At 73.6% G+C, this 53,776-nt stretch carries 60 protein-coding genes (2 of these 60 cut by a window edge); 31 read left to right on the top strand and 29 right to left on the bottom strand.

Going from position 1 to position 53,776, the window contains the following annotated elements:
- Together ABJI51_RS13200 and ABJI51_RS13195 are read left to right on the top strand one after the other, a co-directional pair.
- On the top strand, positions 1-246 hold the 3' end of the coding sequence (locus ABJI51_RS13200) for a helix-turn-helix transcriptional regulator (RefSeq protein ID WP_348950559.1). It extends 708 nt beyond the left edge of the window; only the last 246 of its 954 coding nucleotides appear in the window; its start codon lies beyond the left edge, outside the window; the stop codon is at positions 244-246.
- 53 nt (positions 247-299) lie between these two features.
- Positions 300-1,211 (top strand): alpha/beta hydrolase, encoded by a 912-nt coding sequence (locus ABJI51_RS13195; RefSeq protein WP_348950558.1) that lies wholly within the window; start codon positions 300-302, stop codon positions 1,209-1,211.
- Between the two features lies 1 nt (position 1,212).
- On the opposite strand, the gene ABJI51_RS13190 is transcribed toward ABJI51_RS13195, so the two are convergent.
- Complete coding sequence (locus ABJI51_RS13190) at positions 1,213-2,400, bottom strand: amidohydrolase (RefSeq protein WP_348950557.1); 1,188 nt, start codon at positions 2,398-2,400, stop codon at positions 1,213-1,215.
- A gap of 78 nt (positions 2,401-2,478) precedes the next feature.
- Here ABJI51_RS13190 and ABJI51_RS13185 point away from each other — a divergent pair, with 78 nt between their 5' ends.
- A complete protein-coding gene (locus tag ABJI51_RS13185) occupies positions 2,479-3,939 on the top strand; it encodes an aminotransferase class I/II-fold pyridoxal phosphate-dependent enzyme (RefSeq protein ID WP_348950555.1) in 1,461 nt (486 codons plus the stop codon).
- Positions 3,940-4,013: 74 nt separating this feature from the next.
- On the opposite strand, the gene ABJI51_RS13180 is transcribed toward ABJI51_RS13185, so the two are convergent.
- Positions 4,014-4,493, bottom strand: coding sequence for a hemerythrin domain-containing protein (locus tag ABJI51_RS13180; RefSeq protein ID WP_348950553.1), 480 nt, complete (start codon positions 4,491-4,493; stop codon positions 4,014-4,016).
- An 8-nt stretch (positions 4,494-4,501) separates the two neighbouring features.
- Positions 4,502-4,870 carry a hypothetical protein gene (locus ABJI51_RS13175; RefSeq protein ID WP_348950551.1) on the bottom strand — a complete coding sequence of 123 codons (369 nt, stop codon included), beginning with the start codon at positions 4,868-4,870 and terminating at the stop codon, positions 4,502-4,504.
- Positions 4,871-4,965: 95 nt separating this feature from the next.
- Here ABJI51_RS13175 and ABJI51_RS13170 point away from each other — a divergent pair, with 95 nt between their 5' ends.
- Complete coding sequence (locus ABJI51_RS13170; protein ID WP_348950549.1) at positions 4,966-6,060, top strand: carboxylate-amine ligase; 1,095 nt, start codon at positions 4,966-4,968, stop codon at positions 6,058-6,060.
- 48 nt (positions 6,061-6,108) lie between these two features.
- Here ABJI51_RS13170 and ABJI51_RS13165 read toward each other — a convergent pair whose 3' ends face one another.
- Positions 6,109-6,504 carry an STAS domain-containing protein gene (locus ABJI51_RS13165; protein WP_348950548.1) on the bottom strand — a complete coding sequence of 132 codons (396 nt, stop codon included), beginning with the start codon at positions 6,502-6,504 and terminating at the stop codon, positions 6,109-6,111.
- Positions 6,505-6,604: 100 nt separating this feature from the next.
- Between ABJI51_RS13165 and ABJI51_RS13160 the strand changes: the two genes are divergently transcribed.
- Positions 6,605-7,738, top strand: a complete 1,134-nt coding sequence (locus tag ABJI51_RS13160; protein WP_348950546.1) for a carboxylate-amine ligase — start codon at positions 6,605-6,607, stop codon at positions 7,736-7,738.
- A gap of 9 nt (positions 7,739-7,747) precedes the next feature.
- On the top strand, positions 7,748-8,758 hold the full coding sequence (locus tag ABJI51_RS13155; RefSeq protein WP_348950544.1) for an iron-containing redox enzyme family protein: 1,011 nt from the start codon (positions 7,748-7,750) through the stop codon (positions 8,756-8,758).
- 4 nt (positions 8,759-8,762) lie between these two features.
- Here the strand turns inward: ABJI51_RS13155 and ABJI51_RS13150 are convergent, their stop codons facing one another.
- The gene (locus ABJI51_RS13150; protein WP_348950543.1) at positions 8,763-8,972 is read right to left on the bottom strand and encodes a CDGSH iron-sulfur domain-containing protein; all 210 of its coding nucleotides are present in this window, start codon (positions 8,970-8,972) and stop codon (positions 8,763-8,765) included.
- Positions 8,959-9,663: a HemK2/MTQ2 family protein methyltransferase gene (locus ABJI51_RS13145; RefSeq protein WP_348950541.1), complete on the bottom strand. Its 705-nt coding sequence runs from the start codon at positions 9,661-9,663 to the stop codon at positions 8,959-8,961. Before ABJI51_RS13145 ends, ABJI51_RS13150 begins: the two co-directional genes overlap by 14 nt.
- Before the next feature lie 155 nt (positions 9,664-9,818).
- On the opposite strand from ABJI51_RS13145, the gene ABJI51_RS13140 reads away from it, so the two are divergent.
- On the top strand, positions 9,819-9,983 hold the full coding sequence (locus ABJI51_RS13140; protein ID WP_348950539.1) for a hypothetical protein: 165 nt from the start codon (positions 9,819-9,821) through the stop codon (positions 9,981-9,983).
- 69 nt (positions 9,984-10,052) lie between these two features.
- Here ABJI51_RS13140 and ABJI51_RS13135 read toward each other — a convergent pair whose 3' ends face one another.
- Positions 10,053-11,330: an ATP-grasp domain-containing protein gene (locus tag ABJI51_RS13135; RefSeq protein WP_348950537.1), complete on the bottom strand. Its 1,278-nt coding sequence runs from the start codon at positions 11,328-11,330 to the stop codon at positions 10,053-10,055.
- Positions 11,331-11,413: 83 nt separating this feature from the next.
- Between ABJI51_RS13135 and ABJI51_RS13130 the strand changes: the two genes are divergently transcribed.
- Positions 11,414-12,916 (top strand): FAD-dependent oxidoreductase, encoded by a 1,503-nt coding sequence (locus ABJI51_RS13130; protein ID WP_348950536.1) that lies wholly within the window; start codon positions 11,414-11,416, stop codon positions 12,914-12,916.
- 39 nt (positions 12,917-12,955) lie between these two features.
- Here ABJI51_RS13130 and ABJI51_RS13125 read toward each other — a convergent pair whose 3' ends face one another.
- The gene (locus ABJI51_RS13125; protein WP_348950534.1) at positions 12,956-13,480 is read right to left on the bottom strand and encodes a DUF1360 domain-containing protein; all 525 of its coding nucleotides are present in this window, start codon (positions 13,478-13,480) and stop codon (positions 12,956-12,958) included.
- Complete coding sequence (locus tag ABJI51_RS13120) at positions 13,477-14,268, bottom strand: SDR family NAD(P)-dependent oxidoreductase (RefSeq protein WP_348950532.1); 792 nt, start codon at positions 14,266-14,268, stop codon at positions 13,477-13,479. The genes ABJI51_RS13125 and ABJI51_RS13120 overlap by 4 nt, the downstream gene beginning before the upstream one ends.
- 92 nt (positions 14,269-14,360) lie before the next feature.
- Between ABJI51_RS13120 and ABJI51_RS13115 the strand changes: the two genes are divergently transcribed.
- Together ABJI51_RS13115 and ABJI51_RS13110 are read left to right on the top strand one after the other, a co-directional pair.
- Positions 14,361-15,377 carry a DNA topoisomerase IB gene (locus ABJI51_RS13115; RefSeq protein WP_348950530.1) on the top strand — a complete coding sequence of 339 codons (1,017 nt, stop codon included), beginning with the start codon at positions 14,361-14,363 and terminating at the stop codon, positions 15,375-15,377.
- 127 nt (positions 15,378-15,504) lie between these two features.
- Positions 15,505-15,840 carry a hypothetical protein gene (locus ABJI51_RS13110; RefSeq protein WP_348950528.1) on the top strand — a complete coding sequence of 112 codons (336 nt, stop codon included), beginning with the start codon at positions 15,505-15,507 and terminating at the stop codon, positions 15,838-15,840.
- A gap of 538 nt (positions 15,841-16,378) precedes the next feature.
- Here ABJI51_RS13110 and ABJI51_RS13105 read toward each other — a convergent pair.
- Entirely contained in the window at positions 16,379-16,759 is a 381-nt protein-coding gene (locus ABJI51_RS13105) for a VOC family protein (protein ID WP_348950526.1), read from the bottom strand.
- A gap of 4 nt (positions 16,760-16,763) precedes the next feature.
- On the bottom strand, positions 16,764-17,744 hold the full coding sequence (locus tag ABJI51_RS13100; protein ID WP_348950524.1) for a YihY/virulence factor BrkB family protein: 981 nt from the start codon (positions 17,742-17,744) through the stop codon (positions 16,764-16,766).
- Positions 17,745-17,827: 83 nt separating this feature from the next.
- On the opposite strand from ABJI51_RS13100, the gene ABJI51_RS13095 reads away from it, so the two are divergent.
- Positions 17,828-18,289: an SRPBCC family protein gene (locus ABJI51_RS13095; protein ID WP_348950522.1), complete on the top strand. Its 462-nt coding sequence runs from the start codon at positions 17,828-17,830 to the stop codon at positions 18,287-18,289.
- A gap of 476 nt (positions 18,290-18,765) precedes the next feature.
- On the opposite strand, the gene ABJI51_RS13090 is transcribed toward ABJI51_RS13095, so the two are convergent.
- From ABJI51_RS13090 to ABJI51_RS13065, 6 genes are all read right to left on the bottom strand, one after another.
- Positions 18,766-20,358, bottom strand: a complete 1,593-nt coding sequence (locus ABJI51_RS13090; RefSeq protein ID WP_348950520.1) for a phytoene desaturase family protein — start codon at positions 20,356-20,358, stop codon at positions 18,766-18,768.
- Between the two features lie 15 nt (positions 20,359-20,373).
- Positions 20,374-21,444 (bottom strand): NAD-dependent epimerase/dehydratase family protein, encoded by a 1,071-nt coding sequence (locus ABJI51_RS13085; protein WP_348950518.1) that lies wholly within the window; start codon positions 21,442-21,444, stop codon positions 20,374-20,376.
- Between the two features lie 15 nt (positions 21,445-21,459).
- Positions 21,460-23,484, bottom strand: a complete 2,025-nt coding sequence (locus ABJI51_RS13080) for a CocE/NonD family hydrolase (protein WP_348950516.1) — start codon at positions 23,482-23,484, stop codon at positions 21,460-21,462.
- 21 nt (positions 23,485-23,505) lie between these two features.
- Positions 23,506-24,690: a zinc-dependent alcohol dehydrogenase gene (locus tag ABJI51_RS13075; protein WP_348950514.1), complete on the bottom strand. Its 1,185-nt coding sequence runs from the start codon at positions 24,688-24,690 to the stop codon at positions 23,506-23,508.
- A gap of 76 nt (positions 24,691-24,766) precedes the next feature.
- Complete coding sequence (locus tag ABJI51_RS13070) at positions 24,767-25,762, bottom strand: inorganic phosphate transporter (protein WP_348950512.1); 996 nt, start codon at positions 25,760-25,762, stop codon at positions 24,767-24,769.
- Positions 25,762-26,376, bottom strand: coding sequence for a DUF47 domain-containing protein (locus ABJI51_RS13065; RefSeq protein ID WP_348950511.1), 615 nt, complete (start codon positions 26,374-26,376; stop codon positions 25,762-25,764). The genes ABJI51_RS13070 and ABJI51_RS13065 overlap by 1 nt, the downstream gene beginning before the upstream one ends.
- 95 nt (positions 26,377-26,471) lie before the next feature.
- On the opposite strand from ABJI51_RS13065, the gene ABJI51_RS13060 reads away from it, so the two are divergent.
- Positions 26,472-27,413 carry a glycosyltransferase gene (locus ABJI51_RS13060; RefSeq protein ID WP_348950509.1) on the top strand — a complete coding sequence of 314 codons (942 nt, stop codon included), beginning with the start codon at positions 26,472-26,474 and terminating at the stop codon, positions 27,411-27,413.
- Between the two features lie 23 nt (positions 27,414-27,436).
- Complete coding sequence (locus ABJI51_RS13055; protein ID WP_348950508.1) at positions 27,437-28,645, top strand: glycosyltransferase; 1,209 nt, start codon at positions 27,437-27,439, stop codon at positions 28,643-28,645.
- A 58-nt stretch (positions 28,646-28,703) separates the two neighbouring features.
- On the opposite strand, the gene ABJI51_RS13050 is transcribed toward ABJI51_RS13055, so the two are convergent.
- From ABJI51_RS13050 to ABJI51_RS13040, 3 genes are read right to left on the bottom strand one after another with little or no spacing between them, the layout of a single operon-like run.
- The gene (locus ABJI51_RS13050; protein WP_348950506.1) at positions 28,704-29,594 is read right to left on the bottom strand and encodes a glycosyltransferase family 2 protein; all 891 of its coding nucleotides are present in this window, start codon (positions 29,592-29,594) and stop codon (positions 28,704-28,706) included.
- Entirely contained in the window at positions 29,573-30,439 is an 867-nt protein-coding gene (locus ABJI51_RS13045) for a glycosyltransferase family 2 protein (RefSeq protein WP_348950504.1), read from the bottom strand. The genes ABJI51_RS13050 and ABJI51_RS13045 overlap by 22 nt, the downstream gene beginning before the upstream one ends.
- A complete protein-coding gene (locus ABJI51_RS13040) occupies positions 30,436-31,287 on the bottom strand; it encodes a polysaccharide pyruvyl transferase family protein (protein WP_348950502.1) in 852 nt (283 codons plus the stop codon). The genes ABJI51_RS13045 and ABJI51_RS13040 overlap by 4 nt, the downstream gene beginning before the upstream one ends.
- A 71-nt stretch (positions 31,288-31,358) precedes the next feature.
- Between ABJI51_RS13040 and ABJI51_RS13035 the strand changes: the two genes are divergently transcribed.
- The 9 genes from ABJI51_RS13035 (at position 31,359) to ABJI51_RS12995 (ending at position 39,873) form a co-directional block, all read left to right on the top strand.
- On the top strand, positions 31,359-32,324 hold the full coding sequence (locus ABJI51_RS13035) for a UDP-glucuronic acid decarboxylase family protein (RefSeq protein ID WP_348950500.1): 966 nt from the start codon (positions 31,359-31,361) through the stop codon (positions 32,322-32,324).
- A gap of 114 nt (positions 32,325-32,438) precedes the next feature.
- Positions 32,439-34,112 (top strand): carbamoyltransferase family protein, encoded by a 1,674-nt coding sequence (locus tag ABJI51_RS13030; protein WP_348950499.1) that lies wholly within the window; start codon positions 32,439-32,441, stop codon positions 34,110-34,112.
- Positions 34,112-34,672: a D-sedoheptulose-7-phosphate isomerase gene (locus tag ABJI51_RS13025; RefSeq protein WP_348950851.1), complete on the top strand. Its 561-nt coding sequence runs from the start codon at positions 34,112-34,114 to the stop codon at positions 34,670-34,672. The genes ABJI51_RS13030 and ABJI51_RS13025 overlap by 1 nt, the downstream gene beginning before the upstream one ends.
- The gene (locus ABJI51_RS13020; RefSeq protein ID WP_348950497.1) at positions 34,669-36,036 is read left to right on the top strand and encodes a PfkB family carbohydrate kinase; all 1,368 of its coding nucleotides are present in this window, start codon (positions 34,669-34,671) and stop codon (positions 36,034-36,036) included. The genes ABJI51_RS13025 and ABJI51_RS13020 overlap by 4 nt, the downstream gene beginning before the upstream one ends.
- Positions 36,037-36,066: 30 nt before the next feature.
- Complete coding sequence (locus ABJI51_RS13015; RefSeq protein WP_348950495.1) at positions 36,067-36,753, top strand: SDR family oxidoreductase; 687 nt, start codon at positions 36,067-36,069, stop codon at positions 36,751-36,753.
- On the top strand, positions 36,744-37,694 hold the full coding sequence (locus ABJI51_RS13010) for a glycosyltransferase family 9 protein (protein ID WP_348950493.1): 951 nt from the start codon (positions 36,744-36,746) through the stop codon (positions 37,692-37,694). Before ABJI51_RS13015 ends, ABJI51_RS13010 begins: the two co-directional genes overlap by 10 nt.
- A complete protein-coding gene (locus ABJI51_RS13005; RefSeq protein WP_348950491.1) occupies positions 37,687-38,997 on the top strand; it encodes a UDP-glucose dehydrogenase family protein in 1,311 nt (436 codons plus the stop codon). Before ABJI51_RS13010 ends, ABJI51_RS13005 begins: the two co-directional genes overlap by 8 nt.
- Positions 38,994-39,599, top strand: a complete 606-nt coding sequence (locus ABJI51_RS13000) for a flavodoxin family protein (RefSeq protein WP_348950489.1) — start codon at positions 38,994-38,996, stop codon at positions 39,597-39,599. The genes ABJI51_RS13005 and ABJI51_RS13000 overlap by 4 nt, the downstream gene beginning before the upstream one ends.
- A gap of 94 nt (positions 39,600-39,693) precedes the next feature.
- Positions 39,694-39,873 carry a hypothetical protein gene (locus ABJI51_RS12995; RefSeq protein WP_348950487.1) on the top strand — a complete coding sequence of 60 codons (180 nt, stop codon included), beginning with the start codon at positions 39,694-39,696 and terminating at the stop codon, positions 39,871-39,873.
- A 42-nt stretch (positions 39,874-39,915) separates the two neighbouring features.
- Here the strand turns inward: ABJI51_RS12995 and ABJI51_RS12990 are convergent, their stop codons facing one another.
- Together ABJI51_RS12990 and ABJI51_RS12985 are read right to left on the bottom strand one after the other, a co-directional pair.
- Positions 39,916-41,046 (bottom strand): FUSC family protein, encoded by a 1,131-nt coding sequence (locus ABJI51_RS12990; protein ID WP_348950849.1) that lies wholly within the window; start codon positions 41,044-41,046, stop codon positions 39,916-39,918.
- A 227-nt stretch (positions 41,047-41,273) separates the two neighbouring features.
- Positions 41,274-42,611 carry an aldehyde dehydrogenase family protein gene (locus ABJI51_RS12985; protein ID WP_348950485.1) on the bottom strand — a complete coding sequence of 446 codons (1,338 nt, stop codon included), beginning with the start codon at positions 42,609-42,611 and terminating at the stop codon, positions 41,274-41,276.
- A gap of 90 nt (positions 42,612-42,701) precedes the next feature.
- Here ABJI51_RS12985 and ABJI51_RS12980 point away from each other — a divergent pair, with 90 nt between their 5' ends.
- The 3 genes from ABJI51_RS12980 to ABJI51_RS12970 are packed head-to-tail and all read left to right on the top strand — an operon-like array spanning position 42,702 to position 45,786.
- Positions 42,702-44,180 carry an HAD-IIIA family hydrolase gene (locus ABJI51_RS12980; protein ID WP_348950483.1) on the top strand — a complete coding sequence of 493 codons (1,479 nt, stop codon included), beginning with the start codon at positions 42,702-42,704 and terminating at the stop codon, positions 44,178-44,180.
- Complete coding sequence (locus ABJI51_RS12975) at positions 44,177-45,217, top strand: glycosyltransferase family 9 protein (RefSeq protein WP_348950481.1); 1,041 nt, start codon at positions 44,177-44,179, stop codon at positions 45,215-45,217. The genes ABJI51_RS12980 and ABJI51_RS12975 overlap by 4 nt, the downstream gene beginning before the upstream one ends.
- 2 nt (positions 45,218-45,219) lie before the next feature.
- The gene (locus tag ABJI51_RS12970) at positions 45,220-45,786 is read left to right on the top strand and encodes an antibiotic biosynthesis monooxygenase (RefSeq protein ID WP_348950479.1); all 567 of its coding nucleotides are present in this window, start codon (positions 45,220-45,222) and stop codon (positions 45,784-45,786) included.
- Positions 45,787-45,822: 36 nt separating this feature from the next.
- Here the strand turns inward: ABJI51_RS12970 and ABJI51_RS12965 are convergent, their stop codons facing one another.
- Complete coding sequence (locus tag ABJI51_RS12965; protein ID WP_348950477.1) at positions 45,823-46,011, bottom strand: DUF2795 domain-containing protein; 189 nt, start codon at positions 46,009-46,011, stop codon at positions 45,823-45,825.
- 60 nt (positions 46,012-46,071) lie between these two features.
- Positions 46,072-47,076 (bottom strand): Ppx/GppA family phosphatase, encoded by a 1,005-nt coding sequence (locus ABJI51_RS12960; protein WP_348950475.1) that lies wholly within the window; start codon positions 47,074-47,076, stop codon positions 46,072-46,074.
- Between the two features lie 78 nt (positions 47,077-47,154).
- Here ABJI51_RS12960 and ABJI51_RS12955 point away from each other — a divergent pair, with 78 nt between their 5' ends.
- The 5 genes from ABJI51_RS12955 (at position 47,155) to ABJI51_RS12935 (ending at position 49,519) form a co-directional block, all read left to right on the top strand.
- A complete protein-coding gene (locus ABJI51_RS12955; protein ID WP_348950473.1) occupies positions 47,155-47,979 on the top strand; it encodes an SDR family oxidoreductase in 825 nt (274 codons plus the stop codon).
- 152 nt (positions 47,980-48,131) lie between these two features.
- The gene (locus ABJI51_RS12950; protein WP_348950471.1) at positions 48,132-48,554 is read left to right on the top strand and encodes a DUF4383 domain-containing protein; all 423 of its coding nucleotides are present in this window, start codon (positions 48,132-48,134) and stop codon (positions 48,552-48,554) included.
- Between the two features lie 64 nt (positions 48,555-48,618).
- A complete protein-coding gene (locus ABJI51_RS12945; RefSeq protein ID WP_348950469.1) occupies positions 48,619-48,780 on the top strand; it encodes a hypothetical protein in 162 nt (53 codons plus the stop codon).
- Positions 48,777-49,166, top strand: a complete 390-nt coding sequence (locus ABJI51_RS12940; protein WP_348950467.1) for a hypothetical protein — start codon at positions 48,777-48,779, stop codon at positions 49,164-49,166. Before ABJI51_RS12945 ends, ABJI51_RS12940 begins: the two co-directional genes overlap by 4 nt.
- On the top strand, positions 49,163-49,519 hold the full coding sequence (locus ABJI51_RS12935) for a VOC family protein (protein WP_348950465.1): 357 nt from the start codon (positions 49,163-49,165) through the stop codon (positions 49,517-49,519). The genes ABJI51_RS12940 and ABJI51_RS12935 overlap by 4 nt, the downstream gene beginning before the upstream one ends.
- 186 nt (positions 49,520-49,705) lie before the next feature.
- Here ABJI51_RS12935 and ABJI51_RS12930 read toward each other — a convergent pair whose 3' ends face one another.
- The 5 genes from ABJI51_RS12930 to ABJI51_RS12910 form a co-directional block, all read right to left on the bottom strand.
- Positions 49,706-50,128, bottom strand: a complete 423-nt coding sequence (locus tag ABJI51_RS12930; RefSeq protein WP_348950463.1) for a DUF6292 family protein — start codon at positions 50,126-50,128, stop codon at positions 49,706-49,708.
- A 92-nt stretch (positions 50,129-50,220) separates the two neighbouring features.
- Positions 50,221-50,880, bottom strand: a complete 660-nt coding sequence (locus ABJI51_RS12925) for a phosphoribosyltransferase (protein WP_348950461.1) — start codon at positions 50,878-50,880, stop codon at positions 50,221-50,223.
- Position 50,881: 1 nt separating this feature from the next.
- A complete protein-coding gene (locus ABJI51_RS12920; RefSeq protein WP_348950459.1) occupies positions 50,882-52,180 on the bottom strand; it encodes an erythromycin esterase family protein in 1,299 nt (432 codons plus the stop codon).
- A 37-nt stretch (positions 52,181-52,217) separates the two neighbouring features.
- Positions 52,218-52,556: a hypothetical protein gene (locus ABJI51_RS12915; protein WP_348950457.1), complete on the bottom strand. Its 339-nt coding sequence runs from the start codon at positions 52,554-52,556 to the stop codon at positions 52,218-52,220.
- A gap of 40 nt (positions 52,557-52,596) precedes the next feature.
- Entirely contained in the window at positions 52,597-53,133 is a 537-nt protein-coding gene (locus ABJI51_RS12910; RefSeq protein ID WP_348950455.1) for a copper resistance CopC family protein, read from the bottom strand.
- A gap of 381 nt (positions 53,134-53,514) precedes the next feature.
- Between ABJI51_RS12910 and ABJI51_RS12905 the strand changes: the two genes are divergently transcribed.
- A protein-coding gene (locus tag ABJI51_RS12905; RefSeq protein ID WP_348950453.1) for a hypothetical protein crosses the window boundary here: on the top strand, positions 53,515-53,776 show its 5' end (the start). It continues 353 nt past the right edge of the window; only the first 262 of its 615 coding nucleotides appear in the window; the start codon lies at positions 53,515-53,517; its stop codon lies beyond the right edge, outside the window.

The raw sequence follows: 53,776 nt of genomic DNA, 5'->3' as shown, positions 1-53,776 counted from the left end.
CACGCGCGGGTCCGGCTGCACGCCCCGGTGGAGCACGTGCGCGCCCGGCTGCCGGTTGCGGTGGACGTGACGCCGGAGGGGCCGGACCGATGCGTGGCGGAGGTCGGCTCGGACAGCGCGGCGATGCTCGGGCTGTACCTCGGCCTGCTCGAAGTCGACTTCGAGGTGCTCGACGCGCCGGAACTGGCCGCGGAGCTGGCGAAGACCGGCGAGCGGTTCCTGCGGGCGGCCAAGAGCAAGCCGTGAAGTGTCGGCTCCGGCTCGCCGGGGAACCCGGGAGCCGACAGGAAGGAGCGGACGTGGTCAGTGTGCAGGCGAAGATCAGGATGGCCCTGCTGCGGGCGTCGGGGCAGAAACGGTTCTACGACAACGCTTCCGCCCTGCACCACCGGCTTCCCCGGCACCAGAAGCCGTCGATGGCGCGGCCGCCGCGGCGCCTGCGGCGGCGGTGCGACGTCGAGCAGCACGACGTGCGCGGGTTCCCGTGCTTCACCTTCCGCCCGCGCGACGGCCGGACCGGCGACCTGCACGTCTTCCACCTGCACGGCGGCGGCTACGTCGAGCAGGTCGAAAAGCACCACTGGCAGTACGCCGCAGACCTGGTCGCGCGGCTCGGCTGCGCGGTGACGCTGCCGGTGTACCCGCTGGTGCCGCACCACGACCACACGGCGACCATCCCGATGGTCCAGGCGGCCTACGACGAGGTCGCCGCGACCGGCGAGCGCGTGGTCGTCACCGGGGACTCCGCGGGCGGGGCACTGGCCCTGGCCATCGCCCAGGACCTGCGCTCGGCCGGGCGGCCGCAGCCCGAACGGCTCGTGCTGTACTCGCCGTGGCTGGACGTCCAGCTGGCGGACCCGGTGTCGGAGCTGCTCGACGAGACCGACCCGATGCTCGGCATCGCCGGGCTGCGCGAGGCGGGCCGGATGTACGCCGAGGGCACCGACCCGCGCGACCCGCGGGTCAGCCCGATCCACGCCGACCTGACCGGGCTGGCGCCGATCACGCTGTTCATCGGCACGCGGGACGTCCTGCTGCCCGACGCCCGCCGCTTCGCCGCGCGGGCCGCGGAAGCGGGCGTCGAGCTGGACTACCGGGAGTACCCCGGCATGTTCCACAACTGGCTCATGCAGGCGATCCCGGAGGGGCGCGAGGCGATGAACCACGTCGAGCGGCTTCTGCGGCGTCCCCCGGTCGGCGCCCGGACCTGACTCAGAACCCGTTGCGCGCCAGGTCGCGGAAGCAGTCCCAGGCCCGGCTGACCAGTGCCGGGTGCGTCCGCAGGTCGATTGCCGTGCGGGCCAGCGCCGCCGCCGACGCCAGCATCGCCGCCCGGCCCCGCGGGCTCGCCGCCGCGGCCGCGAACTCCGGGGTGTGGTCGGACTGCTCCTCCGCGGTGATCGCCACGAACGGGTGGATCGCCGGGACCCGGATGCTGACGTCGCCGATGTCCGAGGACCCCAGGTACACCCCCGGCGACGGCGGGGTCGCGTGGATGCCGCACGCGGCCAGGTGCTCGGTGAACCGCTCCGACAGCACCGGATTGTCGCGGAAGTGCGCGTACCCGCGGCCGAGGCGTTCGACGTCCACCTTCGCGCCGGTCGCCAGCGCGGCCCCCTCGGCGCACGTCGCGACGTCCTCGGCGAGGCGGTCCAGGGCCTCGGTGGTCAGCGCTCGCAGGCCGAACCGGCCTTCCGCGCGGTCCGGGACGATGTTCGTCGCCTCGCCGCCGTGGGTGATGATGCCCTGGACGTGCGATCCCTGTGGCAGGCGCTGGCGCAGTGCCGAGATCGCGCCGAACGCCTGGATCAGCGCGGCGAGCGCGTCGATGCCGCGCTCGGGGTCGCCGGTCGGGTGCGCCGCGCGGCCGTGGAAGGTCACCTTCAGCTCCACCTGCGCGGTCAGCGGCGCCCACGACCACGAGTGGGCACCGGGATGGATCATCAGGGCGGCGTCGACGTCGTCGAACACGCCGGCCTCGGCCAGCGCGACCTTGCCGCCGCCGCGTTCCTCGGCCGGGGTGCCCACCGCGAGCACCGATCCCGGGCTGTCCCCCAGCACGTCCTTGACCGCCAGCGCGGCGCCGAGCCCGGCCGCGGCGATCAGGTTGTGCCCGCAGGCGTGCCCGAGCCCGGGCAGCGCGTCGTACTCCAGCAGCAGCGCCACGCACGGGCGGCCGGTGCCTGCCCGCGCGACGAACGCCGTCGGCAGCCCGGCGACGCCGGTCTCCACCTCGAACCCGTCCGCGGCCAGCTCCCCGGTCAGCCGGTCCGCGGCGAAATGCTCCTCATAGGACAGTTCCGGGCGCTCGTGCAGTGCCGTGGCGACGGCCCACAGCCGCTCACCCAGATCGCGGACCCGTTCGTCCGCCCGCTCGTGCAGCTCTTCGTGCCACTCCATGCCCACCGGAATACCCCCCTCACCCAGTGTCACACCACCGGGTGTTTCGCGCGCGCCCGCCGTGGTTACTCCGGCCGAATGGACCACAGCAAGGCACCGGTGCTGGAAGCGCTGCGCGACTACCACCGCGCCGGGTACGTTCCGTTCAACGCCCCGGGTCACAAGCAGGGGCGGGGCATCGATCCGCGGGTGCTCGACGTCGTCGGTGCCGACGTCTTCAAGTCCGACGTCATCGCGCTCAACGGCCTCGACGACCGCCTGATGCGCCAGGGTGTGCTGGCCGAAGCGCAGGAGCTGATGGCCGACGCGGTCGGCGCCGACCACACGTTCTTCTCGACCTGCGGCAGCTCGCTGTCGGTCAAGAGCGCGATGCTCGCCGTCGCCGGCCCGCACGAGAAGCTGCTGGTGCCGCGGCACGTCCACAAGTCGGTGATCTCCGGCCTGATCGTCAGCGGGGTCCAGCCGGTGTGGGTGCGGCCGCGCTGGGACGCCGGGCAGCACCTCACCCACCCGCCGGGCGTCCGCGAGTTCCAGGAGGCCTGCGAGCGCGATCCCGAGGTGAAGGGCGCCCTGATGGTGACGCCCACCGACTACGGGACGTGCGGGGACATCCGGGCCGTCGCGGAGTACTGCCACGAGCAGGGCATCCCGCTGATCGTGGACGAGGCATGGGGCGCGCACCTGCCCTTCCACGGCGACCTGCCGCCCTGGGGCATGTACGCCGGCGCCGACGTGTGCGTGACGAGCGTGCACAAGATGGGGGCCGCGGTCGAGCAGAGCTCGGTCTTCCACCTCCAGGGCGACCGCGTCGACCCGAACGTGCTGAAGGCCCGCGAGGACCTGCTCGGCACGACGAGCCCGAGTTCACTGGTGTACGCCGCCCTCGACGGGTGGCGGCGGCAGATGGCCGAGCACGGCAAGGAACTGCTGAGCAGCGCGCTGGAGCTGGTGACGTCGGTCCGCGAGCGGCTGGCCGGGCTCGGCCTGACCGTGCTGTACGACGAGTTCCTCGGCCCGGACCTGGCCGACTCGGCCGACCCGTTCAAGGTGGTGCTCGACCTCGCCCCGCTGGGCATCAGCGGCTACCAGGCCGCCGACTGGCTGCGCGCCGAGCAGCGCGTCACCGTCGGGCTGTCCGACCACCGCCGGATCGTCGCCCAGTTCAACCACTCCGACGACGAGGAAACCGCGGGCACGCTCGTCGACGCGCTCGACGCGCTGGTGAAGGCCGCGCCGTCGTTCGAGAAGCCGCCGGCGGTGCAGATCCCGCCGCCGCACGAATTCGAGCTGGAAACGGCGATGCTGCCGCGCGACGCGTTCTTCGGCCCGGCGGAACAGGTTTCCGTCGACGAGGCACCGGGACGCATCGCGGCGGAGATGATCACGCCATACCCGCCCGGGGCACCCGGCGTCCTGCCCGGCGAGGTGATCACCCGGCCGATCCTCGACTACCTGCGCAGCGGCCTGAAGGCGGGCATGGAACTGCCCGACCCCGCCGACTCGAAACTGGAGTCGGTCCGGGTCGTCGCCAAGCGCTGAAAGGCGCTTTCGTCTCATGCCGTGCAGCGAAAGGGACTTTCGTCGCGCCAGACGCAACGAAAGTCCCTTTCGGCTCAGGCCTTGGCGCTCTGGAGTTTCAGCGGGTCCTTCGGCGCGTCGGCGCGGGCGTCGATCATCCGCTGCCCGAGTTCCTGCAGCCGCTTGCGGCCCATGGCCGAGCGGACCTCGGGGAACCACTCGTCCTCTTCTTCCTCGACGTGGTGGCGGACGTTCTCGGTGAGCACGGTGACCTTCGCGTCGAACGTCTCGTCCTTCGGGTCCAGCCCGGCCAGCTCCGAGAGCATCCACACGACGACGTGGTGCTCCTCCACGCTTTCCAGGACGTGGTCCTTGGTCTCCGGCACGGCTTCGCGCGCGGCGGGGTAGAAGATCTCTTCCTCGATGTAGGCGTGCACCGTCAGCTCTTCGATGATCGAGTCGGCGATCCGGCGCTTCTCGTCGTACGCGTCCTCCCCCGCCTTTTCGAATTCCTTGAACAGCTTCTCCACGGTCTTGTGGTCGTTCTTCAGCAGCACGATCGCGTCGGTCGACATCGGTGTCCTCACGGTGTGGCCAGGTCCCGCAGGGCGACCTGGGAGTTCTCCAGTTCCTTCGTCATCAGCAGGGCCACGGTCCTGGCGTGCGCCAGCGCCCGCGCGGCCTCGCCCACCGAGTCCCACGTCGCCTCGACCGGGTCGCCGCCGCCCCGGCGGACCACCCGGCCGGACAGCAGGCCGTCCTCCAGCCGGCCCTGCAGGGCGGGCAGCAGGTGGGTGAGGTCGGCGGCCAGCAGCCGCAGGGCGCCGAGCACCCGGTACATCTCCGCCGGGGAATCGAGCTCGCCGTCGCCCACGCAGCGCGACAGCCGGCGCACGGTCGCCCCGGCGTCGGCGGCCAGCAGCGACGGCGAAGACGCGGTACTCGGGTTCATGCCCGGCCGAATACCCCGTCGCCGCAGGGGGAAACGCCGTTTGCCCGACCGGGTGGCCGGGTATCCGGCGGGCCCCGACCTCCAGGAGAGCACCTTTGAACGAACAGACCGGCGAGGTGCTGACGTTCGGCATCGAAGAGGAGTTCTTCGTCGTCGACCGCCACGGCCACCTGTCGCAGGCAGGCGACGACGTCGTCGACGCCGCCGAAGCGGCCGCCGACGACCAGGGCGAGCTGCAGCACGAGCTCACCCGGTCCCAGGCCGAGGCCGCCACCGACGTCTGCCACACCCACACCGAGGCCCTCCGGCAGCTCCGCGGGCTGCGCGAGGACCTGGCGCGGGCCGCGCGGCGGCGCGGGGTGCGGCTGCTGCCCGCCGGGTCGCCGACACTGTCCGAAGCGGACCCGCCGCGGATCACGCCGAACCCGCGCTACGAGCGGATGGCCGTGCACTTCGGCGCCACCGCACGGACTTCGCTCACCTGCGGCTGCCACGTCCACGTCGCGATCCCCGGCAAGGAAACCGGGATCGAGGTGCTCAACTGGGTCCGGCCGTGGCTGCCCGCCCTGCTCACGGTGACCGCGAACTCGGCGGTCGCCGACGGCTACGACACCGGCTACTGCAGCTGGCGCTACCAGCAGTGGAGCCGGTGGCCGTCGGCGGGCCCGCCGCCGCGGTTCGCGTCGCTGGACGAGTACGAGAGCATCGTCGACGCCTGGCTGCGCGCGGGCTCGATCCTCGACCGCGGGATGATCTACTGGGACGTCCGGCTGTCGGAGAAGCAGCCGACGCTGGAGTTCCGCATCGCCGACGTCGCCGCGGCCCCGGAGGAAGCGGTCCTGCTCGGCGTGCTGGCCCGCGGCCTGGTCGCGACCGCGCTGGCCGACGGCGGTCCCCCGGCCCCGCTGCCGAACGAGGTGCTGCGCGCCCAGCTCTGGCGGGCGTCGCGGGAAGGCGTGCTCGGCTGCTGCCCGCACCCGAAGACCGGCGACCTGGCCCCGGCGAAGGCGGTACTCGAGGACCTGGTCGCGCTGACGTCGGCGGCCCTCGAAACGGCGGGCGACCTGGAGTTCGCCCGCGAGGGCCTGGCCCGCCTGGCATCCGACGGCGGCGGCGCGGACCGCCAGCGCCGCCGGTTTGCCGAGCGGCAGCGCGCCGAGGACGTGGTCGACCTGCTCACCGGCAGCTAGTCTGCCGCGGCTTGTCGTGAGTGAGAAACAGTGTTCTAACGCTGTTTCTCACTCACGACCGCGGAGCGGCGGCGACTCGAGCCGGTCCAGCAGGCGGAGCGCGCGGATCGCGGGCCGCGAGCGGCCGGGGTCGAGGACGAGGTGGACGCCGGCGGCTTCGGCGTGGCGGTGGGCGCGCAGCAGGACCCGCAGGCCCGCCGCGCCGAGGAAGCGGACGTTGCCCAGGTCGATGCGCAGGACGCCGGGGCGGGCACGCAGGTGCTCGTCCAGCACCCTGGCCAGCCCGGCCACCGTGCCCAGGTCGACGTCGCCGCCGAGCTGCACCACCACCGCTTCGGGGCTCTTCCAGCGGACCTGGCTCTCCAGCGGGGCGTCCGAGGGCGCGCGGGGTGAGGGGAGCCGGTGCGTCCGCGTCACGGGGAGCGGACGCTTGTGTGTGGTCATGCGGGCGAGGTACCCCGGCCCGGACGACAGTGAAACAAGACACGCATTTCCGCGACCGGAACGGGTATCCGCGGCGGGCGCCGCGCGGAAGGAGCCCCCCATGGCCGACGGCCCGCCCACGATGGGCGTCGAAGAGGAGTTCCTCCTCGTGAATCCCCGTACCGGGCACGCGTCGCCGTGCGCCGAGCCGGTGCTCGCCCGGTACCGCCACCACGGCCCGCTCCCCGACGGGGTCCGGGTGCACCGCGAGCTGCGGCTGACGCAGATCGAGGCCGCCACCGGCGTCTGCACCACCGCCGGGGAGCTGCGCCGGCACCTGACGACGGCGCGGCGCGTGCTGGCCGGGGCCGCGGCGGCCGAGGACTGCGCGCTGCTGGCCACCGGCACGCCGGTCGGGCCCGGGCCGGCCACGGCCCCGCCCGCGGCCGAGGGCCGGTACGCCGAGATCGACGCCGCCTACGGCGCGGTGGTCGCCGACTACGAAGCCTGCGGGTGCCACGTCCACGTCGGGGTCCCCGATCCCGACACCGCGGTCGCCGTCGTCAACCACCTCGGCCGGTGGCTGCCGACGTTGCTGGCGCTGTCGGCCAACGCGCCGTTCGACCACGGGCGCGACACCGGCTACCACAGCTGGCGGATGGTGCTGCAGTCCCGCTTCCCCGGCTCGGGCATCGCGCCGCACCTGGCCGGGCACGCCGAATACCGCCGGGCCGTCGAGACCCTGGTGGACTGCGGCGCGCTCGTCGACCCGGACCAGACGTTCTGGCTGGCCCGCCCGTCCGGCCGGTTCCCGACGGTCGAGTTCCGCGTCGCCGACACCGCGCTCACCGTCGACCACGCCGTGCTGCAGGCCCTGCTGAGCCGGGCACTGGTGCAGAGGGCGCTGGCCGATCTCGCCGCGGGCCGGGAAGCCGAGCCGGTGTCACCGCAGGTGGCCGCCGCGGCGGTGTGGGCCGCGGCGCGGCACGGCCTCGCCGGCGAGCTGGTCGACGTCGCCGGGCAGCGGCGCCGTCCCGCGTGGTCGCTGGTCGAGGACCTGCTGGCGCACGTGCGGGACCAGCTCGGGGAAAGCGGTGACCTGGCCGAGGTCGAGGCCCTGCTCGCGGCGGTGCGCGCCGACGGCACCGGGTCCGTGCGGCAGCGCGAGGTGGCCGGGCGCGGGACGGCGGCCGCGGTGCGGTGGCTCACCGCGCAGACCGTGCCGCCGAGGCATGGAACGCTGCGCACCGGGTAGCCCTCGGTCATGACGACCTCCACCCCCGCCCGGGCGGCCGCCCTGCCCGCCGCCCGCGGCCCGCTGTCGGAGTCGGTGCTGGGCACGCTCCTGCGCGAACACCCGCGGGCGGACCTGGGCTTCGACGGGCTGGCCGACGCCGACCCGCTCGGCGACGACCTCCAGCTGGCCCTGCACCTGTGCTACGAGCTGCACTACCAGGGCCTGCCGGGCGTGTCCCCCGACTGGGAGTGGGACCCGGAGCTGCTGCGCCTGCGCGGCGCATTGGAAGCACGTTTCCTCGCGACACTCCGGGAAAGCGTGCCGGGCGGCGACGACGTCTCCGCCGAACTCGACGCGCTGCTGGTCGAGCCGCTGGACGCCGAAGGGGTGTCGCACTTCCTGCGCGACCACGGCGACTGGACGCAGGTGCGCGAGTACTTCGTGCACCGTTCGATCTACCACCACAAGGAGGCCGACCCGCACGCGTGGGTGATCCCGCGGCTGCGCGGGCGGGCCAAGGCGGCGCTGGTGGCGGTGGAGTTCGACGAGTTCGGCGGCGGCCGCGCGGAGTTTGTGCACGCCCGGCTCTTCGCCGATCTGCTGCGGGCCGCGGGCCTGCCGGACGGCTACCTGGAGCTGATCGACCACGCACCCGGGTCGATGCTGGCCGTGGTCAACATGATGTCGCTGTTCGGGCTGCACCGGTCGCTGCGTGGCGCGCTGTGCGGTCACTTCGCGGCCGCGGAGATCACCACCGCGCCGTCGGCGCACCGGATGGACCAGGCCCTGCAGCGTCTCGGCGCGCCAGAGGCGTGCCGGTTCTTCTACACCGAGCACATCGAAGCCGACGCAGTCCACGAGCAGGTGATGCGCCACGACGTGCTCGGCGACCTGCTGGAGCAGGAGCCGGAACTGGCCGCGGACGTCGTGTTCGGCATCCAGGCGACCGAGTTCCTGGAAGGACGCTTCGGCGAGCAGGTGCTGAGCCGCTGGAAGGCCGGGGAATCCTCGCTGCGGCTGCCCCTCGGCCTCGGCTGAGGGGTCAGCCCTCCTGGGTGCGCACCCGCTTGCGGTGGCTGGTGTCGCAGAACGGGAACCGCTTGCTCCGCCGGCACGCGCACACCGCGACGAGGAACCGGTCCGAGCGCACGACTTCCCCGTCGGGCGTGCACAGCTCGACCGGTCCTTCCACGAGGACCGGCCCGCCCGGCACGACGGTCACCCGGCGCGGGCCGCGCTCACCGGACGGCACGCAGCACCACCAGCTCTTCCCAGCGCTGCCCCGGCGCGATCAGCCCGGCCGACTCCAGGAACGCCGTCCGTCCGGAAAGGACCGGTCCGAACGGGATCCGCACGCGGCGCACGACCGACGTCTGCATTCCTTGCGCAGTCAGCATTTCCGCCGACTTGTCCACATCGGACAGTGTGGATTGGACGATCAGCATCGTCCCACCCGGGCGCAGGAGCGCACCGGCGGCCGTGCACAGCGGGTCCAGCACCGCGCGGCCGTCGGGTCCCGCGTCCCAGCCGCGGGTCGACCGGACCGCCGCCCGGGGCGCCGGCACGTACGGCGGGTTCGCCACGACGACGTCGAACGGGCCTTCGCGCAACGCCGTCGTGAGGTCGCCGCGGCAGGGACGCACCGCGAGCTGCCGCAGCAGGGCGTTGAGCCGCGCCGAAACCAGGGCCCGGCGCGAAAGGTCCACCGCCAGCACGGTGCGCGCGCCGCGGCGGGCCAGGGTGATCGCCTGCGCGCCGGTGCCGGTGCAGAGGTCCAGTGCCCGCGCGCCGTCCGGGATCGCCAGGTCGGCGATCGCCGCGGCGAGCAGTGCGGTGTCCTCCTGCGGGCGGTAGACGCCGGGCAGCCGCAGCATCCACGGCGCGGGCGGCACGGGCCGGGCGGCCAAGGGGCCCGGGCGGACGGGTTCCGCCGACGTGGTCATCTCGGTCTCCTTCACCTCGCCGCGGTCCCGGCGCGATCGCCGTGGGACATCCGCGTGCTCCGGGCTACCCGCCGAAGATCGCCGCAAACACCGGGGTTCAACGGTCCGTGACCGGGTATCCCGTCCGGAAAGGACCGAACGAGAGGAGGCCCGCCATGACGTCCGAGGAGCGCACCCAGCACCCGACCGAGCCTGCGGAAGGCGCACGCGGCGACGACCCGCACGGCGACACACCGGAAGCCCAGCGCGAGACGATCCGCGGTGAGCAGGGCACGTCCAGCGGTGACAAGCACGACGACACCGACCCGCAGTCGGGCTGACCCACCGACTACCGAAGGGCACTTTCCCCGCAGCTGGTGCAGGGAAAGTGCCCTTCAGCGCGTCTGAGGTCAGCGCACGTCGTCGAACTCGAACCGCAGCGCGTCCACGCACGCCTCGTACTTCTGCACCATTTCGTGCTCGGTGTGGCCCGCCACGAACAGGTGTGCCAGCTCGAAGCTGTAGCTGTCCTGCTCCGGCAGGTCGGACAGCCGCTGCCCCGCCTCCGGGATGATCTCGATCTGCGTGCCGTCGATGCGGTCGGTGATGGCCGCGATCTCCTCCGGGGTCGGCACGCGCGTCACGACGCCGTCCTCGAAGCGGCGCAGGTACCACTTGCCCGCGATCTGGTAGGTCCCCTTGCGCGGACGGCGTCCCGGGTCCTGGCCGAGGCCGAGGCGCACCATGATCTCGTGGTTGGCGACGCCGTCGACGAACTCGAACAGCTCCGCGTGCGACTGCGAGTGCCGCGGGTTGATCTCCAGCAGGCACACCTGGCCCGACTCGGGGTCGCAGAAGAACTCGATGCTGAAGGTGCCGTTGTCGAAGCCGATCTGCTTCATCACCCGCTCGGCGACGTCCCGCATCCGCTGCACCGCTTCCTCGCCCAGCTGCGACGGGTACTGGTGGCGCAGGAACGACGAGCTGTCCGGGTAGTTGATCGAGTCGAGGGCGCCGTACACGACGACTTCGCCGTTGTACACGTATCCCTCGACCGCCGCCTGGACGCCGTGCAGCGCCTCTTCGGCCAGGCACGCCGCCCCGCCCACCCGCGCGATCTCCGGCGGCAGCTGCACCTGCTCCAGGACGTACCCGAACGGCTCCCCCACCCGGCCGACGCCGGCCCTGATCTCGGCGACGGCGTCGGCGAACTCGGCTTCGTTCTCCGCCTTGAACGCCAGTTCCGAGGAGAACGACTTGACCGGCTTGAGCCACATCGGGAAGCCGACGCCCTCCGGCGGGGCCGGGTGCTCGTCGTCGAGGTCGACGATGCCGAAGTTGGGCAGCTCGTCGATCACTTTTCTCTGCTCCAGGCGGCTCCAGTACTTGTGCTCGCACTTCAGCACCGCCTCCAGCGACACGCTGGGCAGGCCGTAGCGGCCGCACAGGATCGGGACGAGCGACGCCGCCGGGAAGTCCCAGTAGCTGACGATCGCGCCGATTTCGCCGTCGAACGCGTCCAGTTCGTGCTGCGCCGTCTTCAGCAGCGCTTCGAAGTCGATGTCGCCGTGCTGCAGTTCTTCGGGGCTCAGCAGGCCGTGGAACCGGTAGCTGCCTGCCCAGGGCAGGCGGTCCAGCACCCGCTGGTTCTCCTCGTCCAGGCCGATCACGAAGATGTCGGTACTCATGCGCACCGGCTACCCCCGCCGCCGAGCGGCCGAAACGGGCCGGATGGCCGGTTTGACCCGCGCCGGAACGGGCATCCGCAGGCATGCTGGCCCTGCTTGAACCCCTGTCCCTGTGGGTCGACACCGCACCCGCCCCGGACCGCACCGGGGTGCCCGTGCCGGAGTCGGCGGACGTCGCGGTGCTCGGTGCGGGCATCGCCGGGCTCACCACCGCGCTGCTGCTCGCCCGCGGCGGCCGGTCGGTCGTCGTGCTGGAGGCCGAGCGGGTCGCCGCCGGGGTGTCCGGCCACACCACCGCGAAGGTCAGCGCCCAGCACGGCGCGAAGTACGCGGACCTGACGTCCCGGCACGGCACGGGAGCGGCGAAGGCCTACGCCGGCACGCAGGCGGCGGCGCTGGAGTGGATGGCCGCCACGGCCGCCGAGCTGGGCATCGACTGCGGCTTCACCCGCGCCGACAGTTACGTCTACACCACGCGCGAGAAGTCGGTGGATTCGCTGAAGCGCGAGGCGGACGCCGCGGCGGCCGCGGGCCTGCCCGCGTCGTTCACCGAAGACGTCCCGCTCGATGTGCCCGCGCTCGGCGCCGTCCGGACCACCGGGCAGGCCCACTTCCATCCCCGCCGCTGGCTGCTCGGCCTGGCCGCCGAGATCGAGCGGGCGGGCGGCACGATCGTCGAGAACGCGCGCGCGACCGCGCTGAACGGCCAGACCGTCCGGACCTCGCGCGGCGACGTCGCGGCGGGCGAGGTCGTCGTCGCGACCCACTACCCGATCCTCGACCGCGGCCTGTACTTCGCCCGGCTGGATCCCCTGCGCGACCTCGTCGTGGCGGGCCCGGCGGCCGGGAACGCGGCCCCGGACGGGATGTTCCTCGACGCCGACACCCACCATTCCGTGCGCGCGTACACCGAGCAGGGCAAGCCGATGGTGATCGCCGGCGGCGAGCACTACCGCGTCGGCGCGCACGTCAACGTCGAGCGCCGGTACGGGCGGCTCGCGGAGTGGGCGGACGCACACGCGGGCCTGCACCGGGTGACCCACCGCTGGTCCGCGCACGACATGTCCACTGTGGACCTGATGCCGTATGTGGGGCGGTACCTGCCTGGCACGAAGAACCTGTGGGTGGCCACCGGATTCGGCCAGTGGGGCATGACCGGCGGCACGGCGGCCGGGCACATCCTCGCGGCCCGGATCCTCGGCGAGCCGCACCCGGCCGCGGACCTGTTCGACCCCAACCGCTTCGACCCGCGTTCGGTGCTGGAACTGGCCCAGGACAACCTGACCGTGGCGAAGTACCTGGTCGGCGACCACGTCGCGGCGCTGTGGCGCTCGGAGAAGCTCGACGACCTGCAGCCGGGTGAGGCGGAGGTGCTGCGGGTGGGCGGCGAGCTGGTCGCCGCGCACCGCGACCAGGCGGGGCAGCTGCACACCGTGGGCGCGCACTGCACCCACCTCGGCTGCCTGGTGTCGTTCAACGACGCGGAAAAGACGTGGGACTGCCCCTGCCACGGGTCGCGCTTCGGCGTCGACGGCGAAGTGATCCAGGGCCCGGCGGTCCGCCCGCTGCGCCGCGGCCCCGCCTGATGCGGCACTTTCCCGTGAAAGTGCCGCATCAGGCGCGAGTCAGCCGGCGGCGAGCTTCTTGCCCGCGTCGTAGAGCAGGTGCAGGGCGTCGGCGACGCCGACCGCGGTCAGCACCGTGGCCACCAGCCGCGTCGGGCGCGGCGCGATGACCAGGCCCGCCGCCAGGCCGGTGCCGACCCAGACGTTCAGGCAGAACGGGCACGACACCAGCTCGCCGACCGCGTGCTCGGCGTGGCCCTTGCCGGGGACGGACTCGTTCAGCTCGTCCTCGCCCGCCGGCTCCTCGTACCGGGTGAACGGCGCGCGCAGCGGGCTGGTCACCGCGTCCTTGGCCAGCAGGCGGCTGGCCTTGAACGTCGCCGCGCCGAGCAGGACCGTGTCGCCGGCACCGAACCGGCCCGGCAGCCGGGCGCCGAGGGCGCGGCCGAGCAGCGTCAGCCCGCCGACGAGGGCGCCGTAGACCCCCATCGCGCCGACGTACCCGGCCAGCGGCCGGTCGGACTCCCCGGCGTAGTCGCGCTGGACCTGCTTCGCCTTCTCCGTGACGTCCTTGACCACGCTCATGCGTCCGCCGATCCGGGCTCGCTCAGCTTGCCCTGCTGCTTCGCCTTGGCCGCGTCCGGCAGCACGCGCGAGGCGGCCGCCTGGAGCTTGTTCTTCGTGCCGGCGACGACCTTGTCCTTGCCTGCCATCAGCGCTTCGAACCCGGCCTCGGCGACCTCGGCCGGGGAGTCCTTGGGCCCGGCGCCCAGCTTGGTGTCCTCCATGTCCGCCCGCTCGAAGAACCCGGTGTCGGTCGGGCCGGGCAGCAGGGCCGTCACGGTGACGCCCTTGTCCTTGACCTCGGCCCGCAGGCCTTCGGAGAACGAGGTCAGGAACGCCTTCGAAGCGGCGTAGACGGCCTGGTACGGGCCCGGCGAGGTGCCGGCGACCGAGGAGGTGAACAGCACGCGGCCGTGCCCGCGCCCGACCATGCCGGGCACCACCCGCTTGGCCAGGTGCACGGCCGAGCGGACGTTCAGGTCGACGACGGTGAGCTGGTCTTCGAGGCGGGTGTCGCCGGCGAACTCGCCGTTCACGCCGACCCCGGCGTTGACGGCCAGCGCCTCGACCGGGCGGCCGGCCAGCCGCCCGACCAGCTGTTCCACGCCCTCGGGGTCGGCAAGGTCGGCGCGCACCGCCTCGACCTGCGCCCCGCACGCGCGGACCTCCTGCGCGGCCGCGTCGAGTCCGGCGTCCTCGGCGGCGACCACGACGTCGAAGTCGTGCCGGGCGAACTGCTTCGCCAGCTCGAGCCCGATCCCGCCGGACGCGCCGGTGACGACGGCCAGCGGCCTGGTTGCGGTGGTCATCCGTGCTCCTTCCGGTGCTTTCCGCCTCGCGTACCCGCCGCGGCGGGCGGCAATCATGGTTTCCCGGTACGCGGGGCGGGTATTTCGCGGCGGTGGGACGCACCAGACTCCGGCGCAGTGACCTGCGCGGCCCCGGCATCCGGCGGATCCGCCGTGGCCGCGGGTTCTCCTACGCCATGCCCGACGGCTCGCCGGTCAGCGACCCCGAGCTGCTGGACCGGATCAAGGGCCTGGTCATCCCGCCGGCGTGGCGCAACGTGTGGATCTGCCCTCACCCGAACGGGCACATCCAGGCGGTCGGCACCGACGACGCCGGGCGCCGCCAGTACCTCTACCACGAGCAGTGGCGGCGCGAGCGCGACGAGGAGAAGCACGACCGCGTGCTGGCGATGGCCCGGCGGCTGCCCGCGTGGCGGGCGTCGGTCGAGGCCGACCTGACCGGGAGCGGGCTGACGAAGAAGCGGGTGCTGGCGGCGGCGCTGCGGATGCTCGACCGCGGCATCTTCCGCACCGGCGGCGAGGAGTACGCGGAGGAGAACGGCACCCACGGCGTCGCGACGCTGCTGCGCGAGCACGCGGCGGTCCGCGGCGACGAGTGCCGGTTCTGCTACGTCGCCAAGGGCGGCATCGACCGCGAGGTGGCGATCCACGACGCGGCGCTGGCGGCCGTGGTGAAGTCCCTGCTGCGCTGCCGGTCCGGCAGCGACCGGCTGCTGGTCTACCGCGAAGGCGGCACCTGGCACGAGGTCCACGCGGCGGACGTCAACGAGCGGTTCAAGGAGCTGGCAGGCGAGGACTGCACGGCCAAGGACCTGCGCACGTGGACGGCAACGGTCCTGGCGGCGGCCGCGTTCGCCGCGGCCGACCCGCCGACGTCCGAAACCGCCCGCAAGCGCGCGGAGGCGGGCGTGATGAAGGAGGTGTCGAAGGCACTGGGCAACACACCGGCGGTGTGCCGGTCGTCCTATGTGGACCCCAGGCTGGTGGAGGCGTACCGGGGAGAGCGCACGATCGCCCCGGCCCTCAAGCGCGCGGCCCGCCTCGAGGGCGACGAGGCACGGGCGGTCCTGGAGAAGGCGTGCGCCCGCCTGCTGAAGACGTCCGGTTGAAGATCGCCCGCACGGGGAACCCGGGGTGTCCGACGTCCGGCGAGCGGCAGGGGGCACGGTGAGTGAACGTCAATCCATCCGAACGTGTACTGGCCCGCGCCCCCGCGGGTCGGGGACCCTGGAATCGATGAGTGCGGAATCCTCTCCGGTGCGCTGGCGCGCCTCGATCGGCCTGGCAGTCGGCGGCGACGGCCCGGTCTCGGCCATCGTCGAGTCCGAGCACGGGAGTGAAGGATCGGCGCGTGAGTGGATCGAGCGCAAGCTGCCGCGCACGAGGTTCCCGGCATGGATCCCGGCGGCCCGCCGCGCGGACGGGGTCGAGCTGTTCGGCCGGGTGGCCCGCGGCCGCGTGGTGACCGGACGGCTGGTGCCGACGTGGGAGTCGGACTCGGGAGCGGTATGGCACGCCGACCGGGCCGGTGACCGGGTGCAGTGGCGTCGCTGCTCGGCTGAGGATCGCTGAGCTTCCTGACCGGTCTCGGCTGGGGGCGGGTGGGTTTCCCGCCTCGGGCCGGGCCGCGCTCGCCCCGGGCCAGCCCGGTCTCGCCCCGGACCTGGCCGGTCCCGCCCCGGGCCAGCCCGGTCCCGCCCCGGACCTGGCCGGTCCCGCCCCGGGCCAGCACGGTCCCGCCCCGGGCCAGCACGGCCTCGCCTAGGGACCGGGCCGGTCTCGCCTCGGGTCAGCGCAGTCTCGCCTGGGTCCGGCACGGTCCCGCCTCGGGCCGGACCGGTCTCGCCTACTGCCGGACCGGTCTCGCCTACTGCCGGGCCGGTCTGGCTGCAGCCGGGCGACCACCGCTGACCTGCGGTCCCGGTCCGGACGGCGACCGGTTCCTGCGCCAGGCTCCTTCAACAGGTTCCTTCGCCGGGCTCCCGTGGCTCCGCGCCAACGCCCCAATGTGGCCTTCGGTGCGTTCAACGCACCCAAGGCGGCCTTCGGTGCGTCCAACGCAACCAACGCCACATTGGGCCGCTCCCCCACGCCCCGGCAACCCGGCGAGTCAGTTCGGGCCGACGTCCGTGCGCAGCAGGCAGAACTCGTTGCCCTCCGGGTCCTGTAACACCACCCAGGACTCCGTGCCGTCCTGGCCGACGTCCTTCGGGCGGGCTCCCAGGGCCGTCAGGCGGGCCAGTTCCTCCTCCTGCGTGGTGCCCGCCGGGCTCACGTCCAGGTGGAGGGGCAGCTTGCCCACCCTCGGGTTGTCCGACTGGGCCAGGATCAGCGTCGGCGGGCCCTCGCCGAAGCGAGCCCCTGGGACGCCCAGCTCCAGGCCGTCGGGCTCGTGGCCCACCACCTCGTAACCCAGCACCGGGCACCAGAACTCGGCCAGCCGGTCGGGGTCACGGCACTCCAGCACCAGCTCGGTGATCCGGCAGGCCATCCGCTCACTTCCGTTCCGACTCCGCCACCGCCGCGGCTTCGTCGTCGTCCATTGCCTTCGTGTCCCGCGGCGGCAGGAACGGCTCCGCCTGGTCCTCCTCGTGCCCCGCTTCGAGCTTGCGGCCGCGGGCCAGCTCCGCGTCCAGCTCGGCCCCCAGCAGCAGCGCGAGGTTGGAGATCCACAACCATACAAGGAACACGATCACGCCCGCGAGCGAACCGTACGTCTTGTTGTACGACCCGAAATTGGCCACGTACAACGCAAACCCGGCCGACGCCAGCACCCACAGCAGCACCGCCAGCAGCCCGCCCGGGGTCAGCCACCGGAAGCCCGGCTGGCGGACGTTCGGCCCCACCCAGTACAACAGCGCGAACGCCAGGCTCACCAGCACCGCGATCACCGGCCACTTCGCGATCTCCCACACCAGGACGCCGGTGGAGCCGAGGCCGATCAGGTCGCCGAGGCGGCGGGCCACCGTGCCCGTTGCCACCACGCCCAGCGCGCACGCCGCCAGCAGCACCACGATCCCGACCGTCAGCGCCACCCGCAACGGCAGCAGCTTCCAGAGCGGACGGCCCTCCGGCATGCCGTAGATCGCGTTCGACGCCCTCATGAACGCGCCGATGTACCCCGACGCCGACCACAGCGCGCCCAGCAGGCCGAGGATCGCCAGCGGGCCGGCCAGGCTGCGCGAGCCCGTCAGCTCGCGGATCGCGCCGACCAGGATGTCCTTGCCCTGACCGGGGACGACCTCGCTGACGTTGTCGATCACCGCCTGGATCTTGTCCGGGCCCAGCAGGCCGAGGAGCGCGGTGAGCACGATGATGCCCGGGAACAGCGACAGCACGCCGTAGTAGGTGAGCGCGGCCGCCCAGTCGGTCAGGTTGTCCCGGCCGAACTGCTTGAACGTCCGTTTGAGCACCGCACCCCACGAGCGCTTCGACAGCTCTGCCGGTCCTTCGGGTTCCTTCTGCCGCCTGGCCACGTCGCCACCTCCTGCCGCGTCGGCGCGGGCATACCCCGTCCGGTGGTGGGTATTCCTGTTCTGCCCGAGACCAGGAGGAAACCGTGAGCGAAGTCAGCCGCGTCATCGACGCACCGCCCGAGGCCGTGTTCGCCGTACTCGCCGACGGCTGGCTCTACGCCGGCTGGGTGGTCGGCAGCTCGCACATCCGCGACGTCGACGCGAACTGGCCCGCGGTGGGCTCGCGCATCCACCACAGCGTGGGCCCATGGCCCCTGCACGTCCAGGACGTCACGGTGGTGCGCGCGGTCGAGCCGGGCCTGTCCCTGTCCCTGGAAGCCCGCGGCTGGCCACTGGGCGCCGCGGCGGTCGGCCTGACGCTCGTCCCGCACCCCGACGGCCGGACGCTGGTCCGGATGACCGAGCACATCATCCGCGGCCCGGGCAAGATCCTGCCCGACGCACTGCAGGCGCTCATCGCCAAGCCGCGCAACACCGAGTCCCTGGCCCGCCTCGCCGACCTGGTCACCGGCAAGCACACCCGCGCCGCCGATCCCAAGCCGTGAATGGCTCATTCACGGACTCTAGGCCCGTGAATGAGCCATTCACGGAACTGCCCGAGCGGGAGCAGACGGCGAGGGGCGCGGAGGGGGCAGCGCGGCACGGGGCAGGGCGCGGCCGCGGCACCGCACGGCGCGGGGCGGCGTGGCACGGCATGGGGCGGCGCGGGCAGCACCGCACGCGGCGGCGTGGCACGGGGCGGGACGGCGCGCGGCACGAGGCGGCACCGCACGGCACGGCACGGCACAGCGCGGGGCGGCGCGGCACGGCGCAGGGCGGCGGGCGCGGGCACGGCGCAGGGGCGCGGCACGGCGGGCACGGGGCGGCGCGGCACGGGGCGGCACGGGCGGCCGCGGGACCGCACGGCGCTGGGCGGCGTGGCACCGCATGGGGCGGCGCGGGCAGCACCGCACGCGGCGGCGTGGCACGCGGCAGGGCGGCGCACGGCACGGCACAGCGCCCGAAGCAACGCAGACCGGAGTCAGCTATAAATCGCCCGGTGCGCGGCCCGGATGACAGCCGCATACCCGTTACCGAGACGGCCCGCCCGGGCCAAAGCCGCGCGGGCCGCGTTGGCTCCCGGGCCGCCGTGGACCGCTCCGCCCGGGTGGGCCGATGCTCCCGCCAGATACAAGCGGTCCACCGGGGTGTCCGCGCGGCCGATGCCCGGGACCGGGCGGAAGAACAGCTGCTGGTGGATGGCCGCCGTGCCGCCGTTGACCGCGCCGCCGATCAGGCCTGGGTTGTGGCCCTCCAGCTCTGCCGGGCCCTGGATGTAGCGGCTCTTGATCAGGCTCGTGAAGCCGGGTGCGTTCGCCTCGACCGTCTCCTCGATCCGGCGGGCGCGTCGTTCGAGGGCCGCTCGGTTCTCCATCGTCCCACGGGGCACGTGCGTGTACGCCCACGCCGATTCCGTGCCCGCCGGTGAGCGCGACGGGTCCGTCGTCGTCATCTGGCCGAACAGCAGGAACGGACGACGCGGTGTGCGGCCGCGGACCAGCTCGCTGCCGAACGCCGACAGGCCGTCCAGGTCCGCGCCGAGGTGCAGGGTGCCCGCGCCGCGGGCCGCTTCGGCCGTCCACGGGACCGGGCCCGACAGTGCCCAGTCCACCTTCACCGTTCCGCTGTCCCACTCGAACCGGCCCAGGTCCTCCAGCAGCCGCGGCGGCAGCCACTCCGCGTCGACCAGCGAGCCGTACAGCACCGGCGCGGGGACGTCGGCGAGCACGGCCTTGCGGGCGCGCACCGGGTCACCGGCCGCGTCGCGGACGCCCATCGCGCGGCCGCCCGCGACGAGCACCTCGCGCACCGGACGTCCACAGTGGACCTTCCCGCCGCGGGACTCCAGGCGCCGCACCAGTGCCGCCGTCAGCTCTCCCGCGCCGCCCGCCGGGACCGGGAATCCCTCGTCCTGGCCGATCATCGCCATCAGCCAGCCGAACACCGCGCTGCCCGCGTTGTCCACCGAAAGGTCGCTGTGCGCGGCGTTCCCGGCCAGCAGCAGCTTCGCACCCTCGCCGCCGAACAGCTCGTCGCCGAACCGGCGTGCCGGCAGCGTCAGCATCCGCGCCAGGCGCAGTGCGTCGCCGGTTCCCGTGCGGCGCAACAGCTTCAGTCCCGGGCGCACCGGCGGGAACGGCGCGAACAGCGCGTCCAGCAGCGGTTCGCGGACCTGCCGCCACTGCTCGAACAGCCGCCGCCACGCGTCGCCGTCGCCCGGGGCGAACTGCTCGACCGACGCCGCCGTGCGGTTGATGTCGCGGGACAGCACCGCGCACCGGTCGTCCGGGAACACGTGCGCGAGGACGTCGGGGGCGTGCCGCCAGCTCAGGCCGTGTTCCTCCAGCCGCAGGCCGCGGATCGCCGGGGACACCGCGCTCATCGGGTAGAACGCGCTGAACAGGTCGCTGCGGAACCCCGGCTCGGTGACCTCGGCGGTGCGGACCGCGCCGCCGGCGTGCGGCGTCGCCTCCAGGACCAGCACCGACCAGCCCGCGTCGGCGAGCAGGTTCGCCGCCACCAGGCCGTTGTGCCCCGCCCCGACCACCACGGCGTCGACGGCTTCGGTACTCACTCCGGCCTCCCGGGTTCAGGCTTGCGACTGGTGACTCGGCCCGACCCGGCTCAGCGAGCGGAGCCGGGCCACGACCCCGTCACGGCGCGGCGGGGCCAGCGGCGCGCTCGCCGCCCCCGCACCCGACCGGAGCCCGGCGACGAGGTCGGCGAGCGCGGACGCGGCGTCATACCGAGGTTGCCAGCCCAGCGCGGTCTCCGCCAGCGTGGTGTCGGCGAGCGCGGCACGGTCGGCCAGCTCCAGCCAGCCGGGATGCGCGGGCAGGGCCCCGCTCGCCCAGGCCGCGCGGACGGCCAGGCGCGCCAGCGGGCGCGGCACGGGGAGCCGGGAACCGCCGAGGATCGCGGCCAGCGCGTCGGCGTCGAGGATCTCGGGCGCGGCCAGGTTGACCGCGCCGGTGAAACCACGGCCGAGGATCAGCCGGATCGCCTCGGCGACGTCGGAGGTGTGCACGGCCTGGGCCCGCAGGCCGGTCCACAGCGGAACCGGCAGCCGCCCGCCGGCGATCCGGGCAGGCAGCACCGGGTCCAGCAGCCAGCGCGCGAACTGCCCGGCCGCCTGCCGGTGCACGATCGCGCACGGCCGGATCCGGGCCACGCCGACCTCCGGATGCCGCCGCGCGAAGCGGTCGAGCAGGGTTTCCAGCGCGGCCTTGCCGCGGCTGTACGCGCTGTGCGCGATGCCGTCGCACGGCCAGTCCTCGGTGACCTTCCGCCAGCGCGGCGCGGGCCCGTACGCGGCCACCGACGACGCCACGACCAGGTGCGGCACCCCGGCGGCGGCCGCCGCGGCGAGCACGTGCCGGGTGCCGTGGTCGTTGGTGCGCCACATCGGCGGGTCGCGACGCGCCGGCGAGATCGCCCACGCCAGGTGGACGACGGCGTCGGCGCCCTCGAACAACCCGGTGAGTTCCCGGTCCGCGCCGGGAAGGCCGACGTCGAGGGCCTGCCAGGCGGCCCGGTGGTACGGCTCGGCCGCCGGATCGGGCAGGCGCCGCGCGCAGCCGACGACGTCGCAGGCCGGGTCGAGGGCGGCCAGCAGCGCCGTCCCGACGTTGCCGGTCGCCCCCGTGACCACGATGCGCACGCGCCCTCCCGAAACTCAGACCAGATCCCGCGGAATCCGCCGGTGCCAGTTGCGCGAGACGATCCGCCGGGCGCCGTCGTAGCCGTCGAGCTGGGCGTCGACGACGAACTCGGTGTCCGTGCAGGACACCCGGGTGCGTGTCTCGCTGCGTGCCTGCCATTCGCCGCGGGCGAAGGTGACGACCCACTCGGTCTCGGCCACCGGCGAGCAGAAGTCGTCGGCGACCCAGCTGTAGCGCTCGCGGACGTCGCGGGTGACCTCCAGGTCGAGGTCGTCGAACCGGACGGTGCCTGCGTTCTTCACGATGTCCAGCGCGGACCGGTAGTCGACGAGGTCACGGGAGACCGTCCAGCGCTGCTCCCCCGGTGTCAGCGCGGTCACCGGCATCGGCGGCGCGCCTTCGGGTTCGCCGAACGGCCGCGCGGGCAGCTCGTCCGGCTCGGCGACCGGGCGCACCGGCAGCTCCAGCGCGCTGTGTCCGGTGTGGACACTCAGCAGCACCGGCTTCGGCGGCGGCCAGGCCAGCGGCCAGTACGAAGTGGACAGCGAAAGCCGGATCCGGTGCCCCGCCGGGAAAGCCTGCGCGACGGCATTCAGCTCGATCTCGACCGCGCACCGCTGCCCCGGTTCCATCGGCGCGGGTTCGTCGTGCCCGTCCCGGTGGGTCAGGTTGAGCAGCCCGTAGGTGACGCGGGTGGCGCGCCCGTCCGGCGCGACGTCGGAGATCCGCGCCGCGATCATCGCCACCGGCTGGTCGGCCGAGACCTCCAGCCGCACGATCGGCGAGCCGAGGATCTCGCAGCGCTCGGTGAGCACGTCGGTGTCGAACACGAGCGAGCCGCCGTCCTCTTCGCGCTGGTCATACGGCAGGTCCGGCGGCGCGCTGTAGGACGCCCACTTGCCGGAGAACTGCCCGACCGACAGCGGCGACGACACCGTCAGCGCCTCGTCCTCGACCGTCTCGCCCGGCCGCGCGAGGCGGTGGCGAGCCAGCGGCAACTGCTGCGGCTCGACGTGCGGCGACGGCCAGGTCGCCTCGCCGACCCACCGGCCGGGCCGGTCCTCGTAGGAGGTCGACGGCGGGACGCTCTCCTGCATCCACGTCCGCAGCATCGGCCCGTCCATGGCGCCGTTCTCCTCGCCGCGCAGCCAGTGATCGCACCACTGGACGACCTCCTGGAGGTAGCCGATGGCCGGGCCCGGCTCGCCGAGGTGCGGGTACTTGTGCGACCACGGCCCGATCAGCCCGCGCCGCGGCACGTCGAGGTGGGCCAGCAGCCGGATGACGGCGTTCGAGTAGCCGTCGGCCCAGCCGCTGGAGGCCAGCACCGGCACCTGGACGTCGCTGTAGTTCTCCGACACCGAGGCGTGCCGCCAGTAGTCGTCGCGGCGCTGGTGGCTCAGCCAGTTGTCGATCCACAGGCTGCAGTTCTCCAGCCGTTCGCGCCACATCTCGCGCCAGCTCTCGCCGACGACGGCCGGGTCGGGCGGCAGCGTGGCGTAGGCGAACATCGTGCCGGACTCGGCGACGTTGTCCGAGAGCAGGCAACCGCCCATGTAGTGCATGTCGTCGGCGAAGCGGTCGTCGGTGAACGACGAGATCACGATCGCACGCAGGCTCGGCGGTTTCCGCGCCGCCACCTGCAGCGCGGCGAACGCGCCCCACGAGATGCCCATCATCCCGGTGTCGCCCGTGCACCACGGCTGCGCCGCGATCCACTCGAGGACCTCCTCGGCGTCGAGCTGCTCGCGTTCGAGGTACTCGTCGGCGAGGACGCCCTCGGACTCGCCGGTGCCGCGGATGTCCACGCGCACGCAGGCGTACCCGTGCCCGGCGAGGTACGGGTGGTGGATGGAGTCGCGGGGCGCGGTGAGGTCGCGCTTGCGGTAGGGGATGTATTCGAGGATCGCCGGCACCGGATCGGTGTCCGACGCGACCGGCCGCCAGATACGGGCGGACAGCACGGTCCCGTCGGACATCGGGATCCGGACGTGGTCTTCCTCGGTGATTTCGTACGGCAGCGAGGTGACGGCTCGCAAGAGTCAGTTCCCTCCCGGGTGTTACGGCTGCAGCAGGATCTTCTGCGCGCCGTCGAGCTTCTTCTGGAAGATCTCGTACGCCCGCGGCGCGTCCTGCAGCGGCAGTTTGTGGGTGGCGAAGCCTTCGACGCCGAGCGGATCGCCGTCGCCGGTGAGGACCGGCATCACGTCGTCGAGCCAGTGGCGGACGTTGGCCTGGCCCATCCGCAGCTGGACCTGCTTGTCGAACAGCTCCATCATCGGCATCGGGTCGACCATGCCGCCGTAGACGCCCGACAGCGAGATCGTGCCGCCGCGGCGGACGGCGTCGATGGCGGCATACAGCACGCTCAGCCGGTCGACGCCGGCCTTCTCGGTGATCTTCTCCCCCAGCGGCTGCGGCAGCAGGCCGACGAGGGTGTGCGCGAGCTTGCCGACCGGCGCGCCGTGGGCTTCCATGCCGACGGCGTCGATCACGGAGTCGGCGCCCCGGCCGTCCGTGAGCTGGCGGACGCTGTCGCCGATGTCCTTGTGGTCACGGGTGTCCAGCGCGACGGCGCCGTGCTCACGGGCGCGGGCCAGCCGCTCGGGCACGAGGTCGACGCCGATCACCTGGCCTGCCCCGCGGTGCCGGGCGATCCGGGCACACATCTGCCCGATCGGCCCCAGCCCGAAGACGACGACCGAGCCGTCCTTCGGCACGTTCGCGTACTCGACGGCCTGCCACGCGGTCGGGACGACGTCGGAGAGGTAGACGAACCGTTCGTCGGGCGGGCCGTCCGGCACCTTGATCGGGCCGTACTGCGCCTGCGGGACGCGCAGGTATTCGGCCTGGCCGCCGGGGACCTGGCCGTAGAGCTTGGTGTAGCCGAACAGTGACGCGCCTTTGCCGTGCTCTCTGACCTGCGTGGTCTCGCACTGCGACTGCAGGCCGCGCTCGCACATCCAGCAGTGGCCGCAGGAGATGTTGAAGGGGACCACGACCCGGTCGCCGGGCTTGAGGTTCTGCACCTGCGGCCCGACCTCCTCGACGACACCCATCGGCTCGTGGCCGAGGATGTCGCCCTCGGTCATGAACGCGCCGAGCACCTCGTACAGGTGCAGGTCGGAGCCGCAGATCCCGGTCGAGGTGATCCGCACGACCGCGTCGGTGGCCTCCTCGATCTTGGGATCCGGTACCTCCTCGACGCGGACGTCCCGTTTGCCGTGCCAGGTCACTGCCTTCATGGCTCTCCCTTTCCGCGGACGGCTGTCCCCGCCCGGCTTCCCCCGGGCGGGGACAGGCAAACGCGGGCCGGGCGGCTCAGGTGAACAGGTCGGCCACCAGGTACACCACCGCGGCGACCGTGGCCGCCGCCGGGAAGGTCAGGACCCAGCCCAGCACGATGTCGCGGGCGATGCCCCAGCGCACCGCCGACAGCCGCCGGGTCGCGCCGACGCCCATGATCGCCGCCGTGATCACGTGCGTGGTCGAGATCGGGGCCTTGACCGCGAACGCCGTCACGTACAACACCGACGAGGCCACCGATTCCGCCACGAACCCGTGCGGCGGGTCCAGCGGGAACACCCGCCTGCCCAGTGTCCGCATGATCCGCAGGCCACCCGAGTACGTCCCGAGCGACAGCGCCAGCGCGCACGCCAGGCTCACCCAGATCGGCACCGTGAACGTCGACTGGTGGCCGGCCGCCACCAGGGCCAGCACGATGACGCCCATGCCCTTCTGCGCGTCCTGGAGCCCGTGGCCCAGCGCGAGTGCCGAGGCCGACAGGATCTGGAAGCGGCGGAACACCCGGCCGCTGCGGTGCGGGTTCGCCCGGCGCAGCAGCCACAGCGCACCCACCATCGCCGCGTAGCCGAGGACCAGCCCCAGCAGCGGGGACGCCACCATCGGGATCAGCACCTTCTCGGCGATGCCCGACCAGTGCACGCGGCTGGCCGCGGCCAGCGCGGCGCCGACCATCCCGCCGATCAGCGAGTGCGAGGACGACGACGGCAGGCCGAAGTACCAGGTGATCAGGTTCCAGGTGATCGCCCCGGCCAGTGCGGCGAACACCACCGTCAGCGCGTCCGGGCCCACCGGGACGTCGATGATCCCCTTGGCCACCGTCGCGGCGATGCCGGTGGACAGCAGCGCGCCCGCGAGGTTCATCACCGCCGCCAGCACCAGTGCCGCGCGCAGGGTCAGCGCCCGGGTCGAGACCGCGCTGGCGATGGCGTTGGCCGCGTCGTGGAAGCCGTTGGTGTAGTCGAAGAAGAGCGTCAGCACGACCACGGTGACCAGGGCAGCGGTCCCCGTCACTAGGACTCCTTGACCGCGATGGTCTGCACCACGTCGGCCACGTGCTCGAACGCGTCGGCGGCCAGCTCGAACTGCTCGACGACTTCCTTGGTCTTCAGCACTTCCAGCGCGTCGCCGCCCGGTTCGAACAGGTGGGCCAGAATCCGCCGGTAGACCCGGTCGGCCTCGTTCTCCAGCTCGTTGATCTCGATCCAGAACGGTTCGAGGTCGCCCACCTTCGCCAGGCCCGGCATCGACTTCGCGGTCAGCTCCGCCGCCTGGCACAGCACCCGCATCAGCACGTCGGTGCCCGGCGGGAACGCCTCGATGCGGTACAGCACGGCCAGGTCGGCCGCGGTGTCCATGAAGTCGAGCACGTCGTCGATCTTGGCGGCCAGCGCCTGGATGTCCTCGCGGTCGAACGGCGTCACGAACGAGCTGTTCAGCTCCACCATGATCGTGTGCGTCAGCTCGTCACCCTGGTGCTCGACCTCGTGCAGGCGCTTCGCCAGCGGCTCACGGTCGGCGGGGGCGGCCGCCACCAGGTCGCGCAGCAGCGCGGTCGCGGTCACCAGGTTTCTCGCCGCGTCGGTGAGCAGTTCGAAGAACCGGGTGCCCCGTGGGGTGAACCGCATGAATGGACGTCCCTTCCTCGGCGCACGGCCGTCACGGGCCGGGTACCCCGTCAGGCCGCACGTTTAACGGTCGATCTCCGGGAAACCAGGGAGTCATGACCCAACCCGGATCCCGGCGCCTGAGAGTACTGCTCTGGCACGTGCACGGCTCGTGGACCGACGCTTTCGTCCGCGGACGGCACGACTACCTCCTGCCGGTTTCACCCGACGGTGCGCCGTGGGGCCTTGGCAAGGCCGGGCGCGACTGGCCGTCGGCGACCGAAGTGCCGCTCGACCGGCTGGCCGAGGCCGAGCCCGACGTCGTCGTCCTGCAGCGTCCCGAGGAGCTGGAGTTCGTGGCGGGGCTGGGCGTGCCGGGTGTCTACGTGGAACACAACGCGCCGCGGCCGTACGCCGCCTCCAGCGAGCATCCGCTGGCCGGTCGCTCGGACATCACCGTCGCGCACGTGACGCACTTCAACGCCGCGATGTGGGACTGCGGCCGCGCGCCGGTCACGGTGGTGCCGCACGGCATCCCCGACCCCGGGCCGCGCTACACCGGCGAACTCGCCGCCGGCGTGTCGATGATCAACGAGCCGGTGCGGCGCCGCCGGGTCACCGGTGCCGACCTGCTCGGCACGCTCGCCGCGGAGGGACCCGTCGACGTGTTCGGCATGGGCACCGGAGAACTCGCCGCGCCACTGCGGGGCCGGGGCGACGTCCCGGCCCCGAAGCTGCACGACGAGATCGCCCGCCGCCGCGTCTACCTGCACACCGCCCGCTGGACGTCGCTGGGACTGTCCCTTCTGGAGGCGATGCACCTGGCGATGCCGGTCGTCGTCTTCGCCTCGACCGAGGCGGTCGAGGCCGTGCCGGACGACGCGGGCGTGCTCTCCACCGACGTCTCCGTGCTGGCCCGCGGGTTCCGCGAGCTGCTGCACGAGCCGGACTTCGCCGCGCTGGCCGGCAAGAACGCCCGGGAGCACGTCCTGAAGCACTACGGGCTGGACGCCTTCCTGACCGCTTGGGACCACCTCCTCGCCGAGACGGCCCGCTGAACCTCGAAGGGAACGCCTCACCGATGAAGATCGCGATGGTGTCCGAGCACGCCAACCCCCTGGCCGCACTGGGCGAAGCCGACGCGGGCGGGCAGAACGTGCACGTCGCGGAGCTGTCGGCCGCGCTGACCCGGGCCGGCCACGACGTCACCGTCTACACGCGACGGGAGAGCCGCGACGAGCCGCCGGAGGTGCGGACGCCGCAGGGTTACCGCGTCGTGCACGTGCCCGCCGGGCCGCCGCGCAAGGAACCGAAGGACCACCTGCTGCCCTACATGGGCGAGTTCGGCGGCTTCCTGCGCGACCGGTGGGCGGCCGAGCGGCCGGACGTCGCGCACGCGCACTTCTGGATGTCGGGGCTGGCGACCGCGCTCGCCGCGAGCGCCACGGGGACGTCGGTGGTACAGACCTTCCACGCACTCGGCGTCGTCAAGAAGCGGTACCAGGGCGACAAGGACACCAGCCCGGCCGACCGGATCCGGCTGGAGCGGATCATCGGGCGGCAGGCCGGGCGCGTGGTCGCCACCTGCTCCGACGAGGTCTTCGAGCTGTCCCGGCTCGGCGTGCCGCGGTCGCGGATCTCAATCGTGCCCTGCGGCGTCGACCTCACGCGGTTCACCCCCGACGGGCCGGTGGCCCGCCGCCGCCTGCCGCACCGCCTGGTCACCGTGGGCAGGCTGGTGCCGCGCAAGGGGTTCGACATCGCGATCACCGCGCTGGCCCAGCTGCCGGACACCGAGCTGGTCATCGCCGGCGGCCCCGAGCGGGGCAGGCTGTCGCAGGACCCCGAGGTCAAGCGGCTGCGGGAGCTGGCCGACCGGCTCGGCGTCGGCGACCGCGTCCGCTGGCCAGGGCAGGTGTCGCGTGAGGACATGCCGTCACTGCTGCGCTCGGCCGACGCGGTGGTGTGCACGCCGTGGTACGAGCCGTTCGGGATCGTGCCCCTGGAGGCGATGGCGTGCGGCGTCCCGGTGGTCGCGGCCGCGGTCGGCGGGCTGACCGACACGGTCGTCGACGGCGTCACCGGCCTGCTGGTCCGCCCCCACCAGCCGAAGGAGCTGGCGGCCCGCGTCCGGCGGCTGCTGGACGACCCGGCACTCGGCCACGCGTACGGCACCGCGGGCCACGACCGCGCGGTGGCCCGCTACTCGTGGGACCGCGTGGCCGCGGACACCCTCCGGGCCTACCACAAGCTGGTCCCCCAGGTCGCGGCCACCGCCGAGGCCCGCTGACCCCGCAAAGCCTCTGAAGGCCACCATCTAGTGACCTGATGGTGGCCTTCAGAGGCTTTCACCCCACGTAGCGGCGGGCCTTCGACTCGCGCTGGGGTGCTTCCAGGAGGCGGAGGCCGTGCTCGACGTGGGCGGGCACCACGCGGCGGTGGGTGAGGACCCAGGGCAGGCCGCGGACGACGTCCGCGAGGGCGGCGAGAGTCGCGAGGTCGGCCGGGGCGGAACGGAGGACCTCGCGGCCGCGGCGGAAGACCGCCGGCCAGGGGCGGCGCAGCAGGAGCGTCCACAGCGTGTTGCGGATGCCCAGGCGGCGGCGGTGACGCGGGTCGCGCAGCTTCGACGGCGCGTGGTGGATCACCACGTCCTCCGCCCAGCACATCCACCAGCCGCGGGCCGCGAGGTCGAGGGCGAACAGCTCCTCCTCGCCACCCAGCCACATGCGCGTCGAGAAGCCGCCGACCTCGCGGAACGCGCTCACGCGCACCGCTGTCAGCCCGGCCATGATGCCGAGCAACGCGGGCCCGGGCAGCCACGAAGGGCCCGGGACCGGCGAGTCGCGCAGCTCCGGGGTGATCGGGTCCTCCGCCAGGTCCGGCTCGACCAGGCAACGGCCGGTCACCGAGCCCAGGCCCGGGTGGGCGTCCAGGAGGTCCGCCGCGCGGGTCAGCGCGCCCGGCTGCCACGTCGTGTCGTCGTCGCAGAACGCCACGTACGGCGTCGTCACCTCCTCGACGGCGATGTTGCGGGCCACCGCGCCGAGGTTCTCGGCCAGCCGGAACAGCCGGACGCCGGGGAACTCGCGGGCGACCATGTCGGCCGAGCCGTCGGCGGAGGCGTTGTCCGCGACGAAGATCGGCGGCTCCTCCGGCAGGGACGTCATGTGCGCGAGGGTTTCCCGCAGCTGCTCCCGGCGGTTGCAGGTGATGATCACGACCGAGATTCGCGCCATTCGGCGGTCCTTTCCAGAGTACGGGCCTGGTCTTCGACGTGCTCGGGCAGGACGCGCCGGGAGCCGAGCGCCCGCGGCAGGCGGGCCACCGCGCCGAGCACCGCCCCGGGCGCCGTCACCAGCGTCCGGGCCACTTCGCGGCGGATGACCCGCGGCGGGCGGCGCAGCGCGGCGATGAGCAGCCGGTTGCGCAGTTCGGCGCGGCGGCGCCACGACGACGGCGGCCGCGAGCGCGACGGGTGGTGGTGGGCGCGCAGGTGCCCGACGTAGCAGACCTCCCAGCCGTGCGCGGCGAGGTCGTAGGCCAGCAGCTGTTCCTCCGCGCCGAAGTGCAGCAGCGGGCTGAACCCGCCGACCTGCAGGTACGCCGTGCGGCGGACGATCGCCGAGCAGGCGAGGAACCCGAGCACCAGCGGCCCGGGCGCGCCGTCCGGATGCCCGAGCGGGCTGCGCTCCATCTCCGGCGTCACCGGGTCCTCGCGGCACTCCGGGCCGACGAGGGTCCGCGCGGCCAGCAGGCCGGTCCGCGGGTGCTCGTCGAAGATCCGTTCCGCTTCGGCCAGTGCGTCCGGCGCCCACCACGAGTCGTCGTCGCTGAAGGCGACGTACGGCGTGTCGGCCACGATGACACCGAGGGTGCGGGCGGCGGCGCCGAGGTTCTGCGGCAGCCGGATCACGCGCACGTTCGCGTACCGGCCGGCGACCTCGGCGGTGTCGTCCTCGGAAGCGTTGTCCAGCACCACGACCGGCGGCCGTGGGTCCAAACAGGACAATCGGGCCAGGGTGCGGGCCAGTTCGGCGGCGCGGTTGCGGGTGGCGATGACGACGGTCGTGCGCGCGCTCACCGCGGCCCCGCCAGCTCGTCGACCAGAGCGGCCAGGGAAGGCACCGGGGTGTCGGCCGCGGCGTCCGGGGACAGGCACCACTTCAGCCGGGCGTCGAGCAACGCGGTGTCGCCGGCGTCCTCGGCCGCGACGACCGGCCAGCCCAGCGCCTTGCCCTGCGCGGTCACCTTCCCGCCGCCCGCCACCGGGTCGACGGCCAGCACCGGCACCCCGGCCCGGCGCCCGAGCACCAGCCCGTGCAGCCGGGTCGTCACCACGACGTCCATTGTGGACACGGCGGAGACGAACTGGTCCGGGGTGGCACACCGCTCCCAGTCCTCGTGCGCCAGCCGCGTGTCCAGCGGGACGCGGGCGCAGTCGAGGCCGGCCAGCCAGCCGGTCAGTGCCGAGTGGACTTCGTCGTGGCGGCCCGCGGAACCGTACTCCGGCTGACGCGGGGCCAGCACCACGCCGAGCACCGGGGTCCTGGACACCGGCGCGGCCAGTGACAGGTCGGGGGTGACGCCGTCGTCGCGCGGGAAGATCCGGTGGAACCCGGTCACCGCCGGGTCGTCCGGGTCCGGCACGGACACGCCGACGGCGATCCGGCGGCAGGACGCGTACCGCTCGTGCAGCGCACGCACCTGCGGCCCGTGCACCGGGCCGCAGGCGAACACCACGTGCGTGTAGTTCTCCGGCGGCGCGTCCGGCAGGTGCAGGGTGCCGGGGCGGAAACCGGGGCTGAACACGACATCGTGCCCGATGCCCGCCTCGGTCAGCGCGGACCCCACCGCGCTCAGGCTGAGGACGTCACCCGCGGTCGCTTCGCCGTGCAGGAAACTGGCCCATCCGGTGAGCAGAACTCGCATGAGCCTGGCGTACCCGCTCGCCGTGGCCTTACACGAGTTTGCCCGCCGCGCAGCCGGGTAGCCGCTTCGGCATGACGAAGGCGGCAGTGACCAGGCGGTTCGAGCGGGCGGTTGTGACCGGGGGCGCGGGGTTCGTCGGGGCGCACCTGTGCGAGCTGCTGCTGGAAGAGGACATCGAAGTGATCGCCGTGGACAATCTCGCGACGTCCGCGGCGGACACCCTCGACGCCCTGCGCCGCCACGAGCGGTTCCGGTTCGTGCGTCACGACGTCACGCAGCCGCTGCCGCTGAACTGCCGGGCCGACGTCGTGTTCCACCTGGCGTCGGCCGCGTCGCCGCGCGACTACCTCGCCCTGCCGATCGAGACGCTGCGGGCCGGTTCGCACGGCACCGAGAACGCGCTCGAACTGGCCCGCCGGGACGGCGCGCGGTTCGTGCTCGCGTCCACCAGCGAGGTCTACGGCGACCCGCTGGAACACCCGCAACGCGAAACGTACTGGGGCAACGTCAATCCCGTCGGCCCGCGCAGTGTCTACGACGAAGCCAAGCGCTACGCCGAGGCGCTGACCTCGGCCTACCGGCGCGAACACGGGACCGACGCGGCCATCGCGCGGATCTTCAACACCTACGGGCCCGGCATGCGGGCCCACGACGGCCGCATGATCCCCGCGTTCCTCGACCAGGCTCTCAAGGGAAAACCGCTCACCGTGACCGGCAGCGGCGAGCAGACGCGGTCCATCTGCTATGTCGAAGACACCGTCCGCGGCCTGCTCGCGCTCGCGCGGTCCGGGCACCCCGGCCCGATGAACATCGGCAACCCGTACGAGCTGACGGTCCGTCAGGTTGCCGAGCGGATCAAGGCCATCACCGGCTCGGATTCGCCGATCGAGTACGTCGACGCGGTCGTCGACGACCCGAAGCGCCGCTGCCCGGACATCTCCCTCGCCCGTGACGTGCTGGGCTGGGAACCGAAGATCGACGCCGACGACGGTCTCCGTCGCACAGCGGCGTGGTTCCGCCGGGCGCCGTCGCCCTGAGTAGCGACGCCCAGGGCTTTTGCGTGCCATCGTTTATCAACGACTTCGCCGGGTAGCGCTATAGGCGAGAGCGGACGGGAAGTGGTCCGCGCCGGAAACGCCAGAGGCAGGTCGATGCGCATACTCGGGATCAACGCCGTCTTCCACGATCCGGCCGCGGCACTGGTCGTGGACGGAGAGATCGTCGCCGCGGCCGAGGAGGAACGGTTCAGCCGCCGCAAGCACGGAAAGCAGGCGGTCCCGTTCTCCACCTGGGAGCAGCCGGCCCAGGCCGCCGCCTGGTGCCTTGCGCAGGCGGGACTGTCCGCGAAGGACCTCGACGCCGTCGGCTATTCCTACGACCCCGCGCTGGTCGAGCCGGGCCTGCCCGGCCACGATCCCAGCGGCGAGGAGCTGCGGACCGAGTTCGCGAAACGGGCACCTCTGTTCCTGAAGTCCGCTTTGCCCGGCCTGGACCCGGAAATCGTCCACTTCGTCCGCCACCACGTCGCGCACGCCGCGTCGGCCGCGCTGGCCGCGCCGTTCGGCGACTGCGCCGTGCTGGTGGCCGACGGCCGCGGCGAGAGCACGTCCTACCTGGCGGGCGAATACCGCGACGGGCGGTTCAAGGAGCTTGCGGCACAACGGCTCCCGCACTCGCTGGGCCTGCTGTACGAGGACCTCACCGAGCACTTGGGCTTCGCGCGCTCCAGCGACGAGTACAAGGTGATGGCGCTGGCCTCCTACGGCAAGCCGGAGTTCCTCGACGAGCTGTGCGAGCACGTCCACGTCACCGGCGACGGCGGGTTCCACGCCGACGGCGTCGACCTGTCCGCGCTGGCACCCCGCCGCGCAGCCGGTGAAGAACTCACGCCTCGGCATGCCGATCTCGCCGCGAGTGTCCAGAAAGTCCTCGAGGACATCCTGCTGGAACTGGCGGACTGGCTGCACGAGCGCACCGGCCAGCGGGACCTGGCGATGGCGGGCGGGATCGCGCTCAACTGTGTCGCCAACACGCGCCTGCACGCCGAAGGGCCGTTCGACCGGATCTGGGTCCAGCCCGCGGCCGGTGACGCGGGCACCGCGCTCGGCGCCGCCCTGAAGCTGGCCGCCGACCACGGGGAACGCGGTGCGCCGATGGGCGACGCGGGCCTGGGTCGCGGCTGGACCGACGAGGAACTCGAGCAAATCCTGATCAAGGCGAAGCTGCCGTACGAGCGCCCCGACGACCTCGCCGAGACAGTGGCCGAATCCCTCGCCAACGACGAGGTCGTGGCGTGGTTCCAGGGCCGCGCGGAGTTCGGCCCGCGGGCGCTGGGCCACCGGTCGCTGCTGGCCCACCCCGGCCGCAAGGCGAACCTGGAACGGCTCAACGACGTCAAGGGCCGCGAGCAGTTCCGCCCGGTCGCGCCGATGGTGCGGGCCGGGCGGGCGGCCGAGATCTTCACCCGCGGCCCGCTGCCCAGCCCGTACATGCTGTTCGTGCACGACGTCGCCGAAGACTGGCGCGAGCGCATCCCGGCCGTCACGCACGTCGACGGCACCGCCCGCGTGCAGACGGTCGAAGACCGCGAAAACCCCGTGCTGGCAAGGATGCTGGCCGCTTTCGAGCGGCGCACCGGCCTGCCGGTCGTGATCAACACCAGCCTCAACACCGCGGGACGGCCGATGGTCGACTCGCCGCGCGACGCGCTCGAATGCTTCGGTTCGGCGCCGATCGACCTGCTCGCGCTGGGGCCGTTCGTGCTCCGGCGTCCTCGTGCGACCCGACCCGGCGCGGCGTCGCCGGAGAAGAAGGAGGTGCCGTGATGGAAGACCATCTCGCCGCTTTGGCCGAAGCCGCCCGGCGGACCCGCGAATCCGCCCCCAAGATAACCGCGTGGGGACGGCACCTCGCCGGGGTCTTCGAAGCCGGCGGCAAGCTGCTCGCCTGCGGCAACGGCGGCAGCGCGGCCGAAGCCCAGCACCTGACCGGCGAGCTCGTCGGCCGGTTCCGCCACGAACGCCGTGCGCTGCCTGCCATCGCGCTGCACGCGGACACGTCCGCGACCACGGCCATCGTCAACGACTACGGCGACCACGAGATCTTCGCCCGCCAGGTGCACGCCCACGGACGGCCGGGCGACGTGCTCGTCTGCCTGTCCACCAGCGGCAGCAGCCAGAACGTCGTCGCCGCCGCGAAGGCCGCGCACGAACTCGGCGTCACCACCTGGGCGCTGACCGGCCCCGCCCCGAACCCGCTGGCCGCGCTGTGCGACGACGCCGTGACGGTCGAAGCCCCGACCGTCGCGACCGTCCAGGAGATGCACCTGGCGCTGGTGCACGGCCTGTGCGCGGCGCTCGACGACGCGCTCGGGGTGACGGCGTGAGGCCGCTGGTCGTCCTCGGCGACACGCTGCTCGACGTCGACGCCGAAGGGACCGCCGACCGGCTGTGCCCGGAGGCCCCGGTGCCGGTGGTCGACCTGACCGCCCGGCGCCGCCGCCCGGGCGGGGCCGGGCTCGCCGCACTGCTGGCCGCGCGGTCGGCGGCCGAGGTCGTCCTGGTCACCCCGCTCGGCCACGACGAGGGCGGGCACGCGCTCACCGGGCTGCTGGAACCGGACGTCACCGTGCTGCCGCTGCCGCTGCACGGCACGACGGTGTGCAAGACGCGGATCCGCGCGGGCGGGCAGTCCCTGGTGCGCCTGGATTCCGGCGACGGGACGGCGACCGCCGAGCCGCTGCCCGCCCGGGTGCGCGAGGTCATCGAGGACGCCGGCGCAATCCTCGTCGCGGACTACGGCCGGGGCGTGACGCGCAATCCCGACGTCCGGCGGCTGCTGCGCGAGCGCGCCGAGCACGTCCCGGTGGTGTGGGACCCGCACCCGCGCGGCGCCCAGCCGGTGCCCGGGATCGCGCTGGTGACCCCGAACCTCGCCGAAGCCCGCGCGGTGCTCGCCGGGCACGACGAACCGGCCGAGCTGGCCAAGCTGCTGCGCGGCCACTGGCACGCCGACGCCGTCGCGGTGACCGTCGGCTCCCGGGGTGCCGTCCTCGCCGACGGGCTCGGCGAAACGAACGTCCCGATCCCCGCCGCGGCGCGGACGCCGGGCCACACCGCGCCCGACACCTGCGGTGCGGGCGACCGGTTCGCCGCCGCGGCCACGACGGCCCTGCTCGGCGGCGCCGACACCACCGAAGCCGTCGCGACGGCGGTCGAGGAAGCCGCCCGCTTCGTCATCGCCGGCGGCGCCACCGCACTGTCCACGAACGACGGTCCGGTCCCCGACCCGCAGCCGGCCACCGACGCCTTCGGCCTCGCCGAGCGGGTCCGCGCCGAAGGCGGCAGGCTGATCGCCACCGGCGGCTGCTTCGACCTGCTGCACCCCGGGCACGTGAGCCTGCTGCGGCAGGCCAGGGCCCTCGGTGACGCCCTGGCCGTCTGCCTCAACTCCGACGCGTCGGTGCGTGCCCTCAAGGGCCCCGGCCGTCCCCTGGTCCGCGACCGCGACCGGGCCCGGCTGCTCACCGCATTGTCCTTTGTGGACGCCGTCGCCGTGTTCGACGAGTCCTCCCCCGCCGCCGTCCTGGAGCGGCTGCGGCCCGACGTGTGGGTGAAGGGCGGCGACTACGCGCAGGCCGACCTGCCCGAACGCGAGGTCGTCGAGCGCCACGGCGGCGAGGTCGTGCTCGTCCCGACCGTCCCCGGCTACTCGACGTCCCGGCTGGTCGCCGCGGCGGCCAGTGCCTGAATCACCCGACCTCGTACGAAAAGGAGCGCGATGCGACCCCTCGGCAACGTCCTGATCACCGGCGGCGCCTCCGGGCTCGGCGCCGCCACCGTCGACGCCGTCCGCAAGGCGGGCGGCACCCCGTACGTCCTCGATCGCGTCCGTCCCGACGACCCGGCCGAGTACGTCGAAGCCGACCTGACCGACACCGCGGCCACCGAGCAGGCGGTCCGCGACCTCGCCGAGCGCGCGGGCGGCCTCGACGGCGTCTTCACCGCCGCGGGCACCGACGCCTGCGGCCCGCTCGGCTCGGTGTCCACAGAGGACTGGGAGCGGGTCGTCAAGGTGAACCTGCTGGGCACCGCCGCCGTCGTGCGGGCCGCGCTCCCCTACCTGGAGCGCTCGCACGGCACCGTCGTCACCGTGGCGTCCACTTTGGGCATCAAGGCGGTGAGCGACGCGACCGCCTACTGCGCCTCGAAGTTCGGCGTCGTCGGCTTCACCCGCGCGCTCGCCGCCGAGCTGGCCGGGCGCGTCGGCGTCACCCTGCTCATCCCCGGCGGGATGTGGACGCACTTCTTCGACGGCCGCACCGACCAGTACAAGCCGCCGCCGGACGCGAAGCTGAACGAGCCGGAGAACGTGGCGAACACCGTCGTCTTCGCACTCCAGCAGCCGCCGGGCTCGGAGGTCCGCGAGCTGGTCGTCTGCGCGTCCGAGGAGGGGTCGTGGCCGTGAGCTCCGCGGTGCTCGTGCTGCGGGCACTGGGGATCGGCGACCTGCTGACCGCCGTCCCCGCACTGCGGGCGCTGCGCGCGGCGTACCCGGACGACCGGCTGGTGCTGGCCGCGCCGGAGGGCCTGCGCGACCTGGTGGAGCTGATCGACGCGGTCGACGAGCTGCTGCCCACGCCGGGTCTCGGCGAGCTGGCGTGGCCGGGGCCGCCGCCGCGGCTGGCGGTCAACCTGCACGGGAGCGGCCCGGAGAGCATCCACGACCTGCTGGCCACCGACCCCGCCGAGCTGCTGACCCACCGGCACCCGGACTTCCCGGACGTGCCCGGCCTGGCGTGGCGGGACGACGTCCACGAGGTCGACCGGTGGTGCCGGCTCGTCGAGTACGCCCACCTGGAGGCGGACCGCTCGGCGCTGCGGCTGCCGGTGCCGCCCGGCCCGAGCCCGGCCCCGGACGCGGTCGTGGTGCACCCGGGCGCGGCGTTCCCGTCCCGGCGCTGGCCGCCGGAGCGGTTCGCCGGCGTGGTCGCCGCCCTCGCCGCGGCCGGTCACCACGTCGTGCTCACCGGGAGCCCCGGCGAACGTGAACTGGCGTTGTCGATCGCGGACCGGGCCGGGCTCGGCGAGGACACGGTGCTGGCCGGGCGGACCGGCCTGGCGGAACTGGCCGCGCTCGTGGCCGGGGCCGCGCTGGTCGTCTGCGGCGACACCGGGGTCGGGCACCTGGCGACCGCGTTCGGCACGCCGTCGGTGCTGCTGTTCGGCCCGACGCCGCCGCGGCTGTGGGGCCCGCCGCCGTCCGCCCGGCAGCATGTCGTGCTGTGGGCGGGAAACGTCGGCGACCCGCACGGTCAGGAACCCGACGGCGGGCTGCTGCTGCTCGGCGAGGAACGCGTGCTCGCCGCGGCGCGGTCGGCCCTGGAGGCGAGGGTGGCGCATGGCTGAGCACATCGGGATCGTCGGCGCGGGCTACGTCGGCCTGACCAGTGCTGCCTGCTTCGCCCGGCTCGGACACCGGGTGACCTGCGTGGACGCCGACGAGTCCAAAGTGGACGAGCTGAACCGCGGTGTGGTGTCCATTGCCGAGCCCGGCCTGGCCGAGCTGGTCGGCCAGGGCCTCGGCGACGGCACGCTCACCTTCACCACCGCGCAGGCCGAGCTGTACGGCGCCGACGTCGTCCTGCTGTGCCTGCCCACGCCGCCCGGCGAGGACGGCCGTCCCGACCTCGGCGTCCTCGAACAGGTCGTGCCGCAGCTCGGGCGCCTGCTGCGGCCCGGCTGCCTGGTCGTCACCAAGTCGACGGTGCCGGTCGGGACCGCGGCGCGGCTGCCCGCCCTGCTGCACCGGGACGACCTGCCGGTGGTGAGCAACCCCGAGTTCCTCCGCGAAGGCCACGCCGTCGAGGACTTCCTGCACCCGGACCGCGTGGTGGTGGGCACCGATCCGCCGGATTCGCCTGCGGCGCTACGCATTGCGCACCTGTACGAGCCGACCGGTGCCCCGGTGGTGACGACCGACTCGGCCAGCGCCGAACTGGCGAAGTACGCCAGCAACGCGTTTCTCGCGGTGAAACTGTCCTATGTGAACGTCCTGGCAGAACTGTGCGAACGGTTCGGCGCCGACGTCCGCGAAGTCTCCCGCACCATGGGCCTGGACGCGCGGATCGGCCCGCAGTTCCTCGCCCCCGGCCCCGGCTGGGGCGGCTCGTGCCTGCCGAAGGACACCTCGGCGCTGCTGCACGCGGCCGAGTCGGCGGGCGTCGACTTCGGCATCCTGCGCGACGCCGTCCGCGTCAACGCCCGCCAGCGCGCCCGCGTGGTGCGGGCCGTGCGGCAGGCGGTGACCGGCTCCACCGACGGCTCCCTCGCGGGCGTCCGCATCGGCCTGCTGGGCCTGGCGTTCAAGGCGGGCACCGGCGACCTGCGCGACTCCCCCGCCCTCGCGGTGGCCGGCGAGCTCGCCCGGGCGGGCGCGGAGCTGACCGCGCACGACCCGGCCGTCGGGTGCGTGCCGGGCCTGGGCGCGGTTCAGGTGGTCGACGACCCGTACCTGGTGGCCAAGGACGCGGCGGCGCTGGTCGTGCTCACCGAATGGCCCGAGTTCCGCGACCTCGACTGGCCGCGGCTGGCCGCGGCGGCCGACCGGGCGGTCGTGGTCGACACCCGCAACCTGCTCGATCCCGACGCGCTGGCCACGGCCGGGTTCACCCACATCGGCGTCGGCACCCATCCCAGGAGGCACTCATGACCCTGCGTGTCCTCGCGCTGACCTGCACGCTCAAGCCGTCCCCGGCGAAGTCGAGCAGCGACCTCCTCGCCCGCCAGCTGCTGGACCTGTTCGCCGAGCGCGGCGCCACCGGCGAGCTGGTCCGCGTGGTCGACCACGACGTCCGCCCGGGCGTCGAGGCCGACATGGGCGAAGGCGACGCGTGGCCGGAAATCCGCCGCAAGCTCGCCGCCGCGGACATCCTGCTGATCGCCACCCCGACGTGGGTCGGGCACATGTCGAGCGTCGCGCAGCGGGTGCTGGAGCGGCTGGACGCCGAGCTGTCCGAAACCGACGACGAGGGCCGTCCGGCGATGTTCGGCAAGGTCGCGGTGGCCGCGGTGGTCGGCAACGAGGACGGTGCCCACAAGATCATCGCGGATCTGTTCCAGGCGCTCAACGACGTCGGCTTCACGATCCCGGCCCAGGGCGGCACCTACTGGAACGGCGAGGCCATGCAGGGCCGCGACTACCAGGACCTCGACGAGACCCCGAAGGCCGTGGCCTCGACGAACGCGACCCTGGTCCGCAACGCCGTCCACCTGGCCGGGCTGCTGGGTGAGCGGCAGTACCCCGCGTCGTGACTACTCCGTTCGAGTGACATCGGCGCACCGGAAGAGTGTGGCGCACGCCACGTGGGTAATCGGTCGGCACCTTCGATGCCGCCCAGGGAGAGCCATGCCGAACCGAGTGGTGATCAGCCGCGACAGCAAGCCCATCCCGTGCGAGGAGTGCGGCCTGCCGACGTTGCACGTGGCCCGCCTGGTTTCCGGCGACGGCACGTTGCTCGGCCAGACGATGGTGTGCACGGCCTGCCGCCGTCACCGCTCGGACGTCGACGCGGTGGCGGTCCAGTAGCCGTTCCCTGCCGCAAAGCCGTGAATGGGCCATTCACGGCTTTCAGCGGTTTTCGAGGGTCTCCACCAGGTGCCGGGCGGGCAGGGTCATCGTGCCGAGCCCGAGCCGGGCCGGGACGCCGTCGTCGGCGGTGACCAGGCGGTGTTCCAGCCGGGCCAGCAGGGCACGGCACTCCTCGAGGTCCACCGGCTCGCCCTGCCTGGCGACCGACCGGACCGCCCCGGCGAGCCCGCACAGCAGGTCGGCGAGCGCCTCCCGCGCGTCGGGCCACGGGTAGCCGTACGGTTCCCGTGCCGCCGACGCGGTCCGCACCGCCGCGATCAGCTGCGACACCGGCGCCCACAGCGCGATGAGTGTCCGCAGTGGACGGTCGTGCCGCGCACCCGACCCGGGACGGCGGCGGCGCAGGTTGAGCACCTGTTCCTCCCGGGTGAGGCCGACGGCGTCCTCGGCCACCACCACGAGGCTGCGGGCGTCCCGCGCCCGGGCGAGCAGATCGCCGACGTCGTCCGGCGGGTCGTCGGCCCGCACGAGGCCGGAGACGGTCTCCAGCAGGGCGGCCAGCGCCTCGGCGAGCCGCCGGGTGGCGTCGGCGAGCCGATCGCCGTGCAGGGGCGGGAAGACGAGCGCGTTCACCGCGGCACCGATCGTCGCGCCGAGCGCGGTTTCGAGCAGCCGGTCGCCGAGCAGGACGGTCTCGGTGGCGGTGCCGTAGGAGATCAGCAGCATGCCGGTGACGCCGACCCAGATGCCGGCGGACCCGAACCGCCGCCAGTTCCCGGCAAGCAGCCCGACGAAGACGACAACGGCCAGCGCAACGGCCTGCCACGGAATGAGATGCCCAGCCACGGCGGCGAGGACGACCCCGGCCGTGACCGCGGCGACCTGCTGCGCCCACCCGCGGACCGACCGGTAGACGGTGGCGTCGACGAGGAAAACGGCGGCATAGGGGGCGAGGAAGGGCTGGGGAAGCCGCAGGACGAGGGTGGCGAGCAGCCAGGCGGCAGTGGCGGCGAAGGTGGCCTTGGCGGCCTGGACGAGGCTCCGCCGTTCACTCCCGGGGACGCGGAGGGCCCGCGCGAACCAGCCGAGCGGGGTCCGGTCGTGCCGCCCGGTATCGGACGGCGAGTCCGGACGCCACTCCTGCCGGTCCGGGGCGTCGTGACGCAGCAGCCGCCCGCCGAGGCGGCGCGTGACCTCGGCCAGAGGGGTGAGGTGAACCCGGCGGCGGGAGGCGCCGGTGCCGGGCTGAGGAGGATCGCGGTGCTGCGGCTGGCCGGAACCCGCCGGAGCACCGCCATTCCCGGCCCCCGCCCGGTCGGACCCGGCCGCAGCACCACCATCCCCAGCAGCCCCGCCGCTCTCCGTCTCCGTCTGCCCCCGTCTCACGCTCCGGTCGCTCATCCCGGCGGCGCCACGTGCACGAGCTTCGTCTGCGTCATCTCGTCCAGCAGCTCCGGCCCGTACCCATACCCGTTCCCGCTTCGCCCGCGCGGATGAGCCGCTCCGCCCGGGGCTCCGCCGAACACGTTGTTCACCTTGACCGTGCCCGCCGGCAACTCTCGCCAAGCACGCTGGGCGTTCGCCATCGAACCCGTCAGTACCGTGGCCGCCAGGCCGTACTCACCACGGGACGCTTCCGCCAAGCCTTGATCGAAACTCGGCACCACCCGTACCGGCGCCACCGGACCGAACGTCTCCTCCGTCATCACCCGCAGGTCGGGAGCGCACTCGGCAAGCACCGTCGCCGGGTAGTGCGCGCCCGGGCCGTCCGGGATCTCTCCGCCGGTCAGCAGCCGCGCGCCACGCTCCAACGCGTCCGTCACGTGGGAGTGCACGTGGTCGCGGTGGCGGCGGTCCACCAGGGGCGCCAGCGTCCGCGACTCCGCCTCCTTCACCAGCGCCTCCAGGAACGCCGGGGCCACCGCTTCGTGGACGTAGATCCGTTCGACCGCCACGCAGATCTGCCCCGAGTTCGCGAACGCCCCCAGCGCCGCCTGGCCCGCGGCCCAGCCAGGGTCGACGTCCTCGTCGATCAGCAGCGGGTCGTTGCCGCCGTTCTCCAGCAGCGTCTTCGCGCCCGTCGCCGCCGCGCTCGCCGCGATCGAGCGGCCCGTTGCCGTGCTGCCCACGTGGGCGATCACGTCCACGTCGTCGCGCATGGCCAGGATCGCGCCCACTCCGCCGTCGCCGTGCAGGGTCTGCAGGACGCCGCCCGGGAGGACTCCGCTCAGCACCTCGCCGAGCAGCTGGCCGGTATGGGGTGCGCGCTCGCTCGGCTTGTGCACCACCGTGTTCCCGGTGACCAGCGCCGCGCCCAGCAGGCCGCACGCCACCGCCACCGGGTCGTTCCACGGCGTCAGCGCGACGACGACCCCGCGCGGCTCCGGCACCATGAGATCCGTCGCGCCGACGTCGCCGAGCAGGCTGCGGCCGCGATGGACCGGGCCGAGTTCCGCGTACTGGTCCAGGGTTCCCGCGCCCGCCAGGACGCCTTCACGCGCTTCGGCGCGCGGACGGCCGGTTTCCGCTTCGTTCACCTTCGCCAGCTCGTCCGCCTGCGCCCGCAGGCGTTCCGCCGCCGTGTGCAGCAGTGCGCCGCGTTCGGCCGCCGGGGTTCGCGCCCACTGCGCGCGGGTCTGGCCCGCCAGCGTCACGGCCGCGTCGATCTCGTCTTCGCCCGCGACCGGCACGCTGCCGACCACGCTGCCGTCGGCCGGATTCCGGATCTCGATCATCCGCACCTCCTTCGTGTCCCCGCCCGGTTACCCGCGGGCCGCCCGCCCGACACGCCGTTTGATCGAGCGCGCCGCGGGTAGCCCACTGCAGTGACTGCTTCGCTCGACTACACCGTGGTGATCCCCACGACGGGCCGGGAGACGCTTCGGCCACTGCTGGAGACCCTGCTCGGCGGCCAGGGTCCGCGTCCGGCGGAGATCCTCGTCGTCGACGACCGCCCCGGCGGGTCCGAACTGGACGTTCCCGATGGGGTCCGCGTGCTGCGCTCCGGCGGCCGCGGCCCGGCGGCGGCCCGCAACCTCGGCTGGCGCACCGCGAAAAGCGAGTGGATCGCCTTCGTCGACGACGACGTCGTCCTCGCCCACGACTGGCCTCGGCAGCTGGCAGGCGATCTCGCCGGGCTGCCGCCGGACGTCGCCGCGTCGCAGGGCCGGATCACCGTCCCGCTGCCCGCGGACCGCCGTCCCACCGACGACGAGCGCGGCACCGCGGGCCTGGAGCACGCGCGGTGGATCACCGCGGACATGGCCTACCGGCGCGCCGCCCTCGCCGAGGCCGGCGGCTTCGACGAGCGGTTCCCGCGGGCGTTCCGCGAGGACTCCGACCTCGCGCTGCGCGTCGCCGAAGCCGGGCACCGCATCGACCAGGGCGAACGGCTGACCACGCACCCGGCGCGGCGGGCCGGGTTCTTCTACAGCCTGAAGGCCCAGCGCGGCAACGCCGACAACGCGTTGATGCGCCACAAGCACGGCGTGCTGTGGCGGCAGCGCACCGGCGCCGGGCCGGGCAGGCTCGGGCTGCACGCACTGTCCACAGTGGCCGGTCTGGCCGCGCTGGCACTGCCGGTGCTGCGGCAGCGCGGGAAGGCCCTGCTGGCGGCCGGGGTGTGGGCCGGGCTGACCGCGGAGTTCGCCGCCCGCCGCATCGTGCCGGGCCCGCGCACGCCCGGCGAGGTGGCCCGCATGGTCGTCACGAGCGCGCTGATCCCGCCCGCCGCGTGCTACCACCGGCTGCGCGGCGAGATCGCCGTCCGGCGGCCGCGGCCCCCGGTGGCGGTGCTGTTCGACCGGGACGACACGCTCATCGTCGACGTCCCCTACCTCAACGACCCGGACGGCGTCCGCCCGGTGCCCGGCGCCGTCGAGCTGGTGCGCAACCTGCGCAAACGCGGCATCCCGGTCGGCGTGGTGAGCAACCAGTCGGGTGTCGCGAAAGGACTGATCACCCCCGAACAGCTGGCGGCGGTCAACGCCCGCGTCAAGGAGCTGTTCGGCCCGTTCGGCACGTGGCAGGTCTGCGTGCACGACGACGGCGACGGCTGCGCGTGCCGCAAGCCCGCCCCCGGCATGGTGCTGCGGGCCGCCGGCGAGCTGGGCGTCGATCCCGCGTCCTGTGTGGTCATCGGCGACACCGGCGCCGACGTCGACGCGGCGCTGGCCGCCGGTGCCCGCGCGGTGCTGGTGCCGACCGCGCGCACCCTGGAGCCGGAAATCGCCAAGGCGCGACGGCACGCCGCCGTCGCCCGCGACCTGTCCGAGGCACTGCGCCTGGCCGGGGTCGCCGGATGACCCGCGTGCTCGTCGCCCGCCAGGACAACCTCGGCGACGTCCTGCTGGCCGGGCCGTGCGTCCGCGCGGTCGCCGCGCACGCCTCGCACGTCACGCTGCTGACCGGCCCGCACGGCCGGGCCGCCGGCGAGCTGCTGCCCGGCGTGGACGAGCAGCTGACCTGGCTGGCTCCCTGGATCGACCCCGAGCCGCCGCCGGTGACCGCCGAGGACACCGCCGCGTTCGTGGCGTCGGTCCGGGAGCGCTCGTTCGACAAGGCGCTGATCCTGACGTCGTTCCACCAGTCGCCGCTGCCGCTGGCGTTGCTGCTGCGGCAGGCGGGAGTGCCGTGGATCGGCGCGATTTCCGAGGACTATCCGGGCAGCCTGCTGGACCTGCGCCACCGCGTCGACGGCGACCCGCCGGAACCGGAGCGCATGCTGTCCCTCGCCGCGGCGGCGGGGTTTTCGCTGCCGCCGGACGACCACGGTGCGCTGGCGCTGCGGCGCCCGCTGCCGAACACCACGCGGCTGACCGGTGGCGGCCCGTACGTCGTGGTGCACCCGGCCGCGTCGGTGCCCGCCCGGCAGCCGTCGGCCGCCTGGAGCCGCCGGGCGGTGCAGGCACTGACCGCCGACGGCCACCGCGTCTTCGTGACCGGCGCGCCGTCGGAACGCCTGCTGACCCGTGAGGTGGCGGGCCCGTCGGCGGTCGACCTCGGCGGCCGCACGTCACTGGCGGAGCTGGCGGCGGTGCTGTCGGGAGCCCAGGTCGTGGTGGCCCCCAACACCGGCCCCGCGCACCTCGCGGCGGCGGCGGGCACCCCGGTGGTGTCGCTGTTCGCGCCGGTGGTCCCGGCGGCACGGTGGGCGCCCTACGGCGTGCCCTCGGTGGTCCTGGGCGACCAGCACGCGCCGTGCCGGGACAGCCGGGCGCGCGTCTGCCCGGTGCCCGGGCATCCCTGCCTGGAGACGGTCGACCCCGCGGACGTCTGCCGCGCGGTGACGGCACTGGCCCAGCCCGAGGCGGTTTCCCTGTCCGGGACGGGATCCCGGTAGCCGTGTCCACTTCGGACACCCGCCGCCGCGGCCGGCTGGAGGAGCCGGTGACCGCGGTGTACAGCTGGCGCGCCAAGCCGGGCCGGATCGGCGAGTTCGCGGAGTGGGCCCGCGGGGTCACCGCCGAGGCGGCCCGGTTTCCCGGCAACCTCGCCGCGACCGTCGTGCACAACGAGGACAGCCGCGACTTCCACGTCGTCCACCAGTTCGCGACCCGCCGCGACCTGCACACCTGGCTCGATTCGCCGGAACGGCAGCGGTGGCTGGCGCAGGCACGGACGCTCGCGGCGACCAAGACCGCGCAGCAGCACCGGACCGGGCTGGAGACGTGGTTCCACGTGCCGTCGGAGGCCGCGGCGACGATGAAACCGCCGCCGCGGTGGAAGATGTGGCTCATCTCGCTGGTCTCGGTCTACCCGCTGGTGCTGGGCTTCCAGGCGTGGGTGGTGCCGCTGACCGCGTCGTGGCCGCTGCCGCTGCGCGCGGCGCTGTTCCCGCTGGTGCTGCTGACGACGATGACGTACGTGGTGATGCCGGCGGTGACCCGCCTGCTGCGCCCGTGGCTGTGACGGCCCGGGCGGCACGCACCGCCCGGGCCGCGGAAGTCAGCCGCCGATCTCCTTGCTGACCCCGCTCGGTCCCTCGTAGGTCCGGTCGGGCAGGCCGCGCACGAGGTTCAGGGTGTCGGAGTCGGCGCCGTTCTTCTCGGCCGCCCGCACCAGGTCGTCGCGCTGCGCGGGGTAGTCGACGCCCGAGAGGTACTTCTGCAGTTCGATCGGGTTCGGCTTGCTCACGGGGTGCTCCTTTCCGTTCCGGGAACGGCGCGGTTACCCCGCCGGGCGGCAGGCACACGCTCAGGACGGCACCGGTTCCAGCTGCCGCACCGTCGCGTCAGGGTGGCGGGTCAGCGGCTGCAGCGGCAACGCCGGTGTGTCGGCGACGCGTTCGAGGTGGCGCAGCAGGATGCCTTCCCGCAGCGCCCACGGGCAGACCTCGACGTGCGTGACGTCCAGCGCCGACAGCGTCACCTCGGCCGCGACCGCACCGCCCACCACCTGGCGGGCGCGGGGTTTCGAGATGCCGCGCAGCCGCGCCCGCTCCGCCGCCGGGACGCGGGCCAGCCGCGGGATCCACGCCCGCAGGTCGGCCACCGCCAGCTCGCGGGTCACGAACGGGCCCTTGCGCTGGGGTGCCGCGCCGGTCAGGCGGGCCAGCTGCTTGAACGTCTTCGACGTCGCCACGACGCGGCGGGCCGGGCCTTCCCAGCGCAGCCGGTCCAACACCTCCGGCAGCGTGTCGCGGACGTGCCGTCGCAGTGCCTTCAGCTGCTTGCCCGTCGGCGGGTCCGCGGTGAGGAACTCGCGGGTGAGGCGGCCCGCGCCCAGCGGGAGCGACACCGCCAGCTCGGGTTCGACGTCGCGGCCGAGCACCAGCTCCATCGAGCCGCCGCCGATGTCGATCAGCAGCAGCCGCCCGGCCGACCAGCCGTACCAGCGGCGCGCGGCGAAGTACGTCAGCCGCGCTTCCTCCTCGCCGGAGAGGAACTGCGGGCGGATCCCGGCCCCCGCCTGGATGCGGTCGATGACCTCGTCGCGGTTCACCGCGTCGCGCACCGCCGCGGTGACGAACGGGTACAGCTGATCGACGCCCAGCTGCACCGCAGCGTCCACGGCCCGGCGCACCGCGGCCGTCACCCGCTCGATTCCGGACTCGCTCAGCGTTCCGTCCGGCAGCAGCTCTTCGGCCAGCAGCGTCGGTTCCTTCACCGCGTGCGCCGGGAGCGGCGGCGCTCCGGCGGACACGTCCACCACCTGCAGCTGAGCGGAATTCGACCCGATGTCCAGCACGGCCAGTCTCATCGGGACGGAATACCCCGCGCGAGGCGCGTTTAGTCTCCGGCGGCGGTGGTAGCCGACCAGGCAACGAAAGGAGCTGCCGTGCCGCTTCCCGCGCCCTTGCCCGCCGATGCCGCGACGCCGCGGCGCGCCGTCGTCACCGGTGCCGACTCCGGCATCGGGCGCGCGGTCGCCGTCGCCCTCGCCGGCGGTGGCCTCGACGTCGGGATCACTTACCACTCCGACGCCGACGGCGCGGAGGAAACCGCCGCCGAGGTGCGGTCCCACGGCGTGGCCGCGTACGTACGGCGCCTCGACCTGACCGAGCTGCCGGGCGCCGCCGACGTCGTCGACGCGTTCGCCGAGGATCTCGGCGGGATCGACGTCCTGGTCAACTGCTCCGGGACGGGCAGCAGCCAGCGGGTGCTGGACCTCAGCTTCGAGAAGTGGCGGGAAGTCCTCGACGTCGACCTCGACGGCGTGTTCCTGGTTTCCCAGCGCGCGGCCCGGCACATGATCGACGCCGGGCGTGGCGGCCGGATCATCACGATCACCAGCGTCCACGAGCACGTTCCGCGGGTCGGTGCCGCGCCCTACTGCGCGGCCAAGGCCGGGGCGGGCGCGCTGACCCAGGTGCTCGCGCTGGAGCTGGCCGAGCACGGCATCACGGTGAACTCCGTGGCGCCCGGCGAGATCTCGACGCCGATGACCGGGCAGACCGACGCCGACCCGCGCGAGCAGGACCGGCCCGGCATCCCGCTCGGACGTCCCGGCCACGCGGCCGAAGTGGCCGCCGCGGTCGCGTTCCTGGCCACCCCCGCGGCCGGGTACGTCACCGGAACCTCGCTCGTCGTCGACGGCGGCCTGCTCCTGATGGGCGCCCAGGCCGGGACGGCCTATCCCGGTCACGACTGGCGATCTCCCTGAGACCAGGGGCCCGCGTCGTGGCTGCAGGGACCGGCGCGGGTCCCGGCCCCGGGCCGGACGGCGGATCCCCCAGCCCGCCGTCCGGCCCGTTCCATTCTTCCGTTTTCCCCCGCTTCCCCGGGGTATCCGACCGGCAACGGAAGGAGGCCGCCATGACGCCCGCCGAAACCCGCTCCCGGCCGAAGGTGTCCTGGCTCCGCCCGGTCGTCGCCGTGGTGGGGTTGCTCTACCTGGCGCTGGGCGTGGCCGGGTTCCTCACGCCGGAGACGGCCGAGGTCGGCCACGAGACGAGCCGCGCGGTGTGGATCTTCAGCGTCACGCCGGTGCTCAACATCGTCCACACCGTGGTCGGGGTGCTCGGGCTGCTCGCCGCGACCCGGCGCAGCGGTGCGATCTTCTACTGCTGGCTGCTGTTCGTCGGCTTCGCCGGGATGACCGCGTACGGGATTCTCGCCGCCGCGTTCGTCAACCCCGAGGACCCGGTCAACATCAACTGGGCGGACAACTGGCTGCACGGCCTGACCGCGGCCGCCGGGCTGGCGCTCGGCATCGTCGCGGCCCGCCGCGCGCGGTGATCTTCGCCGTTTCGTCGGGCGATCACCGGGTAGCCGGAGCAGGACGCCGTGTGAAGGAGGTTCCATGCACCGCGAAAGCGACCAGCATTCGCCGCGCGAGGACGACGCGCTGAAGGCCGAGCTGCGCGGGACCTTGCAGGGCAACGGCCCATCCCGCGCGGAAGAGTGGCGCGACCCCGAAAGCCCGGCCGACGACGACGTCCCCCCGAGGGGCGACGGCGCATGACGGCAGTCGTGGTCCATTACCGGCTCCACGCCGACTTCGCCATCCCGGTCCCGCCGCTGCGCCGCCTGCTCGGCGGCTTGGAGCTGGACGCCACGGGCCTGCGCGTCCGATTCGGCCCATGGCTGGTCGAGACACCGCTGAGCAACATCGCGGGCGCGGAGGCCACCGGCCCGTACCGCCCATGGCGCGCGCTCGGCGTCCGGCTGTCGCTGGCGGACCACGGCCTGACGTTCGGCACGACCTGGCGGCGCGGAGTGTGCCTGCGGTTCCGGGAGCCGGTGCGGGGCCTCGACCCGTGGGGCCGGCTCCGCCATCCCGGGCTGACCGTGACGGTGTCGGAACCGGAACTGGTCGCCGCCGCGATCAACCGGGTGGTGCAGCCATGATGCGGATCCTCGCGGTGACGGTGGATTGCCGTCAGCCGGACCTGCTGGCGGAGTTCTGGGAGAAGGCCCTCGGCGGCGGCAAGACGCGCACGTGGACCGACTCGCAGGGAACGACATACCGCCAGCTGGAATTCGACGACGGCCCGGCAGTGTTGTTCCAGCCGGTCCCGGAGGAGAAGACGGTCAAGAACCGCCTGCACCTGGACCTGGCCCCGGCGGAGGGCGACCAGCGAGCGGAGGTGGAACGGCTGGTGATGCTCGGCGCGAAGGTCCTCGACGACCCGCCCGACGACCCGTGGATCGTGCTCGCCGACCCGGAGGGCAACGAGTTCTGCGTGCTCCCGGCTCGCTGATCTGCCCGCTTCCCGAGACTCAGGTGTTGCGCCCCAATGTGGCCTTCGGTGCGTTCAACGCACCCAATGTGGCCTTGGTGCGTCGGGCGAACCCAATGTGGCCCTCGGCGCACCCAACGCACCCAAGGCCGCCCTCGGTGCGTCCAACGCACCCAATGTGGCCTTCGGGCGCTCGGGTCCGGCGGCTCAGGGCTGGCCGACGGTGTCCCCCGCGTAGGCCGCCAGCCGCTCGTCGAAGCCGTCGGGGGCTCCTGGGCTGCGGAAGTCCGGTGGCTCCGGCTGGCCCGGGTACTCCTCCCCGTAGAGCGCTCGCACGAACTCGACCACCGTCTCCGGCGGGGGCAGCACGTCGCCGCCCAGGTACGCGAGCACGATCACCTCGTCGCCTGCCGGGGCCTCGACTGCCGCGGCCCAGCCGTCGCGCTCGTCCCACAGCAGGGCCGTGTCATGGTCCGGGAAGCGGGTCAGCCGGTGGTCCAGCGCCAGGTACGCGCCCGCCGGCACGTCCACCTCGCAGAACCACGCCGGCGCGGCCAGCCCGGCCGCGACCGCCAGCACGTACTGCCGCAGGCCGCGCGCCGCCGCGCCCAGGCCGTCCCGTCCGTTCATTTCGCGCCCGTCCATCCGCCCCCGGTGCCGTCGCCGGGTGATACCCCGTCACCCGGTCGGTCAACCCGGCATGACCCGAGTGGAGCAGCGCGTCACGGCCTGTCCCCTGCATATCCGGCGAGCAGGGCCAGCACGTCTTCGTCGGCGATCTGGCGGAAATCGGCGTACCACTGCCCCACCGCGCGGAATCCCGGCGGTTCGGCCACGCAGACGACGTCGTCGGCTTCGTACAGCAACCGCGCGGGCGCACCCGGCGCGGCCACCGGCGCGGCGAAGACGACCGTCCGCGGATCCTGCGCCCGGACGTCCCGCAGCGCCGCCGTCGCGGTGACGCCGGTGGCCAGACCGTCGTCGACGAGCAGGACGTCCCGTCCGGTCACGCGTGCCGGGGCCCGGCCGGCGCGGTAGCGGCCGATCCGGCGGCGGGCCTCCTGCCGCTCCCGGTGTTCCGCGCGCGCCATCCGGGCCGCCGTCAGGTGCAGGCCGCGCAGGATGGCTTCGTCGTAGATCGCCGGGCCGTCGGGAGTCACCGCGCCGACGCCGTACTCGGGCCGCCCCGGCGCCCCGATCTTGCGCGCCACCACGACGTCCAGTTCGGCGCCGAGCTGCCGCGCCACGACGGCGGCCACCGGCACCCCGCCGCGGGCGAGGCCGAGCACGAGCGGATCGGACCACCTGCGGCGCCCCAGTTCCGCGGCCAGCCGCCGCCCGCCGTCCTCGCGGTCGGCGAAGATGCGGACGGGCGCCGCCATCTCACTCGCCGCTCGGATAGGTCTGCGCCTCGGCGTCCTCCTCCGGCTCCCAGGGGTGCAGCGGCGTGATCGCGGTGGTCTCGTCGCAGTGCACGAACGCGTCGTAGCGGGCCGACGGCACGGTCGGGACGTACCCGCCGCCACGGTGGACGACGCCGATCGCGCGATGCCCGAGCAGCTCCTTCGCCCACTGGTCCGCGCCGTCGTTCCCGAAGACGTAGAGGCTGTTCTCCCCGGGGACGGCCTCGTGCAGCAGGGCTTCGAGGCTGCCGGGCCGGGCCGGCGCCACCGGCATCCGGCGCACCTGGCCGCCCCAGTGGTCGGCGGCGACGACCGACCCGCGGTAGGTGCCGAAGCCGACGGTGACGACTCCGTCGTCCGGGTGCCGTTCGCGGGCGAGCTGGCCGAGGTTGACCATGCCGGACGCGGCCATGTCGGTCGCGCGGGCGTCCCCGACGTGCGTGTTGTGCGCCCACACCACGGCCTTCGACTCCGGGCCGTACGCACGCAGCAGCCGGTCGAGGGTGTCGCTCATGTGGGTGTCGCGGACGTTCCAGGACCGCACGCCGCCCCGGACCATCTCGCGGTAGTAGCGTTCCGCGCCCGCGACGACCTCGGCGTTCTGCTCGGCGACGAACGCAGGGTCGAGGCCGGGCACGGTGTCGGTGTGCGCCGCCGAGCGCACCGCGGTCAGCAGCTCGACCACTTCGTCGCGGCAGTTCTCCGGCACGAGTTCCGCGGACAGGCCGTACTCGCGCGGGTCTTCGCCGTAGGGCTCGAAGCAGCGGAACGCCTGCAGCGCGGCCGCGGCCCGGCCGGGTGCGTGCTCGTGCAGGTAGTCCACCACTCCGCGCAGCGATTCCCACAGGCTGTAGACGTCGAGGCCGTGGAACCCGCAGGGCGGGCCGTCGCCGGTGGCGTTGAACTCCCGCAGCCAGGCGGCGAACTCGGCGACCTCCTCGTTCGCCCACAACCAGGTCGGCCAGCGCCGGAAGCCCCACAGCACCTGCCGGGGATCGTTCGGCGCGCCGGGCGCCCCGGCGACACAGCAGTGCACGCGGTGACACTCCGGCCAGTCGCCTTCGACGGCGACGAACGAGAAGTCGCGTTCGGCGAGCAGGCGCCGGGTCAGTTCCGCGCGCCACCGGTAGAACTCGGCCGTGCCGTGGGTCGCCTCGCCGAGCAGGACGATCCGGGCGTCGCCGATCCGCCGGACGAGCGGGTCGAGATCCTGCGGGCTGCGCAGCGGCGCGGCCGCGGCACGGATCGCCGTCACGTCGTCGAGCGCGGTTCCGGACATGCCTGGCGCGTTCCCGTTCCGCGCGGGCGCGAAACGCTCAGGGGCGCCACTCGTCGTGCCAGTCCGGGTGGGCTTCGTAGACGGACGCGATCAGCTTCACCGACACGTCGTCGTGGCTGTCGCGGATCTCGCGGCGGAGGAACTCCACCTTCTCGCCGAACGGCACCGGATGCCGGTCCTCCATCGCCTCGACCGGCCCGCCTGCCAGCAGCAGCCCGTCGCCGTCGTCGGCGTACATGATCCGCAGCCTGCCGCGCCGCTCGGCCTCGTCCAGCAGCGGCAGCTCACCGCGCCGGACCCGGTCTTCGTCCTCCGCGAGCCGGGCGAGCACGAACTCGTCGAGCTTCGCGGTCGTCGTGTCGTCGAGGTTCGTCATGGCCCGGGGTTACCCGCCCGGCCGCGGCGGCACACACGCTTCAGGCGTTGGCGCGGGCGAGGCGGCGGGCCACCGCGAAGCCGGTGCCGAGCAGGACCGCGCCGCCGGTGATCCACGGCCACAGCGGCATGTCGTCAGGGGCCGGTGCCGCCGCCGCGAGCGCCGCGGTGGGGGGTGCCGTCGCCGGGCCCGCGACGGTGAGCCGGAACGGGATCGCCCCGGACACCGGGTGGCCGTCGGCGGAGGTGACGCGGTAGCGGATCGTGTACGTCCCCGCCGGGCCGAGCGCGCGCAGGGGTGCCGAGACACGGGCGTCCACAACGGACGCCGGGCCGGACTCCCAGTGCGACGTCCCGTCGGGCCCGATGACCGCCAGCTCGGTGAACTGGTTCTCCACCGGTTCGTTGAACACGAGCGCCGCCTCGGCCGGGGCCTGCGCGAGCGCGGCGTCCCGGGACGGCGAGCTGGACACCAGGATGCTGTGCGCGTCGGCCGGGGGCGCCGACAGCAGGAGCGTCCAGGCGGCGGCCGCCAGCGCGACGCCGATCCGGACCGGGAAAGTCGACGGGGAAGCCATGATTTCCTCGCGTTCTCGCAGGGGCGGTATTCCCGGAACGCTAGCGAGGACAGCCGATGGCATCACCGTGCTCCATGAAACGGCTGTGTTAAGCAATTCTCACCGCCGCGCCGCCAGAATCGGACAAAACGGACCACTGCTCCAGTGGTCAGCCGGTCGAGTCACCCGGACGGCCCAGCAAACGGGGCGTTCGGCTCAGCAACTCACCGCGCTTCGCCCACCGGGAGCCGCGGGACTTTACCTGTCCTTCATGTGAAGATCACGCCCTGAAACGTGACAGCTGGTTTTCTGCTCCCGCATCCCGCTCATTCCCGATCCCCCGGCATTTCCGCTCACGCTTTTCCATAGTGGCGGATTCGGCGTTCTTTGGAGGACGAAACCTTGCGAGGTCCCGCAGTGCGCCGCGACCACGTCATCGCCGCGAGCCTGGCGGGCGCGGTCGTGATCGTCGTCGGCTACGCGTCCGGCATCGGCCTGCGCCCGGGCAGTGCCGCCGCGACGGCCCCGCCCGTGGTGGCCGACGGCGGGCACCAGCCGGCTCCGCAAACCCCGCAGGCACAGCAACCGGTTCCGGCCGGGCAGCCACCGGCGGACGTCCCGGCGGCGCCGCTGCCCGCGGTCCCGGTCGGCGACCCGCCCGCCG

The organism is Amycolatopsis melonis (assembly GCF_040064235.1).
In the GTDB taxonomy this organism is placed as follows: domain Bacteria; phylum Actinomycetota; class Actinomycetes; order Mycobacteriales; family Pseudonocardiaceae; genus Amycolatopsis; species Amycolatopsis melonis.
This window is presented reverse-complemented; position numbering and strand designations above follow the sequence as displayed.

Coding starts and splice junctions, on each gene's coding strand:
- ABJI51_RS13120 (WP_348950532.1), bottom strand. CDS start 14,268: ATGACCACCGCAACCAGGCCGCTGGCCGTCGTCACCGGCGCGTCCGGC.
- ABJI51_RS13140 (WP_348950539.1), top strand. CDS start 9,819: ATGACGTCCGAGGAGCGCACCCAGCACCCGACCGAGCCTGCGGAAGGC.
- ABJI51_RS13075 (WP_348950514.1), bottom strand. CDS start 24,690: ATGAAGGCAGTGACCTGGCACGGCAAACGGGACGTCCGCGTCGAGGAG.
- ABJI51_RS13005 (WP_348950491.1), top strand. CDS start 37,687: ATGGCTGAGCACATCGGGATCGTCGGCGCGGGCTACGTCGGCCTGACC.
- ABJI51_RS13110 (WP_348950528.1), top strand. CDS start 15,505: ATGAGTGCGGAATCCTCTCCGGTGCGCTGGCGCGCCTCGATCGGCCTG.
- ABJI51_RS13130 (WP_348950536.1), top strand. CDS start 11,414: ATGCTGGCCCTGCTTGAACCCCTGTCCCTGTGGGTCGACACCGCACCC.
- ABJI51_RS13165 (WP_348950548.1), bottom strand. CDS start 6,504: ATGACCACACACAAGCGTCCGCTCCCCGTGACGCGGACGCACCGGCTC.
- ABJI51_RS13055 (WP_348950508.1), top strand. CDS start 27,437: ATGAAGATCGCGATGGTGTCCGAGCACGCCAACCCCCTGGCCGCACTG.
- ABJI51_RS13190 (WP_348950557.1), bottom strand. CDS start 2,400: ATGGAGTGGCACGAAGAGCTGCACGAGCGGGCGGACGAACGGGTCCGC.
- ABJI51_RS12915 (WP_348950457.1), bottom strand. CDS start 52,556: ATGACGAACCTCGACGACACGACGACCGCGAAGCTCGACGAGTTCGTG.
- ABJI51_RS12925 (WP_348950461.1), bottom strand. CDS start 50,880: ATGGCGGCGCCCGTCCGCATCTTCGCCGACCGCGAGGACGGCGGGCGG.
- ABJI51_RS13125 (WP_348950534.1), bottom strand. CDS start 13,480: ATGAGCGTGGTCAAGGACGTCACGGAGAAGGCGAAGCAGGTCCAGCGC.
- ABJI51_RS13000 (WP_348950489.1), top strand. CDS start 38,994: ATGACCCTGCGTGTCCTCGCGCTGACCTGCACGCTCAAGCCGTCCCCG.
- ABJI51_RS13025 (WP_348950851.1), top strand. CDS start 34,112: ATGGAAGACCATCTCGCCGCTTTGGCCGAAGCCGCCCGGCGGACCCGC.
- ABJI51_RS13185 (WP_348950555.1), top strand. CDS start 2,479: ATGGACCACAGCAAGGCACCGGTGCTGGAAGCGCTGCGCGACTACCAC.
- ABJI51_RS13035 (WP_348950500.1), top strand. CDS start 31,359: ATGACGAAGGCGGCAGTGACCAGGCGGTTCGAGCGGGCGGTTGTGACC.
- ABJI51_RS12945 (WP_348950469.1), top strand. CDS start 48,619: ATGCACCGCGAAAGCGACCAGCATTCGCCGCGCGAGGACGACGCGCTG.
- ABJI51_RS13065 (WP_348950511.1), bottom strand. CDS start 26,376: ATGCGGTTCACCCCACGGGGCACCCGGTTCTTCGAACTGCTCACCGAC.
- ABJI51_RS13175 (WP_348950551.1), bottom strand. CDS start 4,870: ATGAACCCGAGTACCGCGTCTTCGCCGTCGCTGCTGGCCGCCGACGCC.
- ABJI51_RS12975 (WP_348950481.1), top strand. CDS start 44,177: ATGACCCGCGTGCTCGTCGCCCGCCAGGACAACCTCGGCGACGTCCTG.
- ABJI51_RS13160 (WP_348950546.1), top strand. CDS start 6,605: ATGGCCGACGGCCCGCCCACGATGGGCGTCGAAGAGGAGTTCCTCCTC.
- ABJI51_RS13030 (WP_348950499.1), top strand. CDS start 32,439: ATGCGCATACTCGGGATCAACGCCGTCTTCCACGATCCGGCCGCGGCA.
- ABJI51_RS13180 (WP_348950553.1), bottom strand. CDS start 4,493: ATGTCGACCGACGCGATCGTGCTGCTGAAGAACGACCACAAGACCGTG.
- ABJI51_RS12920 (WP_348950459.1), bottom strand. CDS start 52,180: ATGTCCGGAACCGCGCTCGACGACGTGACGGCGATCCGTGCCGCGGCC.
- ABJI51_RS13145 (WP_348950541.1), bottom strand. CDS start 9,663: ATGACCACGTCGGCGGAACCCGTCCGCCCGGGCCCCTTGGCCGCCCGG.
- ABJI51_RS12910 (WP_348950455.1), bottom strand. CDS start 53,133: ATGGCTTCCCCGTCGACTTTCCCGGTCCGGATCGGCGTCGCGCTGGCG.
- ABJI51_RS13040 (WP_348950502.1), bottom strand. CDS start 31,287: ATGCGAGTTCTGCTCACCGGATGGGCCAGTTTCCTGCACGGCGAAGCG.
- ABJI51_RS12985 (WP_348950485.1), bottom strand. CDS start 42,611: ATGATCGAGATCCGGAATCCGGCCGACGGCAGCGTGGTCGGCAGCGTG.
- ABJI51_RS12930 (WP_348950463.1), bottom strand. CDS start 50,128: ATGAACGGACGGGACGGCCTGGGCGCGGCGGCGCGCGGCCTGCGGCAG.
- ABJI51_RS13105 (WP_348950526.1), bottom strand. CDS start 16,759: ATGGCCTGCCGGATCACCGAGCTGGTGCTGGAGTGCCGTGACCCCGAC.
- ABJI51_RS12960 (WP_348950475.1), bottom strand. CDS start 47,076: ATGAGACTGGCCGTGCTGGACATCGGGTCGAATTCCGCTCAGCTGCAG.
- ABJI51_RS12995 (WP_348950487.1), top strand. CDS start 39,694: ATGCCGAACCGAGTGGTGATCAGCCGCGACAGCAAGCCCATCCCGTGC.
- ABJI51_RS13050 (WP_348950506.1), bottom strand. CDS start 29,594: ATGGCGCGAATCTCGGTCGTGATCATCACCTGCAACCGCCGGGAGCAG.
- ABJI51_RS12950 (WP_348950471.1), top strand. CDS start 48,132: ATGACGCCCGCCGAAACCCGCTCCCGGCCGAAGGTGTCCTGGCTCCGC.
- ABJI51_RS13060 (WP_348950509.1), top strand. CDS start 26,472: ATGACCCAACCCGGATCCCGGCGCCTGAGAGTACTGCTCTGGCACGTG.
- ABJI51_RS12935 (WP_348950465.1), top strand. CDS start 49,163: ATGATGCGGATCCTCGCGGTGACGGTGGATTGCCGTCAGCCGGACCTG.
- ABJI51_RS13015 (WP_348950495.1), top strand. CDS start 36,067: ATGCGACCCCTCGGCAACGTCCTGATCACCGGCGGCGCCTCCGGGCTC.
- ABJI51_RS13155 (WP_348950544.1), top strand. CDS start 7,748: ATGACGACCTCCACCCCCGCCCGGGCGGCCGCCCTGCCCGCCGCCCGC.
- ABJI51_RS13135 (WP_348950537.1), bottom strand. CDS start 11,330: ATGAGTACCGACATCTTCGTGATCGGCCTGGACGAGGAGAACCAGCGG.
- ABJI51_RS12940 (WP_348950467.1), top strand. CDS start 48,777: ATGACGGCAGTCGTGGTCCATTACCGGCTCCACGCCGACTTCGCCATC.